The sequence below is a fragment of the Tardiphaga sp. P4_G1 genome, assembly GCF_056401215.1.
This window is the reverse complement of record NZ_JBFUJU010000014.1, coordinates 1-55,523: the sequence shown is the minus strand read 5'-3', so window position 1 is coordinate 55,523 and position 55,523 is coordinate 1. Positions and strand designations below refer to the sequence as shown.

The following is a 55,523-nucleotide window of genomic DNA, read 5'->3' as shown; positions in this document are numbered from 1 at the left end:
CGCGACGGGTGAGGGGGAGCCAGCGAGTGAAACACTGGCTCCCCCTCACCCGGATCACTCGCTGCCGCTCGTGCTCCGACCTCTCCCCGCAAGCGGGGCGAGGTTAAGAAAAGCGACTAACTGCTCCAGCCTGCGCTGTAGCCACCATCCACCGTGTAGATCACGCCGGTCGTATAGCCCGCGCGATCTGACGCCAGAAACGTCATCATGTCGGCGATCTCGCGCGGTTTCGCAGCGCGGCCGAGTGGCAAGCCCTGCTGCAATTCCCGGAAGCGGTTCTCGTCCCCGAATTGCGCCTTGGTGCGGGTCTTCATCAGCGTGATGTGGCGCTCGGTCTCCACCGGGCCCGGGTTGATGCCGACGACGCGGATATTGTCCTTCAGGCTCTTGCCGCCCAGCGCCCGCGTAAACGCCATCAGCGCGGCATTGCCGGCGCTGCCACAGATGTAATTGGCGTCGAACTTCTCGCCGGCAGCGCCGATGTCGTTGACGATCACGCCATGGCCGCGTGCCTTCATCTGCGCATAGACGAGGCGCGTCAGATTGATGAAGCCAAACACTTTGAGGTCCCAGGCATGGCGCCAGGTCGGTTCGTCGATCTTGTCGAGCGAGCCGCCGGGAATATCGCCGGCATTGTTGACGAGAATGTCGATATCGCCCGCAGCAGCCGCCAGCGCGGCCAGATCGTCCGGCTTGCGCAGATCGACGCCATGCACCGCGACATCGATCTGGTGGCTGGATCGCAGCCGGTCTGCCAAGGCCTGCATCTGCTCCACATTGCGGGCCGCGAGGCGGAGATCGCAGCCTTCTTCGGCAAACGCTTCCGCGGCCGCCGCGCCGATACCCTTGGATGCGCCCGTGATCAGGACGCGCTTGCCGCGCAAATGAAGATCCATGGAATGCCTCTGATTGCAGAAGGGAGTGTCTGCGGCAGAGTTAGGCCCCTGCGGCAAAACCGGTCAACATTGCAGTGCAGCGTTGATCGCAGGCCGGCTTTGGTCCACATCTGCAGGCAGAATTACTGGCGAAGGAAACCCCACGTGAGCGCACAAAAAGAATATCGGATCGCAGTCATTCCCGGTGACGGCATCGGCAAGGAAGTCATGCCGGAAGGCCTGCGTGTCCTTGAAGCGGCAGCGAAAAAGCATCGCGTGAAGGTGCATTTCGATCATTACGACTTCTCGTCCTATGACTATTACGAGAAGCACGGCCAGATGATGCCGGACGACTGGAAGGCGCAGATAGGCAAGCACGATGCGATCTATTTCGGCGCCGTCGGCCTGCCGGCAAAGATTCCGGATCACATTTCGTTGTGGGGCTCGCTGATCAAGTTCCGTCGCGAATTCGACCAATACGTCAATCTGCGTCCGGTGCGCCTGATGCCCGGCGTGCCCTGTCCGCTGGTCGGCCGCAAGCCCGGTGACATCGACTTCTGGGTGGTGCGCGAGAATACCGAGGGTGAATACTCATCCGTCGGCGGTCGCATGTTCCCGGACACCGATCGTGAATTCGTTACCCAGCAGACGGTGATGACCCGCACCGGTGTCGACCGCATCCTGAAGTTCGCGTTCGACCTCGCGCAGTCGCGGCCGAAGAAGCACCTGACCTCGGCGACCAAGTCCAACGGCATCGCGATTACGATGCCCTATTGGGACGAACGCGTGAAGGCGATGGGCGCGAACTATCCCGATGTGAAGTGGGACCAGTATCACATCGACATCCTCACCGCGAATTTTGTGATGCATCCGGACTGGTTCGACGTCGTGGTTGCGTCCAACCTGTTCGGCGACATCTTGTCCGATCTCGGCCCGGCCTGCACCGGTACCATCGGCATCGCGCCGTCCGGCAATATCAACCCGACCGGCGATTTCCCGTCGGTGTTCGAGCCGGTGCATGGCTCGGCGCCGGACATTGCCGGGCAGGGCATTGCGAATCCGATCGGCATGATCTGGTCCGGCGCGATGATGCTGGAACATCTCGGCGAGAAGGCTGCTGCGGATTCGATCGTCAAGGCGATTGAACGGACGCTCGGTGAACGCACGCTACGGACGCGCGATCTCGGCGGTCAGGCAGATACAGGCGCTTGCGGCAAGGCCGTGGCGGAGATGGTGGAGTAATTCTGCTTCTTGCGCATCTACAAAAATGCCCGGCTTGAGCCGGGCATTTTCATTTTGGGAGTTTGCAGCGCTTAAGCTGCAATCCGCCGGCAATGCTTCCAGGCCGCGGCGATCAGGTTCACGCTCGCCTCCGGCGTCCGGAAGGCAGAATGCGCCGATAGCGTCACGTTCGGGATCGTTGTCAGTACATGGCCGGCCGGCAGTGGCTCGATGTCGAAAACGTCGAGACCAGCATGGCGCAGATGGCCGGAGCGCAGTGCATCGATCATCGCCGCTTCATCGACCACCGCGCCGCGCGCGGTGTTGACGAGGATCGCACCCTTCTTCATCTGGCCGATGCGCTCGCGGGTGATCATGCCGCGGGTGTCGTCATTTAGCAGCAGATGGATCGAAACGACGTCGCTGGTCGAGAGCACCGTATCGAGATCGGTGAAGGTCACGCCGGGATATGTCTTCGGCGACCGATTCCAGGCAATCACCTTCATGCCCGAGCCGAGCGCAATACGCGCGGCTTCCGCAGCGATGCCGCCGAAGCCGACCAGACCAACCGTTTTGCCAGTCAGCTCCATGCCTTCATCGCGCAGCCAGTTGCCGGCCCGCATTTCACGGTCTTGCTGGGCAAGGCCGCGCGCAGCAGCCCACATATGCGCGATGGCGCATTCGGCAACGGCCGTATCGCCATAGCCGCGGATCAGGTGGACTTCGATCCCCAGCGCAGCAAGCTCCTCGATATGCATATAGCTGCGTGCACCGGTGCCGAGAAACACCACATGCTTGAGGCCCGTGCACTGCTTCGCAACGTCTGTCGGCAGATAAGTGTGATCGACGATCGCGATCTCTGCGCCGTCCAGCACCTCAGGCAGATCGGCCGACTTGATGTCCTCATCCCGATTGATCTTGATTGCGATGTCGCCCGGCTGCGTCAGCCGTTCCAGAATCTTCGCCAGCTCTTCGCTGGCATCGACGAATACACCCCGCATCACTATCCCCTGTCTGTCTTCGTTACTTCGATGCGACGCCGGCAAGCGCCAGCACCGTATGCATCAATACATTGGCGCCGGCGGCGCAATCTTCCTGCGTCGAGCTTTCGAGCTCGTTGTGGCTGATACCATCCTTGCTCGGAATGAACACCATCGCTGTCGGCATGATATTGTTGAGGTTGCAGGCGTCGTGGCCGGCGCCTGAGGTGATACGGCGATGCGAGTAGCCGAGCGACGTCGCGGCCGTCTCAACCGCATTGACGAAGTCCTTGTTGAAGTGCGTCGGCGGCTTGTGCCAGACCTTGTCGAAGGCGACGTCAACCTTGCGATGCGCGGCGATCTCCTTGATGGCATCGCGCACGCCTTTCTCGATGGCGTCCAGCTTGCCGGCGTCGGCGCTGCGCAGATCCATGGTGAAGGCGATCTCGCCGGGGATCACGTTGCGCGACGGATTTGCGATCACGGCTTCGCCGATGGTGCCGAGCGCGCCGATATTGCTGACCACACGCTCGGTGGCGAGCACGATCTCCGACAATGTCGCCAGCGCATCCTTGCGCAGCGGCATCGGGGTCGAGCCGGCATGGCTCTCGAAGCCGGTGATCTTGCCGTCGAACCACAGCACACCCTGGCCGGAATCGACTACGCCGATGGTCTTGCTTTCGGCCTCCAGGATCGGGCCCTGCTCGATATGCAGTTCGACGAAGCCCGAGAATTTCTGCGTGCCGACCGCAACGTCGCCGCGATAACCAATCTCGTCGAGCGCTTCGCCAACGGTGACACCTGCAATGTCCTTGCGCGACAGAATGTCGTCGGTGGTGAAGTCGCCGACATAGGCGGCGGAGGCCATCATCGCCGGCGCAAAGCGTGAGCCTTCTTCATTGGTCCAGTTGGCGATGCAGATCGGCATCTCGGTTTCGATGCCGGCATCATTCAGCGTGCGGACGACTTCGAGCGCGCCGAGTACGCCGAGAATGCCGTCGAACTTGCCTCCAGTCGGCTGGGTGTCGAGATGCGAGCCGATGCCGATCGGCGCCTTAGACATGTCGCGGCCCTTGCGCAGCGCGAACATCGAACCGAGGGCATCGACATGCACCTCCAGGCCAGCGTCTTCGCAGGCCTTGCGAAACCAGTTGCGGACCAGTTTGTCTTCAGGCCCGAGCGTCAAACGCCGCACACCGCCTTTTGGCGTGCCGCCGAATTTTGCGGTCTCGTTGATGGTGTCCCAGAGCCGCGCGGAATCGATTTTGAGGTTGTCGCCAAGCTTGGTCATGCGGTCTGTCCCGAGAAAGTTTGTGTTGAAGAGCCTGCTTTTCAATGACCCGGCGATGCCGGCTCGTCAACCAATGGGCTGTTCTGCGCCAGTTGCGCAGCAATGCCTGCGACGAGTTCGATCGCGGCCGTGTCGGGTGACGCGAGCCAGCTTGCCGAAAATGTCAGCGGCTGGAGTTGCAGGTTGGTATTGAGCAATTGCAGCCGTCCGTCCGCGAGTTCGTTCTCGATGATGGCTGTCGGGATCAGTGCGATGCCTAAGCCTTCGATGGCCATGTGCATCACGGTAGACAGCGACGCGCTGGCGTGCAGCCGGATCGGTGGCAGGTCGGGCCGGTTGAACAGCGAGCGCGCGATCTCGTAGGGCCGGGTCTTGCGCGAGAAGGTGATGATGGGAAATTTCGCGAGGTCATGGATCGAGAGCAGATCATTGCCGAGCCCGAGTGAGGGGCTGGCGAGAAAGCCGACGGGATAGTCGCACAGCACACGGTTGCGAATGTTGGATGTCGAAAGCGGCCCGAGCACGAAAGCGAGATCGATCTCCTGTGCCTGCAACCGCGCGTTCAGGTTCGGCGTGATATCAACCTCGATTTCGAGCGACAGGTTCGGATACGAGATATTGACGTGCTTGATCAGCCGCGTCAGCAAAGTGTGGACGATGGTCTCGGCGACGCCGAGTCGCAGCACGCCGCGCATTGCCGAGCGATCGCCAACCGCCGCCATCATCTCTGAGCGCAGGCCGATCAGCTTTTCGGCGTAGACCAGCATCTGCCGCCCGGCCGGCGTCGGCGAGGCGATACGGCGGTCACGCTGCAGAAGCCGCACGCCCATCTCATGTTCCAGTTGCGCGATACGCTGGGAAATTGCCGGCTGGGTCGTGTTGAGCTTCTGGGCCGCGCCGCGGAAGCTGCCGAGATTGACCACCCAGAGAAAAGTCTCCAGCGCCTTGAAGTCCGCCATGGATGCGATCCGGCTATAGATAAGTAGGATTTATGGATATCGATTAAAAACAACGATTAGACATTATACTAGCCCTGAGTTTCAGTGCGTGTCGAGGCAGAATTAGGCAGGGCACTAAGATGGCTATTTCTTCGGCAGCGCAGCAAAGCGACGATCAATCCTCGGATTTGCCCAGCGCGGTTGCTCGCCGCGAATATCGCGCGGGCAAATATGGCAGCACCGCCGGAGTGGCCCCGGGTTATGTCCAGGGCAATCTCGTTATTCTGCCGGAAGCCCAGGCCGCGGCTTTCCATCGCTTCTGCCAGCTCAATCCGAAGCCGTGCCCGATCATCGGCATGTCGGATGTCGGCAATCCAAGCATTCCCGCCCTCGGTCTTGATCTCGATATCCGGACTGACATTCCGCAATATGTCGTCTGGAAGGATGGTGAGGCGATTGATCGCCCTTACGAGGTGACGAAGTACTGGCGCGACGATCTCGTGTCTTTCGTCATCGGATGTTCGTATTCGTTCGAAGAAGCCATGATGGCCGATGACCTGCCGATCCGTCACATCGAACAGGATGTGCTGGTGCCGATGTATCGCACAAGCATCGCCTGCAAATCCGCTGGCCCGTTCGCCGGGCCGATGGTGGTGTCGATGCGCCCGCTGAAGCCGGCTGATGCGATCCGTGCCGTCCAGATCACCTCGCGGTTTCCCGCAGTGCATGGTGCGCCGGTACATCTGGGTCTGCCGCAGTCGATCGGCATCAAGGATATCAACAAGCCTGATTACGGCGATGCGGTGCACATCAACGACGATGAAATCCCGGTGTTCTGGGCCTGTGGTGTCACGCCGCAAGCGGTCATTGCTGCAGCGCGCGTGCCGTTCGCGATTACGCATGCGCCGGGTGTCATGCTCGTCACGGACCTGAAGAATAAGCATTTGGCTGTTTTATAAGAAGCAGCTTGCCGATCTTTCGGGCTTTACCGTAACCTTGATTAGTTTCATCGATAGCCGCCGGTCACAAAGGACAAAGACATGACGATTTCTCGCCGAAACGTATTGCTTGGAGGCGCCGCTTCCGCCGCGCTGCTGCCTCTCGCCAAGCCTGCGCGCGCGCAGGTCAAGGAAGTCGTGATCGGCGTGATCTATCCGCTGTCTGGCGCCAGCGCGCAGATCGGCGTCGACGCGCAGAAGGCTTTCGAAACTGCTGCCGATATCATCAACAAGGATTACGATTTCGCATTGCCGATGGCGAAGGGCGAAGGCTTCACCGGTCTCGGCGGCGCCAAGGTGCGTCTCGTATTTGCCGACCACCAGGCCGATCCGCAGAAGGGCCGCGCTGAAGCCGAGCGCCTCATCACCCAGGAGAAGGTCTCGGCCATTGTCGGCACCTATCAGAGCGCCGTCGCCGTCACCGTCAGCCAGATTTGCGAGCGCTACCAGATCCCGTTCCTGTCGGCCGACAACTCATCGCCAAGCCTGCATCGCCGTGGCTTGAAATATTACTTCCGCGCCGCCCCGCATGACGAAATGTTCTCGACGGCGATGTTCGATTTCTTCGATGCGCTGAAGAAAAAAGGCCAGAAGATCGAGACGCTGGCGCTGTTCCATGAAGACACCATCTTCGGTACGGACTCGGCGAATGCGCAGCTCAAGCTCGCTGCCGACCGCGGTTACAAGATCGTCGCCGACATCAAGTATCGCGCCAATTCGCCGTCACTCACTGCCGAAGTGCAGCAGCTCAAGGCTGCCAATGCCGACGTGCTGATGCCGTCGAGCTACACCACCGATGGCATCCTGCTCATCAAGACCATGGGCGAACTCGGCTACAAGGCCAAGAACATCGTCGCACAGGACGCCGGCTTCTCCGAGAAGGCGCTGTATGATGCGGTCGGCGACAAGATTCCGGGCGTGATCTCGCGCGGTTCTTTCTCGCTCGATCTCGCCGCCAAGCGTCCGATGGTCGGCAAGATCAACGACATGTTCAAGGAGAAGTCCGGTAAGGACTTCAACGACTACTCCTCGCGCCAGTTCATGGGCCTGATCGTGATGGCCGACGCCATCAATCGCGCCAAGTCGACCGATGGTGAGAAGATCCGCGAAGCGCTGGTCGCCACCGACATGCCTGGCGAAAGCACGATCATGCCGTGGGCGAAGGTCAAGTTCGACGAGTTGGGCCAGAACAACAACGCCGACCCGGTGCTGCTGCAGTATAACGGTGGCAAGTTCGTCACCATCTTCCCGCCGCAGGCCGCCGTGGCGGATGCGATCTGGCCGATGCCGTAAGGCGCGTTCTCTAAATGCATGCGGTGGCGTCGTCGGACTCGACGATGCCATCACATACTCCGGTGTCATCCCCGCCTAGCACGCCGAAGGCGTGCGGGGGGCGGGGATCCATATCCTCCGAAGGATTGGTTTGCACCTGGTCTGACCGGCATCGCCCAGTTGTGATGTCGGTGGTTATGGGTCCCCGCTTTCGCGGGGACGACAGACAGAGAGGATTACTTCGTGACCGCCGCGACCATCATCCAGAGCCTTGCCAGCGGATTGCTGATGGGGCTGCTCTACGGCCTGCTCGCGGTCGGCCTCGCGCTGATCTTCGGGTTGATGGACGTCACCAACTTCGCCCATGGCGAATTCCTGATGTTGGCGATGTACCTCACCTTCTTCCTGTTCATGTTCTGGGCGGTCGACCCACTGCTGTCGATCCCGCTGGTGGCCGCCGGCATGTTCGTGTTCGGCGCGGTGATCTATCTCGTGATCATACGCTTCGCGATGCGAGCCAAGGCCAATATCGGCATGGTGCAGATCTTCGCAACCTTCGGCCTCGCCATCCTGATGCGCGGCCTCGCGCAGTTCTTCTTCACCCCGGATTATCGCAGCATCCCGGCCTCGATGCTCGGCGGCAAGACCATCTCGATCTTCGGGGTGTTCCTGCCGGTGCCGCAGCTGGTCGGCGCGCTGATCTCCATCGCTGCCTTCGGCGCGCTCTACTTCTTCATGAAGAAGACCGATTTCGGTCGCGCGCTTGAAGCGACCCGTGAGGATGCCGGCGCCGTGGCGCTGGTCGGCATCGACAAGAACAAGGTATTCGCCCTCGGCTGGGGCCTCGGCTCGGCGCTGATCGGTCTCGCCGGCGGCGTGATGGCGATCTTCTTCTACATTTATCCCGACGTGGGCGCGTCCTTTGCGCTGATCGCCTACGTCACTGTGGCGCTCGGCGGCTTTGGCAGCGTGTTCGGCGCTTTTGCTGGCGGCATCATCGTCGGCCTGGTCGAGGCGACCACCGCGATGATCCTGCCGCCGTCGCTCAAATCGGTCGGCATCTATGCCGTCTATCTCCTCGTTGTCTTTGTCCGGCCGCGCGGCCTGTTCGGATCGATCTGATGGACAGCTTCACCCAACGTCGCCGCCGCGACCTCATCCTCGCCGCCGCGCTTGCGGCCATCGCCGCCTGCGTGCCGTTCTTCGTCAAGGACGTCTATGTCCAGAACATCATGGTGCTGACCCTGATGTATGCAGCGCTGTCGCAGGCCTGGAATATCCTTGGCGGCTATTGCGGCCAGATCTCGCTAGGCCACGCGCTCTATTTCGGCCTCGGCGCCTATACGACGGCGCTGCTGTTCACCAAATTCGGCGTGCTGCCGTGGTTTGGCATGCTCGGCGGTGGCATCATCTCCGCGCTGATCGCGCTCGCATTGGGTTATCCGACCTTCCGCCTGCGCGGCCATTACTTCGTCATCGCCACTATCGTCATCGCCGAAATTGGCTTCCTGCTGTTCCACAATTGGGACTATGCCGGTGCGGCGCTCGGCATCGACATCCCGGTGCGCGGCGATAGCTGGGCCAAGTTCCAGTTCACGCGCAGCAAGCTGCCGTTCTATTACTTCGCGCTCGTGTTCTGCTGCGTCGCCTGGTTCATCACCTGGTGGCTGGAAGACTCCAAATGGGGCTTCTGGTGGCGCGCGGTGAAGGATAATCCCGATGCGGCCGAAAGCCTCGGCGTCGTGGTGTTCAATTCCAAGATGGGCGCAGCGGCCGTCTCGGCCTTCCTCACCGCGATCGGCGGTGCGTTTTACGCGCAGTTCGTCTCCTATATCGATCCTGAAAGCGTCATGACCTTCCAGTTCTCGCTGCTGATGGCACTGCCGGCGGTGCTGGGCGGTATCGGTACGCTATGGGGACCCGTGCTCGGCGCGGTCATCCTGATCCCGATGACCGAACTGACGCGCTCCTTCATCGGCGGCTCCGGCCGCGGCGTCGATCTCATCCTCTATGGCGCAGTGATCGTCGTGATCTCGCTGGCGCGGCCCGATGGTTTGATCGGCCTATTCTCGCGACGTCCGGCTTCGAAAGGAGTGCCGCAATGACGACACCTCTTCTCGAAACCCGTGGCGTCTGGCAGCGCTTCGGCGGCCTGATCGCCAATAGCGACGTCTCGATCTCCGTCGGCGCTGGCGAAATCGTCGGCCTGATCGGGCCGAACGGCGCCGGCAAGTCGACGCTGTTCAACCTGATCGCCGGCGTGCTGCCGCCGACGCAGGGCACGATCTGGTTCAACGGCGAGAACGTCACGCAGATGCCGGCGGCGGAACGCTGCCAGCGCGGTATCGCGCGCACCTTCCAGGTGGTGAAGAGCTTCGAGACCATGACCGTGATCGACAACGTCATCGTCGGCGCGCTGATCCGCAACGAAAAGATGCGCGATGCGCGGCGCAAGGCACATGAGGTGCTTGAGTTCTGCGGTCTTGCCCCGCGCGCCGACAAGCTTGCTAGGGATCTCATTCCGTCGGAGAAGCGCCGCCTCGAAGTGGCGCGTGCGCTGGCCACCGAACCGAAGCTCCTGATGCTCGACGAATGTCTCACCGGCCTGACGCCGCTCGAGGCGCAGTCGGGCGTGGCCCTGGTCCGCAAGGTCCGCGAGACTGGCGTCACCGTGCTGATGGTTGAACACGTCATGGAAATCGTCATGCCGCTGGTCGACCGCGCCATCGTGCTCAATCTCGGCAAGAAGCTTGTCGAGGGCAAACCCGCGGATGTCGTGCGGCATCCTGAAGTCATCAGTGCATATCTCGGGGATCGCCATGCTGTCGGTGCGTGAGGCCACCACCGCCTATCAGGGGCTGGTCGCCATTTCGGACGTCACCATCGACGTCGCCAAGGGCGAGATCGTCGCCGTCTGCGGCTCCAATGGTGCCGGCAAGTCGACGCTGATCAAGACCATCGCCGGCGCCGAGCGTCCGCGTTCGGGCACCGTCACCTTCGATGGCGAGCAGATCAACGGCGTGCCGCAGCATCTCATCACCGCGCGCGGCATCGCCTATGTGCCGGAAAACCGCAGGCTGTTTCCGCGGTTGTCGGTGGAAGACAACCTCCGCCTCGGCAGCTACATGTATCGCGGCAAGCTCGATCGCGACGAGCCGTTGAAGCTGGTGTTCGACCTGTTCCCGCGCCTTTCCGAACGTCTCGAGCAGCGCGCCGAAACCCTGTCCGGCGGTGAGCAGCAGATGCTGGCCATAAGCCGCGCACTGATGACCCGTCCGCGCTTGTTGATGCTCGACGAGCCGTCGCAGGGCATCATGCCGAAGCTGGTGGACGAGATCTTTCAGGCGGTCATCAAAATCCGCGACGCGGGCATGACCGTGCTGATCGTCGAGCAGCGCATGGCCGAAGTGCTGGAGATCGCCGACCGCGCCTACATCCTGCAGACCGGCCGCGTCCAGATGCAGGGCAAGGCCTCGGAGATTGCGACCAATCCGGACGTGCGCAAGGCGTATCTGGGGCTGTAGCGCTCGGTCGCATCGGCTGTCATTGCGAGCAGCGCAGCCACGAAGCAATCCAGTTCCATCTGCGCTTGCCGCTTCTGGATTGCTTCGCTGCGCTCGCAATGACGAGGATGGGCCGGGGCTATTCGAAGAGACTGCCGTAAAGGTCTTTCCAGTTCGGATTGACTGCTTCGATCAGCGCCAATTTCTTGGTTCGGCTGCCGGCTTTAAGCTGCTTTTCGCGAGCAATTGCCGATTCCATTGTCTCATGGACCTCGAACCAGACGAGCAGCTTGCATCCGTAGGACTTGGAAAAGCCGGACACCAGGCCTTCGCGATGCTCGTAGATGCGCTTGGCAGATTGCTGGTGACCCCCGTATAGAGCGTCCCGTTTCGACGACTGGCCATGATGTAGACGCAAGGTTCTTTCACAGCTCCCTCCGCATCGATGGTTCACCGTCCTCTCCCCGTCATTGCGAGGAGCGAAGCGACGCGGCGATCCAGAAGCAACAAGCGAAGACTGGATTGCCTCGTCGCAAGGGCTCCTCGCAATGATGGGGCAGGGGCAATGCCGTCAATTTCGGTCAGTGCCCATGCGCGTCATGATCGGGCAGAACCAGCCCGAACGTCGCCACCAGGTCCTTCACTTGTGCCGGCGTCAGGTGCCGCGGGTTGAGCCCGCGCAGCAGCAGATAGAGTTTCGCGGTTTCTTCGAGTTCCTCGATGGCATAGACCGCTGCTTCCAGCGTGTCGCCGGACACCACCGGGCCGTGATTGGCCAGCAGCACGGATGAATATTTACCGGCGAGGCCCTTGATAGCATCGGCGACCGCCGGATCGCCCGGCCGATAATACGGCACCAGGGCCGTCGCGCCGCATTTCATCAGGTAATAGGGCGTCATCGGCGGCAGCGCGGCGCGCGGATCGATTTCCGGCAGCATCGACACCGCCACCGAATGGGTCGAATGCAGATGCACCACGGCGCGGGCGGCGCTGCGTGTCTCATACAGTGCCGTATGCAGCGGAACCTCTTTGGTTGGCGCGTCGCCAGATATGAGGCGGCCTTTGCTGTCGAGGCGCGACAGCCGGGCCGGATCGAGTGAGCCCAGTGACGCATTGGTCGGGCTCACGAGCCAGCCGCCATCATCGCAGCGCACACTGATATTGCCGGATGAGCCCGGCGTCAGCCCGCGGTCGAACAGCGAGCGGCCGAGCCGGCAGATCTCTTCACGCAGCTTTGTGTCAGTCACCGGATGTCCTCGGTCTTTTCTTGGCATTTCCTCGTGATGCTTTTTCCCACGCTTTGGCATGATGGCCAAGCCGTGTTACCGAGAGGCAAGGCCGCCTCAAGCTGGCCATCGAGGACCCCTAGGGAATTGCTGCATGTCACCTGCATCTGAAAAACCAAGTTCTGAGAGACCACGCGTCGCCGTTATTGGTCTGGGGTCGATGGGCTATGGTATGGCCCTGTCGCTCAAGAAGGCCGGCTTCACGGTGACTGGCTGCGACGTGTCGGCGGATGCGGTGAAGCGCTTCGTGGCGGACGGAGGGCAGGGCGCGGATACCCCGGCCGGCGCTGCGCAGGGCGCGGATATCGTCATCAGCGTCGTCGTCAATGCCGCGCAGACGGAGACCATCCTGTTCGGGACGGATGGCGTTGCCGAAACGCTGCCGAAAGGTGCGGTATTCGTATCGTCCGCGACGATGGATCCCGATGTCGCCCGCCGCCTCGCCGGGGATCTCGAAGCCACCGGCCGACATTACCTCGATGCCCCGATCTCCGGCGGTGCACAGCGTGCGGCGCAGGGCGAACTCACCATTCTAGCATCCGGCAGCGAGGCTGCCTTTGCCAAGGCGCGGCCGGCGCTCGATGCGATGGCCGCCAAGCTCTACGAACTCGGCGATGCCGCCGGGCAGGGCGCCGCTTTCAAGATGATCAACCAGCTCCTCGCAGGCGTACATATCGCCGCCGCCTCGGAAGCCATCGCGTTTGCCGCCAAGCAGGGTCTCGATATCCGCAAGGTCTACGAGGTGATCACCGCCTCCGCCGGCAACTCCTGGATGTTCGAGAACCGCATGCCGCATGTGCTCGATGGCGATTACACGCCGCGCAGCGCGGTAGATATCTTCGTCAAGGATCTTGGCATCATCCAGGACATGGCGCGTACAGCGAAATTCCCGGTGCCGGTCTCCGCTGCGGCTTTGCAGATGTTCCTGATGACATCGGCCTCCGGCATGGGCCGGGACGACGATGCGTCGGTGGCGCGAATGTATGCCAAGGTCACCGGTACCAAGCTGCCGGGCGAGCCGAATTAAGAACACGAGGACGATCGATGCCCCGCTTCGCCGCCAATCTCAGCATGATGTTTAACGAACACGCATTCCTCGATCGCTTCGATGCCGCGGCCAAGGCAGGCTTTACTGCGGTGGAATTCCTGTTTCCCTATGAGCATCCGCCGGAAGCGATTGCCGAACGACTGGAACGCAACGGGCTCAAGCAGGTGCTGTTCAATCTGCCGCCGGGCGACTGGAATGCCGGCGAAAAGGGTTTTGCCGCTCGTCCCGACAAGTTCGATGAGCTCAGGCAGAGCATTCACACGGCACTGCCCTATGCCCTGGCCACCAATGTCCGCCGCCTGCACATGATGGCGGGTCTCGCCGATCGCCGCGATCCGAAGGCCGTGGCGGCCTTCCGCAAATCCATCGAATGGGCCGCCAACTTTCTTGGCGAGCATGGCGTCGACGTGGTGATTGAGCCGATCAACCCGCGCGACGTGCCCGGCTATTTTCTCAACGACTTCATGTTCGCGCGCGACATCATCGCTGACATGAAGATTCCGAATCTCGGGCTGCAGTTCGATATCTACCACTGCCAGATCATGCACGGTGACGTCACGATGCGGCTGCGCGAGATGCTGCCGTGGATCGGGCATATCCAGATCGCCAGCGTGCCGTCGCGCAACGAACCGTCCGGTGAGGAACTGAACTATCCGTTCCTGTTCGATGAACTCGACCGGATCGGCTACGACAATTATGTCGGCTGCGAATATCGCCCGGCCGGCGATACGGTCGCAGGACTTGGCTGGTTCAAGCCCTATGCCGGAGTGAAAGCATGACGCTGGCGCTGGGCTGCATCGCTGACGACTACACTGGCGCGTCCGACCTGGCCAACACGCTGACCCGCTGCGGTCTGCGCACGGTGCAGACCATCGGCATTCCTGCTGATGATCTGCAGCTGCCGGACGTCGATGCCGTTGTAGTATCGCTGAAGAGTCGCTCGATCGCGGCCAGCAAGGCGGTCGAGAAATCGCGCGCCGCCGAAAAATGGATGCGCAGCCGCGGCGCGGATCATGTGCTGTTCAAGATCTGTTCGACATTCGATTCCACCGACGCCGGCAATATCGGCCCGGTGATGGACGCGTTGCGGCTCGATTCCGGTGACAATATCGTGCTGGTGACACCGGCATTCCCCGAGACCGGCCGCACGGTCTATCAGGGCAATCTGTTCGTTGGCTCCGTGCCGCTGAACGAGAGCCCGCTGAAGGATCACCCGCTCAATCCGATGCACGACTCCAATCTCGTCCGTGTGCTGGCGCGGCAGAGCGCGACAAATATCGGGCTGGTCGATCTCGGAGTTGTCGCCTGCGGTGCCGACGTGGTGCGGACGCATCTCGATGGACTGTCGGAGAATGGCTTTGGCGCGGCGATCATCGACGCCGTATTTGCCAGCGATCTGGAAACCATCGGTGCGGTCGCCCTGGGTCATCGCGTCTCTGTCGGTGCATCCGGCATGGGGCTTGGTCTCGCGCGTGCACTGGTCGCGTCCGGCCGCGTCAAGGCGAATGCGGCGACCTCGATCAAGGATACGCCTGTGGGTGGCGCTGCAGCCTGTCTGGCTGGGAGTTGTTCGCAGGCGACGCTGCAGCAGATCGCGCGTGCCGAACAGGTGATGCCAGTGCTGCATCTCGATCCCGAACAGGTGATTGCCGGCGGCGCGGAAGTCCAGCGCGCGCTCGGCTGGGCGAAGGAGCGGTTGGGCAAGGGCCCGGTCTTGATCGCCAGCAGTTCGACGCCGGATCAGGTGACAGCCCTGCAAAAGCGCCATGGCCGCGATGCCGCCGGGCATGCCATCGAGCAGGCGATGGCCGATCTCGCTGAAGGTCTCGTCCGCGCCGGCGTACAACGGCTCGTCGTGGCTGGCGGCGAAACATCCGGTGCTGTCGTCGATCGGCTGGGCATTCCGGGTTTTCTGGTTGGTGCGGAAATCGCTCCCGGTGTGCCGGTATTGCGCGCGGTCGGTACGGCGGAGCGCGAGATGTTGCTGGCGCTCAAGTCCGGCAATTTCGGCGGACCGGCTTTTTTTGAAGATGCGCTTGGCCTGATGACCTGATGGATGTCGCCCAATCCCGGGGCGACAGGCTGCCCGAATAGGCAGGGCGCTGCTTGCGCCGCGCGCATTACAGATAGTTCATCTTGACCGGCCCATGACACCTTGGGTGTCGCGAGCCGCAGCCGCGTCTATTTAAGCCTAAAACTGTTGTGCGGACGCCACGGCGGCCCGGAAACAATTAACAATACCGCTGAAGTGAATTGCCGTGAGGCTTCGCGCGTTAGCTATTTTGTCGCAGGTCGGGTAAATCTGCTGGCGTGGACAGGCCGGGAAACCGCTCGTTCGCAGCCCTTCATGCAAAGAGGATTGCCCGTTCATTCATGAACCGAGCCGATAGGCTTATGCCGGCCCGGCTCACTAATCGGATGCGGACGATCTCTCTAAACAGGTGAATTCGATCGTGGGCAGGCGGGTTTCCGCAGTGCCCCTCTCGTCAATGTATCGAGGACTACCCGTTCATGATTTCGTTGGTGCGCATTGCTCTGACCCGGCCTTACACCTTTGTGGTGCTGGCCCTGCTGCTGCTGATTGTCGGGCCGCTGGCCGCGCTTCGCACACCTACCGATATTTTCCCTGACATCCGCATCCCGGTCATCGGCGTGGTCTGGCAATATACCGGCCTCCCGCCGGACCAGATGTCCGGCCGTATCACCACGCCGTTCCAGCGCGCACTGACCACCACGGTCAATGACATCGAGCACATCACCGCGAATTCCTATGCCGGCTTCGGCATCATCAAGATCTTCTTCCAGCCCAATGTCGACATCCGCACCGCCAATGCGCAGGTCACCGCGATCTCGCAGACGCTGATCAAGCAGTTGCCACCCGGCGCTACGCCTCCGCTGATCCTGAACTATTCGGCCTCGACGGTGCCGATCATCAACGTCGCACTGTCGGGTGACGGTCTTACCGAACAGAACCTCGCCGATATCGGCATCAACCAGCTCCGCACGCCGTTGGTCACCGTGCCCGGTGCCGCGATTCCGTATCCGTTCGGCGGCAAGCAGCGCCAGATCCAGATCGACCTCAATCCCGGCGCGCTACAGGCGCGCGGTCTCTCCGGCCAGGACGTCGCCAATGCATTGGCGGCGCAGAACCTGATCACGCCAGTCGGCACGCAGAAGATCGGCGAGTTCGAATACACGATCAACCTCAACAACTCGCCGCTGAAGATCGAAGAACTCGGCCGGCTGCCAATCAAGAGCGTCAACGGCGCCATGGTCTATGTGGATGACGTCGCCACCGTGCGCGACGGCAATCCGCCGCAGACCAATATCGTGCATGTGGATGGCAATCGCTCGGTGCTGATGCAGGTGCTGAAGGCCGGTTCGGTTTCGACGCTCGATATCATATCCGGCATCAAGCAGAAGGTGATCGATTATCGCGCCGCGTTGCCGGACGCATTGAAGATCAGCTATATCGGCGACCAATCCGGCTTCGTGCGCGGCGCCATCGAGGGCGTGGCCGTGGAAGGCGTCATCGCGGCCTTGCTGACGTCGGTGATGATCCTGCTGTTCCTTGGCAGCTGGCGTTCCACCGTTATCATCGCGGTGTCGATCCCGCTGGCGGTGCTCGGTGCCATCATCATGCTGTCGATGATCGGCGAAACGCTGAACATCATGACGCTGGGCGGTCTGGCGCTCGCAGTCGGCATTCTCGTCGACGATGCCACGGTGACCATCGAGAACATCAATTACCATCTAGAGCAGGGCAAGGACGTCGAGACCTCGATCATGGATGGTGCGGCGCAGATCGTGACGCCGGCTTTCGTGTCACTGCTGTGTATCTGTATCGTCTTCGTGCCGATGTTCTTCCTCAACGGCATTGCGCGCTTCCTGTTCGTACCGATGGCCGAAGCGGTGATGTTCGCGATGGTCTGGTCGTTCCTGCTGTCGCGCACGCTGGTGCCGACCATGGCCAAGTATCTGCTGCAGCCGCATGTCCATCATGACGGCGAGAAACCGCCGACCCGCAATCCGCTGGTGCGTTTCCAGCGTGGCTTCGAGGCCGGCTTCGAGCGTATCCGTGGCGGTTATCACGGCCTGCTGGATATGGCGCTGGCGCGGCGCCCCGTTTTTGTGATCGGCTTCCTCGGCGTCGTCGGCGTGTCGTTTCTGCTGGTGCCGTTCCTTGGCCGCAACTTCTTCCCGTCGGTCGACGGCGGCGCCATCCTGATGCATGTTCGCGCGCAGGTCGGCACCCGCATCGAGGAAACCGCGAACCAGTTCGCTGATATCACCAAGGCGGTGCGCAAGATCATCCCGCCGGATCAGATCGAGACCATGACCGACAATATCGGCATGCCCGTCTCCGGTATCAATCTCACCTATAACAACACCGGCGTGATCGGCCCGCAGGATGGTGACTTCCAGATCAAGCTGAAGGAAGGCCACAGGCCGACCGACGAATATGTGCGGCAATTGCGCGAGCAACTGCCGCGGCAGTTCCCGGGTGTCAGCTTCGCCTTCCTGCCTGCCGACATCGTCAGCCAGATCCTGAACTTCGGCGCCCCGGCCCCGATCGACCTGCAGATCCGCGGTGCGAATCTCGCGGCGAACTTTGAATATGCCAACAAGCTGCTCGGCAAGATCCGTCGCATTCCCGGCATTGCCGATGCACGGCTTCAGCAGTCGCCGAACAATCCCGGCTTCAACATCGATGTCGACCGCACCCGTGCGCAATATGTCGGCCTAACCGAGCGCGATGTCACCAACAGCCTCGTGGTCAACCTCGCTGGTTCGTCGCAAGTCGCGCCGACCTATTATCTCAGTCCTGATAACGGCGTGTCCTATTCCATCGTGATGCAGACGCCGCAATACAAACTGGATTCGCTGGGTGCGCTGGAGACGCTGCCGATCACGGCCGTGAATGCCAGCAACAACTCCCCGATGCTCGGCGGCATTGCCAGCATCAATCGCTCGACCTCGAATGCCGTGGTGTCGCAATATGACATCCAGTCGATGGTGCAGATCTATGCCACCACGCAGGGGCGCGATCTCGGTTCCGTGTCCAACGACATCTACAAGGTGCTGGAAGAAACCAAGGCGGATGTGCCGAAGGGCAGCAATGTGGCGCTGCTCGGTCAGGTGCAGACCATGAACAGCGCCTTTGCCGGCCTGTTGTTCGGTCTGCTCGGCGCCATCGTTTTGATCTATCTCTTGATCGTCGTGAACTTCCAGTCCTGGTCCGATCCGTTCGTGATCATCACCGCGCTGCCGGCGGCACTGGCCGGTATTGTCTGGATGCTGTTCACGACGCAGACCACGCTGTCGGTTCCGGCACTAACCGGCGCCATCATGTGTATGGGTGTCGCGACGGCCAACTCGGTGCTGGTGATTTCCTTTGCCCGCGAACGCTACGCGATCCTCGGTGACCCCATCAAGGCTGCGTCCGAAGCCGGTTTCGTCCGCTTCCGCCCGGTGTTGATGACGGCCCTGGCCATGATCATCGGCATGGCGCCGATGGCGCTCGGGCTGGGCGAAGGCGGCGAGCAGAATGCGCCACTTGGCCGCGCTGTCATCGGCGGCCTGATTTTTGCTACCATTGCCACGTTGATGTTCGTGCCGGTGGTGTTCAGCATGGTTCACAAGAAACAGCAGCCCGAAAATCAGCCTGCGGCTGACGTGGCTACCTCGGAGACTTTGCATGCCCACTGAGCAGACCCCCCCGGTGTCACGCCGCAAGCTCGGCCTGGTCGGAGTGATTGGCCTGTGCGCCGCCGGTGCCATCGTCGTGACCGGTATCATGGCCCGCGCCAAGACCGAGACCGACCTGAAGGCCTGGACCGACGATCAGGCGATCCCGACGGTCGCTGTGGCTCCGCCGGATGCCCGCGTCCTCAACGCGTCGCTCGATCTGCCCGGCCGGCTCGAAGCCTATTACCGCGCGCCGATTTTTGCCCGCGTCTCGGGCTATCTGAAGAGCTGGAGCGCCGATATCGGTGCACAGGTCAAATCCGGCCAGGTGATCGCCGAGATCGAAGCCCCGGACCTCGATCAGCAGTTGCTGCAGGCCCGTGCTGACCTTGTCAGCCAGCAGTCCAGCGCCAAACTGTCGGAAGCGACGCTGAACCGCCGCAAGACGCTGGTGGCGTCGAATTTCGTTTCGGCGCAGGAAATCGACGAACGCACCGCCGACCTCAACAACAAACGCGCCGCCGTGAATTCCGGCCAAGCTAATGTCGAACGGCTGGAAGCTCTGGCCGGCTACAAGAAGATCACTGCGCCGTTCGATGGCGTCGTCACCCAGCGCAACACCGACGTCGGCGCGCTGATCTCGGGCGGCACCGGCACCGGCGCCGCAATGTTCGTGGTATCTGATATCAAGAAGCTGCGCGTTTATGTCGACGTGCCGCAGAGCTATGTGCCGGCGATCAGGTTAGGTGCCAAGGCGATCATTAGCGTGCCAGATCATCCGAACAAGACATTCCCGGCCACGGTGGAAGCTTCGTCGCAATCGGTCGATGTAGCTTCGGGCACCACGCGAATGCAGCTTGTGCTCGACAACCCCAATGGCGAATTGCTGCCGGGTGGCTATGCCAATGTGAAGATGAGCCTCGCGCGCGATTCCGCGCCGCTGCATGTGCCGGCTTCGGCGCTGATCTTCAACAAGAGCGGCCTGCGCGTCGCGACCGTTGGAGCGGACGACAAGATCCTGTTCAAGACCGTGACCATCGCTAGGGATCTCGGCCGCGACATTGAACTCGCGTCCGGCATCACCGCCGATGACCGTATCGTCATTGCCCCGCCGGATGGCCTCAACGACGGCGACAAGGTCCGTATCACTGGCGGCAGCGGTGCTCCGAAAAGTGGCAAGCCGACGGCGGAGACGGACAAGAAGGAAGTGAAGGGGTAGGGCGTTGACGCCGCGCTATGCCGGGCTCGTATGCCCGGCATAGCGACCCCTCCGTTTACGATTATCTAGTGCGTGATGCCTTCGCGATCGAACAGCGCCATCAGGGTGCAGCTCATTGTTGCGATCAGTTTCTCCTCGCCTCGCTCCACCGCAAAGGCCTGGCCCTCGCAAACCGTTATGGTTCTGCCGGGCTTGAGAACGTGGGCCCGAAACAGGAAATGCTCGCCGCGGGCCGGGGCCAGAAAATTGGTCTTGAATTCGACGGTAAGTACTGCGGCATTGTCGGGCATCAGCGAGAAGGCGGCATACCCGCAGGCTGTATCCAGCGCTGTTGTGATGATGCCGGCATGAATGAACCCGTGCTGCTGCGTAAAGGCGGTGTTGTACGGCATTTTGAGTTCGACTTCGCCGGCTGCCTGGCGAGCAACTTCGATGCCCAGTGTCGCCATCGCCGTTTGGCGGGCGAAGCTCGCCTGGACGCGGGCCTCGAAGTTTGCATCCTTTGGAATGAATCTGGTCATTTCGCTTTATCGCGCCTTTCGCCACTCCAGCACGCCATCATCCGCCGTGCTGATCGGCCCCGACGCTCCCACCGGCGTCTTGTCCTGATCCATCAGAAACGCCAGCGTCGCCTGGTCCTGCACCGGCACACGCGCCAGCGCGCGTTCATTGGCAGCAGTGCGCAGGATCACCACGCCGTGTTCGATCTCGCCACCGCGGCCGTAGATCACCGTGAAGCTCTCGACAGTGCCGTTGCCCGAGGCCTCGGTGACATATGTCGGAACGGGCTTGCGGTTGCGATCGGCGTCAGCCTGCACATTGGTGTCCTGCGCGATCGCTTCCTTCGGCATATCCTTCGACACCACCAATGCGTGGTGCTTGGTGACGAAGCCGCCCTGCGCGTAGAGCAGGCCCGTCTTGGTCCCCGCGCGGATTTTGCGGACCATCGCGCAGGCGGCATGCGCCATGTAGTCGTTCAGCGGCGCGCCAAAGAAGGTGAGACCGCCGGTCACGGTTGGTTGCACGTCGCTGCCAAGGCCGAGGGTGCGGCGGGCCATCTTGGGCACGCAGGGGAAACAGCTATAGAGCTCGATGGCGCCGAAATTCTTGCCGGAGCCGCCGACCAGATCCATGGCCACCTTCAGCACCGCATTCTGCGCGTGGCTCTCCACATACTGGTCGCGGTCGAGATAGTCGCGCGGCTCCTCGGCCGAAGCGCCGCCCCAGATATGCACGATGCGATCCTCGGGTACGCCGGCAGCGCGCGCCTTGGCAAGGCTGGTGACGAGGATGGCGGCCGACTGGTTCACCATCGGATTGGCGACCATCAGCTTGGTATAGGGCCAGGCGATCAGCCGATTGTCAGGCGTCGGCGTTGTGATCTCGTCGGGCGTGAAGGCCTTCTTGTTCCACGCTTCCGGATTGGTCGCCGCGACGCCTGCATAGCGCGACCACAATTCTCCAGACTCTCGATGGGCCTCGCGCGGCGTCTGGCCCCAATGCGCGGCGGAGGCGGCTTCGTAGAATGGGTAGACCGTGACCGGTTTGGCCACGCCGAGCTTGGTCGCCATCGGCTTCTGATAGTTGGCACCGCGCAGCGGCTCCGGCGCATCCTTGGCGAATGGCGTCCAGGGCAGATCCACCTTGGCGCGTTCAGCCTTGGTCGCGGTGCCCTGCGATTCCGCGCCCGTGATCGCCGCGACCTGCGATTCGCCGCGCGTGATACGCTTGGCTGCTTCATGAATGTAGCGGATCGGGCTCTCGCCGCCGACCGGGCCGTAATAGGCGTGCTTCGGCGCGATGCCGAGCTTCTCGCTGAGCTGCTTCTCCGGAGCCGTGTAGCGCCAGCTCAGGAAGTTCACGATGTCCAGCGAGTCGATATCCCCAAGCAGCTTGCCGCCAGAGTCCTGCTCCGCGCGCTTCAGCGCCTCGATCATCAGCGCGAGCGGCTCGAGGCCTTCCGTGAGCTCCTTCGGATGATCAGAGAATTCGCCGACGCCGACGATGACGGGGATGCGATCTTCAGCTTGGTTCGACACTGCCATTGTTCTTGCTCTTGCCTCTATTCGGAAACCAGCATGGTGAGGTGCTCCGCCGCTTCGGCAAAGTCCTCCTTGAATTCCTGCACAACTGCGCCTGCCGACTTGACGCTGTCAATCAGGCCGACGCCCTGGCCCACGAAATAGCTGACCAGATCCCGTGCCTGCGCATTGCCCGCGGCTGCGGAACGATCAATCGAGGCGAAGGCGTCGCGGCTGATCAGGCTCTGCAGTGGCATCGGCAGCGCGCCGGGGCTGTCTTCGCTGCGATCCCAGGCATCGGTCCAGACCGAGCGCAATTGCCGTGCGGGCTTGCCGGTACGGCCCCTGGAGCGGATCGCATCCCGCGACGAGGCGGCAATCATCTTCTCGCGAAAGATTTCGGAGGTTTCAGATTCCGTGGTCGCGAGCCACACCGAACCGGTCCAGACGCCTGCCGCGCCCATCGCCATACAGCCGGCCATCTGTCGCCCGGTCATGATGCCGCCGGCGGCCAGCACCGGGACCTCGCGCATCGGCTTGATGGCCTTGATCACCTCCGGTACCAGCACCATGGTCGAGACCTCGCCGCAATGGCCGCCGGCCTCGGTGCCCTGCGCCACGAGAATATCGACGCCGGCCGCAACCTGCCGGATCGCATGTTCCTTGGCACCGACGAGCGCCGCCACCGGCACGCCATGCGCCTTGCCCATCTCGATCATCGCCTTTGGCGGCACGCCGAGTGCATTGGCGATCAGCCGGATCGGATGGTTGAAGGAGACGTCGAGTAGCCGCAGCGCAGTCTCGCCGTCGAATGGCTGCGGCTGATCGGAGGAGACTTCGGTGACCTTGAGATCGACGCCGTATTTCTTCAGCAGGCTCCTGGTGAAAGCGCGATGTTCCGGCGTGATGCGGCGCTCCAGCGACTTCCAGGTGACATCCTTCTCGCCTGCGGTGGAGATGTTCTCCGGGATCAGCACGTCGATGCCGTAGGGCTTGCCATCGACATGATCGTCGATCCACCTCAGTTCCTGCTCCAGCGTTTCCGGCGAATGCGCGGTGGCGCCGAGCACACCGAAGCCGCCGGCGCGGCTGACGGCGGCAACCACGTCGCGGCAATGGCTGAAAGCGAGTAGCGGAAACGCGATGCCCAGCATCTCGCAGATCGGCGACTTCATCGGCGTGTCTCCCTGAATCTGTTGTGACCCGCTTCATGTGGCGAGTTCGTGATGAACGCTAGCGTATGGGGAAGGGCGATGCCAAGCGGACGAGCGGCATTCCGCCTGGCAAAATACCGCGGCAACGCTGCCCGATTTCCTGCTTGCGCTTTCGCGTTATGCGGGAAATGCTGCCTGTAACAAGCGAAGCAAAAAGTACGGGAGTGAACGCATGGCCGCTGCACAGCCGCAATCTGTCTCACATCAAAACGCGCGTATCGATGTCGTGGTCGTCGGCGCCGGGTTCGCGGGGCTTTATCTGCTGCATAAGCTGCGTGGCCTCGGTCTCCATGTGAAAGTTTTCGAACAGGGCGGCGATGTCGGCGGGACCTGGTACTGGAACCGCTACCCCGGCGCGCGCTGCGACGTCGAGAGCATGCAGTATTCGTTCTCGTTCGATAACAAGTTGCAGCAGGAATGGGACTGGAGCGAGCGCTATGCGCCGCAACCGGAAATCCTGCGCTATGCCGGCCATGTCGCCGATCGCTACGATCTGCGCAGGGACATCCAGTTCAACACGACCGTCAAATCCGCGGTATTCGATGAGCGTGCCAATCGATGGACGGTGACGACTTCCGATGGCCAGACCTCCACCGCGCAGCATGTCGTGCTCGCGACGGGTTGTCTGTCGAATGCGCGTACGCCCGAATTCAGGGGCATGAAGGATTTCAAGGGCAAGGTCTATCACACCGGCAACTGGCCGCATGAGACAGTCGATTTCACCGGTCTGCGCGTCGGCGTCATCGGCACCGGATCGTCAGCAATCCAGTCGATCCCGCTAATCGCCGAGCAGGCGAGCCAGCTCACTGTGTTCCAGCGCACAGCAAATTTCAGCGTGCCGGCGCGCAATGCGCCGCTCACCGATGATGAGCGCAAATCGTTTCGCGACAACTATCCGGAGATTCGCCGGCAGGCGCGTGAGGATTTCAAGAACGGCATCGTGCAGCCGATTCCGGATCGCGGCGCGCTCGATGATCCGGAACATGAAAGGCGTGAGAAGTATCATGCGCGATGGACATCGGGCGGACTTACCTTCATGGGCGTCTACAATAACCTGGTCCTGGATCAGCGCGCCAACGATACCGCCGCCGATTTTATCCGCGAGAGAATTTCGGAGATCGTCAGCGATCCCGAAACGGCAAGGCTGCTGCAGCCGACCGATCATCCGGTTGGTTCAAAGCGTATCTGCGTCGACACAGATTACTATGCGACCTTCAATCGCCCGCATGTGACGCTGGTCGATATCAAGGCTCATCCGATCGAGCAGATTCTGCCGCACGCCGTGCGCACCGGCGGCAAGGATTACGAGGTCGACGCACTGGTGCTCGCCACCGGCTTCGACGCGATGACCGGCTCGGTCGCCAAGATCGACATTCGCGGCCGCGGCGGCCAGACGCTGAATGACAAATGGGCGGAAGGCCCGCGAACCTATCTCGGCCTGATGAGCGCCGGATTCCCGAACCTCTTTATCGTCACCGGCCCCGGCTCGCCGTCTGTGCTGTCAAATATGATCGTGTCCATTGAGCAGCATGTCGACTGGATCACCGACTGCCTTAGCTACATGCGTAACCGTGGCGCAGAGGTGATCGAGGCAACGCGTTCCGCGGAGGACAAATGGGTCGCTCATGTCAACGAGGTGGCGGCCGGCACGCTCTATCCACAGGCCAATTCCTGGTATATGGGCGCGAATATTCCCGGCAAGCCGCAGATATTCATGCCCTATATCGGCGGCGTCGGTGTCTACCGGCAGATCTGCAATGATGTCGCAGCGAAGGACTATGAGGGATTTGCGATGACGGTGGGCGCGCGGCCAAAGGAGGCGGTGGCGTCGTAGAGGGGGCGAGAGACTGCGCTCTCCCGGTTGTCATGGCCGGGCTTGACCCGGCCATCCATCTTCATTGGCTGCAGGGGCAAAGATGGATGCCCGGATCAAGTCCGGGCATGACAGCGTTTGTGGCTAAAACGCCGTATACCCGCCATCGATCACGAACGTATCCGCCGTGTGATACGATGACGCCTTGCTCATCAGATAGACCGCGATGCCGCCGAAATCCGATGGTTCGCCGAAACGGCGCACCGGAATGCGCGGCATGACATTGGCGACGAATTTCTCGTTACCCATGATCCCGGCAGTCATGTCGCTCTTGATCCAGCCGGGCAGGATCGCATTGGCTGTCACGCCCTGACGGGCCAATTCGACGGCCAGCGCGCGCACCAGTGCATTGATCGCGGCCTTGGTCGCCGCATAGTGTTCGTTACGGGCAGTGCCGAAGATCGAGGCGAGGCTCGATGTTGCGACCAGCCGGCCGAACTTGTCACCGCCTTCGGCCCGTTCGGTCATGTGGCGCGCGGCCACCTGGAAGGCATGGAAGACACCGTCGAGATTGGTGGCGAACATGGTGCGCCACTGCTCTTCGGTGCGGTCGATGAAATTATGCCGTCCGCCGCCGCCGATGCCGGCATTGGCGAAGCAGCCATCGACGCGTCCGAATTTCTTGAGCGTGGCATCCATCGCCGCCTTCACCGAGGCGGTGTCGGTCACGTCGCAGATGAGCGTATCGACCTTGCCGGTGCAGTCCGCCATGGTGGCAGCCGCGGCCTTGTTCTTCTCGGCGTTGCGGCCCCAGATCGAGACGTTGCAACCGGCGGTGGCCAGTGCCTGTGCGATGCCGAGGCCGATACCGCCATTGCCGCCGGTGATGACGGCCACGCGGCCGCTGAGGTCGAATATCTGTGTAGACGTTGCCATGTCAGCGTTTCCATGTTTGGCGCGCGTTATGCCGTGCGTCCGTTGGTGGGCTGGTGTTCCCCAGGAAGCATGGACAAGCGCGTCCGAAAAATCAAATATGCCGCCTGACATACAATCGCATGATCCCGAAAAGTGGATGCCGGTTTTCGGATCAGATCATGCCCAGACAGAGCTTCCACACCGCGGAATAAACACGCGGATCATCCCGTGAGGAAACCATGCAGTTCAAACACGTCACGCTCGATTTCGACGGCAATGTCGCCATCCTGAAGCTCGATCATCAGGAGGTCATGAACGCGGTCTCGGTCGACATGCTTGGCGGTCTCGGCGAGGCGCTGGACGAGATCGATGATCGCAAGGCCGACGTGCGCTGCGTGGTCCTCACCGGTGCCGGCCGTGCCTTCTGCACGGGCGCCAATCTTCAGGGGCGCAACAATCAGCTCACGAAGGCGCGCAGCAACGCCGGCGCGACGCTGGAGACCGCTTTCCATCCGTTCCTGCGCCGGCTGCAGAACCTGCATTGCCCGATCGTCACCGCGGTAAATGGCCCCGCCGCCGGCGCCGGCATGAGCTTCGCGCTGATGGGCGATCTCATTTTGTGCGCGCGCTCGTCCTATTTCCTGCAGGCGTTCCGTCGTATCGGGCTGGTGCCGGATTGTGGCTCGACCTGGATACTGCCGCGCTTGATCGGCAAGGCGCGTTCGGTCGAACTGTCCTTGCTTGGTGAAAAGCTGCCGGCCGAGAAGGCGCTGGAATGGGGCCTCGTCAATCGCGTCTATGACGATGCGGCGCTGATGGATGAAGCCATGAAGCTCGCCCATGAACTCGCCAACGGCCCGACCATCGCACTGTCGCTGATCCGCAAGCTCTACTGGGAAAGCCCGGAGAATTCCTTCGAGGACCAGATCAATCTCGAAGTCAAATCGCAGCGCGCCGCCGGTGCTTCGCCGGACTTCAAGGAAGGCGTCGCCGCATTCCTCGAGAAGCGCCCGGCCAAGTTCACGGGCAAATAGACCTTGAGCTCAGCTTCCGTCGCGGAGCTTTTGGCGCGCAGTGCGGCGGCGTGGTGTCCCGGCGCGGCAGGCGTGACATCCGCAGCGCGGCTGTCCGGCGGCGCCAGTCAGGAGACGTGGTCGTTCGATATCACGCATCCCGATGGTGCCATCGGCGCCATCCTGCGTCGCGCGCCGTCGGGCTATGGTGCTGCGCCCGGCCGTGCCGCGGGCCTCGATGCGGAAGCGGTACTCATGCAACTCGCGCATGATGCTGGCGTACCGTCGCCGAAGTTGCTGCACGTTCTCAGACCGGATGACGATCTGGGAACGGGCTTCATCATGCAGCGAGTCGCTGGCGAAACCATCCCGCGCAAGATTTTGCGCGACGAAGAATTCGCCGACGCACGGCCCAAACTCGCCCGGCAATGCGGCGAGATCCTCGCCGGGATCCACGGGCTGTCCGCTGCAAGCCTGCCGCAACTGCGCCGCATGACTGCCGCAGCAGAAATCGCCGAATTGCAGCGGGAGATCGACGGTTTTGGCTGGCCGCGCCCGGTGTTCCAGCTGGCTTTGCGCTGGCTCCGCGACAACGATCCCGGCCCGTCGGAGCGCGTCACTTTGGTGCATGGCGATTTCCGGCATGGCAATCTGATGATCGGTCCTGACGGCATCCGCGCCGTGCTGGACTGGGAGCTGGCGCATCTCGGCGATCCCATGGAGGATCTCGGCTGGATCTGCGTCAATTCCTGGCGCTTCGGTGTCATCGACAAACCGGTCGGCGGTTTTGGCGCCTATGAGGAGTTGTTCTCGGGTTACGAGGCGGCCAGCGACTTCAAGGTCGATGTGGCACGCGTGAAATTCTGGGAAGTGATGGGCACGCTGCGCTGGGGCGTGATGTGTGTCGGGATGATGCAGCGGTTTCGTCTCGGCCCGGATCATTCGATGGAGCGCGCGATGATCGGACGGCGCTCGTCGGAGACGGAGATTGATCTGTTACGGCTATTGGCGCCGCGCGCATGATCCCGAAAAGTGGCGACCGGTTTTCGGATCAGATCATGCGCAAAAACAAGGTGATGACATGCAGGACGAGCCGAGGCCGGACGAACTGGTAAAGGCCGTTGCCGATTTCCTTCGCAACGACATTGCACCTCAAATCTCGGGCCATGCCGCGTTCAAGCTGCGTGTCGCGATCAACGCGCTCGATCTGGTGACCCGGCAGCTCACGCTTGCCGGCGACAGCGATGCCGCCGAGCTGCATGGATTGACGATGCTGCTCGGCGTGCATGGCACGCTCGACGGGTTGAACCAGGATCTTGCCGACCGCATCGCGCAAGGCGACATCGATCTCACGACGCCCGGTGTGAAAGAGCATCTGTGGCAGACGACACTGGCGAAGCTCGCCGTCGATCAGCCGAATTACGCGGCGTACAAACGCGAGCTGGAACCGAAGTAAGCGCCGCGGCGCTACTTCCCCTTCCAGTTCGGCTTGCGCTTCTCCGAAAACGCCTTCGGCCCTTCCACATAATCCTCCGACGCTGCCATGGCCTTCACCGCGGGATATTCGCGCTGCTCGGTGATGGCCTGTTCCAGCGACACCGCCATGCCCTTCTGGATCGCTTGCTTGGAGGCGCGGATCGACATCGGTGAATTCTGGCAGATGGTCTCGGCCCAGCGCAGCGCGGCGTTCAGGGCTTCGCCCTGCGGCACCACTTCGTTGACGAAGCCGAGCTCATAGCCTTCCTGCGGCTTCACATGGCGTGCGGTGAGGATCATGCCCATGGCGCGCTTCATGCCGATCTGGCGCGGCAGGCGCTGCAGGCCGCCGGCGAGTGCGGCAAGGCCGACGCGAGGCTCGGGCAGGGCAAAGGTCGCATTTTCCGCAGCGATGATGAGGTCGCAGGCCAGCGCAATCTCGAAGCCGCCGCCCATGGCGACGCCGTTCACCGCAGCGATGATCGGCTTGTCACAATCGAAGCGCGCGGTGAGGCCGGCGAAGCCCGACGTGTTCCAGCCGCGCTTGCCGCCGGCGGCCTGCCATTTGAGGTCATTACCAGCGCAGAACGCTTTGTCGCCGGCGCCGGTGACGATCGCCACCCACTGTTCGGGATCGCTAGCGAAGTCGTTGAACACCTCGTGCAACTCGTTATGCGCATCGGTGTGCAGTGCGTTGTAAACTTCCGGACGCGACAGCGTCACGATGGTGATCGGTCCCTTGCGGGTCACGGTTGAGAATTGCAGAGCCATCGCGGCCTCCCTTTTGTTTTTCGTTAGGCAGAATTTACGCCGCGCGGGCGCGCTTGACTTGATCGGACGATGCCATCTTAATCGCTCGATTAACAAGAGCAACAAAGCTCGGAAAACAATCGGGAGAGCGCCTTGGATTTTTCCCTGCCGGCCGATCTGGTCGCCTATCTCGCTGAACTCGATTCATTCATCCTGCGCGAGATCAAGCCGCTCGAAGAGCGGGATGACAATATCCGCTTCTTCGATCATCGCCGCGAATGGGCGCGCACCGATTTCGATAATGGCGGTCTCCCGCGCCACGAATGGGAAGCGCTGCTGCGCCAGGCGAAGAACCTAGCCGACGGCGCCGGCCATCTGCGCTTCGCAATCCCGAAGCGCTATGGCGGCAAAGACGGCAGCAATCTCTGGATGGCTGTGATCCGCGAACATTTCGCAGCCAAAGGGCTCGGCCTGCACAACGATCTGCAGAATGAGCATTCCATCGTCGGCAATCTGCCGCTGGTGACGATGCTCGATCGTTACGGCCGCGACGACCAGAAGGAGATGATCGAGGGCTCCATCACCGGCAAATATCGCATCACCTTCGGTTTGACCGAGCCAGAACACGGTTCCGACGCCACGCATATGGAGACGACGGCCGTCGAGGCGACGCACGACGGCGTCAAGGGCTGGGTCATCAATGGCGAGAAGATGTGGACCACGGGCATGCACGTGGCCACCCATTGCGCGCTATTCGCGCGCACGTCGGGCAATGACGGCGATGCGCGCGGCATCACCTGTTTCCTGGTGCCGGCCAAGGCCGCAGGCGTAAAGATCGAAGAGTATATGTGGACCTTCAACATGCCCACGGACCATCCGCGCGTGTCGTTCACCGATGTGTTCGTGCCGGATGATGCGCTGTTCGGCGAGATCGGCCGTGGTCTGTCGCTGGCGCAGTGCTTCGTGCATGAGAACCGCATCCGTCAGGCGGCGAGTTCGCTCGGCGCCGCGGTCTATTGCATCAATGAGAGTGTGAAATATGCGCGCGAGCGCAAGCCGTTCGGCGAGGAACTGGCGCGCAACCAGGGAATTCAGTTTCCGCTGGTCGAGCTGGCGACACAGGCGGAGATGCTGCGGCTCCTGATCCGCAAGACCGCGTGGGAGATGGACCAGCTTACCCAGGCCCAGGTCGAACACACGCTGTCCGACAAGGTGTCGATGTGTAACTACTGGGCCAATCGTCTGTGCTGCGAGTCCGCCGACCGCGCGATGCAGGTGCATGGTGGCATGGGCTATTCACGCCACAAGCCGTTCGAGCACATCTATCGCCATCACCGCCGCTACCGCATCACGGAAGGCAGCGAAGAAATTCAGAAACGCAAGGTCGCGGGATTCCTGTTTGGCTATATGGGCGCGGGTAAGCACTGAACTAGTTTCGACACGCCGCCCTTTCCGCCGTCATTGCGAGGAGCAAAGCGACGCGGCAATCCAGAGGTCACAAGCGAAGACTGGATTGCTTCGCTTCGCTCGCAATGACGTTGAAGCTCAGTCGATAAACCCCGGAATCTCCGCAGGCGAAGCCACCAGATGCTTCGCCCCGGCGCTCGTCAGTTCCTCGCGGCCGCCATAGCCATAGAGTACGCCGATCGCCGGAATGCCGTTATTCGCTGCGCCGATGATGTCGTGCTTGCGATCGCCGATCATGATCGCTCGCGCGGGATCGGCGGAGGTTTCGTCGAGCGCATAACGCAGCAGGTCGCTCTTGTCGACGCGAGTGCCATCGAGCTCTGAGCCAAATACGCGCGTGAAGTATTGGCGCAGGCCGAAGTGATCGACGATGCGATCGGCAAATACATGCGGCTTGCTGGTGGCGACAAACAGCCGGCGGCCTGTTGCGTGCAACGTATCGAGCGTCGCGATGACGCCATCATAAAGCGTGTTCTCGAACAGGCCGATAGTGCCGAAGCGTTCGCGATAGAGCTCAACGCCGCGATCGGCATCTTTCTCGCCGCCAAGCAGTGCCACGAAGCTGGCACGCAGCGGCGGGCCGATGCACCAGGTCAGTTCGTCCTGTGTCGGGACGGGAAGCCCGAGCTTGCCGAGCGCATATTGGATCGAGCCCGTGATGCCGATCTTGGGATCGGTCAGCGTCCCGTCGAGGTCGAAGAAGACCGTGTCGATCGCAGGTGATTTCATCTAGTTCGCATACCTTGCGGTGAGGTCGCGCGAGATCCGCGAGCCTTCGTCGATATAGCGGCGGATCGCGATACTGGCAGCAGGCGTACAGGTCCGGTAGGTCTGCTGGAAGCCGTTATAGCCACGGTTGAAGCCGGCGATCATGCGGGCGCGGCGCTCGCCGGACGGCGTTTCGGCATCGACCAGCGCCTGCATCTCGTTGCGCCACTTGTTGCCTTCGTTATTGCCGCAGATGCCGCGCAGGTAATGCAGCGCGCCGAGAATTTCTGACATCCGCTGCAGGTCATTGTCGAACGGCGCGGCCGCGTCCTGCGCCCGTGCAGGGCCTGCGCAAAACGTCACGACCGTCAGAATAATGAGCAGATGCTTCAACATGAATGGTCCCGGAACCCGGCTGATATGCCTTTTCAAGGCGCCTGAAGCAAGGCAACGCTTCTGGTGCGGCAAGGAGCTATCTATGGTCCGACCAGATCTTCCGCCATGGCGAGGATCGGGCCGAGGCCATCGGTGGTCTTGAAGGCGCCGAGATCGTCCGGCGCGACCCACTGGAAATCGTCAAGTTCGTCATTCAGCTCGGGCTCGCCAGCCACCCAGCGAGCGGCAAAGGCCATGATCAGGTAGTGGCCGGCCACCTTGTCGTTCGGCAGCACTTCGCGAAAGCCGGACAGGCCGACAATGTCTATGGTCAGTCCGGTTTCCTCCATCACCTCGCGCGCGAGAGCGACGGCGAGGGATTCGCCGAATTCCACGCGTCCGCCGGGGAGTGAATAGAAGCCCTTTCCCGGCGAACGGGCGCGGCGGACCAGCAGCACCTTGCCATCCCGGAAGATGGCGGCGCTGGTGGCGAGCTGCGGATGGGTAGGAGGTGCGTCAGTCACGAGGTCATTGCGCCATGATGCTGTCGACGTCGGATTCCTGATCGCGGCCATTGATGATGCCGCCGGCGGTCCCGACCATCGGTTTGACCCAGCCGGCGGCCTGTTCGGCCAGCATGGCACGGGTCCGGTCCTGCTGCACGGTGCGCATGGCTTCGCCGACAGTCGTCAGGATTTGCGTCATGTTCGCGACCAGCGCATCGAATTCTGCACGGATGGCCGGGCGTGCAGCCTCATAGGATGCGATGGCGAGATCGCGTGCCTTGAAGTTGGATTTGATGAAGTGCTCGGCATAGCTGAGCGGCTGCCATTCCAGGAACAGCTCATAGCAGTCCGGCATGTCCGGGATCAGCTCGAGCAACATGATGGCTTCATTGAAGTGATTGAGATAGTCGGTCGCCAGACCCGTGCGTGGATTGATATTGGCGGCCATCAACTCGGCAGCAGACGCGACGGGGCCGGCACCGGCACTGGCCAGATCGTGATGGTCATGCTGCGCCGGTTGTATGGCCGTCAGGGTCATATGTCGCACTGTTGGTGTTTTGGGTTAAAACCGCCTGAAGAGGCAGGATTGCGGATCGAGAATGTGCGGGCGGTTTGTCATTACATCAGCGCCGGAAGCGTTACGGCAGGTATTCAGTTATATCGAGCAACCGAATTTTCCTGCGAGGTACAATATTGCGCCGACGCAGCCGGTCCCTGTTGTCATCGTTGAAAACGGATCCCGGCATTTCCGTCTGATGCGATGGGGCCTTTTGCCCTCCTGGGTCAAGGACCCGCGGAAGTTTACGCTTCTGATTAATGCACGCGCCGAGACGGTGCAAGAAAAGCCGGCCTTCAAAAACGCGATTCGTCGCCGCCGCTGTCTGATTCCGGCCGATGGCTATTACGAATGGCAAAATCGCGGTGAACGCAAACAGCCGTATTTTATCCACCCAAGCGCAGGCGGGCCGATGGGCTTTGCGGGCCTAGCCGAGACCTGGATGGGACCGAACGGCGAAGAAGTCGACACGGTTGCGATCATCACCGCGGAAGCCAGCACGGGCATGTCGGTACTGCACCATCGCGTGCCGGTGACGATCGCACCCGATCATTTCGGCCAGTGGCTCGATTGCAGTTCGGATAGCGCGTCCGACGTGATGACGATGCTCGCTGCGCCCGCAGACGGCACCTTCGCCTGGCATCCGGTGGCGATGGCCGTCAACAAGGTGGCCAATGACGATGCGCAACTGATCCTGCCGATCTCGGCGGAAGAAGCTGCCGTGGAGCAGGTGAAGCCGACGAGGGCGCCGCGCAAGGTTGTGGTGAGCGAGGACGACGGCCAGGGATCATTGTTCTAGTTCACGGCGTCAGCGGCCGTCCGTCGAGCCACTTGGCATAGATCACGCGCTTCTGTTCGCCATAGCCGAGCGACTCGTAGAATGCCTGCACCTTGGTGTTATCCGAGCGCACCATGAGCTGCATCTTCTCGATGCCGCGCTCGCGCAGCCAGTCTTCGGCTGCACTCATGATGCCACGGCCGAAATCCTGGCGCTGGTGGTCGGGATCGACCGAGACGTAATAGACCCAGCCGCGATGGCCATCATGGCCAACCAGCACCGAGGCGACGATGGTTCTTCCCTTGCGGCCGACCAGCACATCGGCATTGGTGCCTGCGCGCGCCAGCCTGATATCGGCCTCCGGATCGTTCCAGGGCCGCACCAGTCCGCAGCGCAGCCAGAGCTGAACGACCGCTTGAATGTCGGTGTCGACGAGCCGGGCAACTTTCAATGTTGCACCGGCAGCAGCACCTTGCCGGGATTGAGGATGTTCAGCGGATCCAGCATCGCCTTCAGGCTGCGCATCAGCTCGATGGCGACGGGGTCCTTCACCGAGGGCAGCTCGGCCGCCTTCATCTGGCCGATGCCGTGTTCGGCGGAGATCGAACCGCCCATGCGCAACACGACGTCGAAGACGACTTCGTTGACGTCGTGCCAGCGCGCCAGGAATTTCTCGCGGCCGTCGCTGTCGCCGAGCGTGTCCTTGGGCTGCGTGACATTGTAGTGGATGTTGCCGTCGCCGAGATGGCCGAATGGCACCGGACGTGCGCCGGGCATCAGCTTCACGACGGCCGCATTGGCTTCCGCGATGAAGGCGGGCACGGAAGCGACCGGCACCGAGATATCGTGCTTGATCGATCCGCCTTCCGGCTTCTGCGCCGGCGAGATTTCCTCACGCAGTTTCCAGAACGCCTGACGGTGGGCGATATTCTCGGCGATCACGGCGTCATCCACGATGCCGTCTTCAAAGCCGCGTTCGAGGATCGCTTCCAGTGTCGCGCGGGCATCGTCGCGTCCCGACGACAATTCCATCAAGACATACCAGGCGTGTTTGCTGGAGAGCGGATCGCGAATGCCGATGCCGTGGCGGACGCTAAAATCCACGGCGATATCGGCGATCAGTTCGAAACTGGTGAGGTTACCGCCGGCCTCGGAGCGGGAGATGCTGAGCAGCTTCAGTGCATCGTCCGGCGACTTCAGGCCGACAAAGGCGGTCTCGACCGCGCGTGGCTTCGGAAACAGCTTCAGCGTTGCCGCAGTAATGATGCCCAGCGAACCTTCGGCGCCGATGAAGATGTTGCGCAGGTCGTAACCGGTATTGTCCTTCTTCAGCTTGGACAGGCCATTGAGAATGCGGCCATCGGCCAGCACCACTTCGAGGCCCAGCGCCATTTCGCGCGCGACGCCATAGGCGAGGGCGGTCGTACCGCCGGCATTGCTGGAGAGATTGCCGCCGATGGTGCAGCTGCCTTCGGAGCCCAGCGACAGCGGAAACAGCCGGTCGGCTTCGGCGGCGCGCTGCTGCGCGATCTGCAGCACGAGGCCGGCTTCCACCGTCATGGTGTTGGATGAGGTGTCCAGATCGCGCACTTTGTCCATCCGGCGCATCGACAGCACGACCTCGCCGCCATAAGGCGTCTGGCCGCCGACGAGCCCGGTATTGCCGCCTTGCGGCACCAGTGCGGTGCGGGTCTCGGTGGCGAGCTTGCAGATCGCGGCGACTTCGGCGGTCGAGCCCGGGCGCAGCACCAGCGGCGAGGTGCCGAAAAACAGGTTGCGATCCTCGGTGACGTATTGGTGCACGTCGGCCTGATCGGTGATGGCGTATTTGTCGCCAACGATGGCCCGGAAGCGCGCGATGGTTTCGGGGGAGAGCGTGGGCGGCTTCGGCTGGACGATATTCATAACTATTCCCTAAAGCGCGTTTCTTGGTCTTGCGTTCGAGTTACACGGCGGCGCGGCGCAGCCGGTCATTGATGGCTTCGCCGAGCCCGTGGTTCGGCACCGGCATCACCGCGATGCCGCTCGCGCCCGAAGCTATAGCAGCGGCGTCGAGCGCGCGAAGATAGCCGAAAAGATTGGTGGCGGCTTCCCCGAGATCGCCCTGTTCGGACAAATTCAGGACAGCGGCGGCGGCCTCGATGCCCGGCAGCGGGGCCGATCCGAAAGCCAGTAGCGCCTCGCCGGGATTCACGGCCTTGGCCAGCAGCCGCACCCGTGTCCGCGGCGCATAATGCGAGGCCAGCATACCCGGCGCCAGCGGCTGGTTTGTATCGCTTGCGGGTTCGTCCCGCGGGCTCGCCAGCGGTTGGCCCAGGACCCGTTCGATCGCCTCGCGCGGCAGGCCACCGGGGCGGAGCAGCATCGGTGTATCGAAACAACCGACGATGGTGGATTCAACGCCTACTTCAACCGGTCCGCCATCGAGAATCATGTCGATCCGGCCATCGAGATCGCTCAGCACATGGGCTGCGGTGGTCGGCGAGACATGCCCGGAGATATTGGCTGACGGCGCCACCACGGCACCGCCAAAGGCCTGCAGGAGCGCGTGGGCCACGGGATGGGCCGGCACACGAATGGCAATGGTGTCGAGGCCGGCGGTGGCCAGATCGGCCACCGGGCAGTCCGCCGCTTTGGGCAGCACCAGCGTCAGCGGCCCCGGCCAGAACGCCTCGGCAAGCGCCAGCGCGCGCGCATCGAATCGGGCAATGCGCCGGGCAGCGGCGAGATCGGCCACATGGGCGATCAGCGGATTGAACGACGGCCGGCCTTTGGCTTCATAGATCCCCGCCACGGCCCGCGGATTGGCCGCATCGGCGCCGAGCCCATAGACCGTCTCGGTCGGGAACGCCAGCAGCCCGCCCGCGCGCAGGCAGTGCGCCGCCTCCGCGATATGGGCGGCGTCGGCAGGGCTCATCCGGGTCGTCAGGCCTACGGCCATACGGGGCAGATCCTTGTCTTCAAAATTGGTCAGGCTTCTTTACCGGGGTTCTTGCAGGATGCGAAACCCAAGGCTATAAGCCGCGCTCTTAGTCGGAGTGTGGCTCAGCCCGGTAGAGCACTGCGTTCGGGACGCAGGGGTCGCAGGTTCGAATCCTGCCACTCCGACCATGATTTCAATGACTTAGTCATTTCGTTCGACGACCGGGCAACGAAATGGGCAACGAAATTACCCTTTTACACAGCTGCTCGAGCATCGGCTTGGCCGGCGTGGTTTTTTCGATGGCCGTAGCAATTGGGGTTATGTCGGCACATGCCGAACAAGTTCAGCCGATCGAAATCAGTCGGGGCACCTTGGTTGCTGTGGTGCCTTACAGCACAGGTGCAATGGTCGCGGCGGATAGCCGGGAAACGATTTCTGGGCTGTACTGCGACCAGCGGCTGAAAATTCGCACGCCTGACGGCATCGAAAACCTCGTCGTTGCTGTGACGGGCAGTTCGCGGTTTTATGACCTGAGCGCTTTGGTCGGAAAAGGTCGCGTGATCGCGCAGCCTGATCTATGCAGCTTCGTCACTTCTGCTCCTCATCTTTTCGACATGGAAAGCATAGTCCTCGACTGGCTTCGTGCGGAAGGAGCAAAGTCAGCAAAAGATGTATCAATTGATCGTCTTGCTGCTCACTGCGTCGAGCGCTTCGCAAGCTTTATGGCGGTGTACCCGCAGCTAGCGCCGCCACCGGCCCCAAACGGACTAATGAACGTCATCCTTGTTTCATACGATCCGAAATCTCGGGAGACGCTCGTCAGAGATTTTAGAATCAACCAGTCAGCCGCGGGCGCCGTGTTTTTCAGCGACACCGCTGTTTATCAATATGGCCCGTCAACGCCGAGCGCTTTCAGACTATTCGGTGAGGCCGACAAGTTTGCTCAATTCGTTTGGCCGACATTCCGTAGTAGTCAAAGGCTCCGAGCCGACACGCGCAGCCTGCTGTCTAAGCAGGTCCTCACTTTGGATGTGAGTTCGCTCCAGGCGGAGGCTTTCGCCGTGGATTTGATCGATCACGGCGCGGATAATCCAAATCTCAACACGTCCGAAGAAGGTGTTGGTCGCCCAGTCAGGTTAATGCGAATAGACGCTACTGGCCGGCCCGAAATGCTACGATGATCGTCGAGCGCTAAACGCCTCAGCCGCTTCCTCTTGGAAGTCGGGATGGTGGTGGCCGTAATTTTCCTGCAACTGCTCCAGCGTCATTCCTAGCCAGCCAGCGGCCTGCCAAGGATCCGTGCCCTTCTGCATGACCCACGTCGCCGCCGTGTGCCTCAGGATATGGCGGACGACATCGGCGCCGAGGCCGGCGTCCTCGACGATGCTGTCCCAAGCTGACTTGATCTTCTCCGCATACTGCTCTCCGTCGGCGCGGTGAATGACGAAAAGAACAGGCTTGCCAAGTTCGTTCGCGAGAGCGGTGTCGAGTCTGTGCCAGCGTGCAAGGTGCGGGCGTAAACGGGTCGCGACTTTTGCCGGTGGCCGTCGCTTCTTCGTCTGAAGCTCGTCGGGACCGCGACCGTGATAGACCCATCGATCGCAGTCCATCCATGGATGCGTTGTCGTGGCCATCCATTGCGTGCGTCGAATCGTTTCTTCGCGGCGTGCGCTATAAACGCCCATGAGGAAGAAGCGAGCGGTGGGCCGGCGGCGGGTGATGACCCAACTGGGGCGGCGATCGAGCCCGCCATTTTCTTTGCGCTTCCAGGTGTCCCGTTGGCGATCCCAAATAAATCCCAGCGCGGCGCCTAACAGTCGAGCAGCTTCGGAACGAAGCAGCCAACGCTCGCGACCTTTCCGCTTTTCGGGAAGCGTGATCTTGGGCACGGCATCGAGTGTGTACTCGGCATGATATACGTTGATCGCTGAGCGCAGATCCTCAAGATGACGGCGTGCCGTTTGGTCGGAGATGACACGGCGCTTCTCGAGATCGCGCTTCTTGTTGCGCTCATTCTCTTCGCCGGCGCACCAATCGACATAGTCACGGCACTACTCGCCCTTGATCTCCCCGACCTTGTAGCGACCAAAAAACGTATTGATGCTCGACAGGCGGATGACGAGTTCGTCGTGCCGGCGGACTATCTTGCGATCGTCGTTCGAAATGGGCTGGCCGGCCTCAATGCGACCCTTTAGTTCATCGAACCGCTTCGGCAGTTTCGCTTCTTCGTAATAGCCGACAACGTCGGCGATCAGGAGTGCAGTGGGATTACGAGTACCGACTGTAGAGGTGTGCTTTTTTGCGAGGTAGGCTTCGAGCGCGCGCGCCGCTCCTTCAGTTTCGTCGCGAGCGCAGCCTGTGCCGCTTTGCCGTCCACGATCGAGGATGTACCAATAGCCTTTGTCGGCTCGGTAGAAGAGCCGTGGAGGGCTCGCTTTTCGGCCAGGCATGGTCTCACCAGGGCTTTCACGGCACGAGGGGTCGTCAAATCTTTCCCTGCGACCTTGGCTACGGCCAGCTTGCCGGTCCGGATCGCGGTACGCAGGGAAGAGAGGGTCAACGGCCCCTCAGGAAAGAACAGCTGGATCGCCTCCGCAAGGGTCATGGCCTCATCGTCCGCCCAATCGGACAGATTTGGGCGGCTTTTGACCCGAGAAAGGCGATCCCTGGCCCTTCGCATTACGCGGTCGCGCGCCGACTGGGCGAGATAGCCGTAAGCCCATCTACTTCAATAGCGTCCGCACAGTGCTCCTCGGGCTCAGGGAACGTGTGATCTCCGGCAGACGCCGCCGCCTCCCATTCGTCGCGAAGCGCCAGCGCCTTTTGCTCGACCTCGTAGACCATGAACATCAGCTGATCGCCGGTCTTCTTCAATTCCTGCAAGGCCTGCTTTGCAGTCCATGGCGTATTCTCGACGTCGATGGCCTGGTTGCCGTAACTCTCAACCAGAGTGGCGGCGATCGACGTCATCTGCACCATGTCGGCAAGGCCGTATTCCAGCTGCTTCATCGCGGCCAGCACTGCCATGTCACCGGCCAGTATCTGAGCTGCGCTCCTGGTTACCTGCCGGGGACGAGCGATCGACGAGTCCGTTTCGGGTAATTGCAGCATCAACGTGACCCTCCACAACCCGCGCGGAGTGCCTTGGCGCCTTTGGTGGGAACGCGATCGCGCGGCGCGCTCGATGCATCGATGCCGAGCTTCTTGAACACAGCGCGGGCCCGATCCGTCAGCTTGCTCTGATCGTGGAAGGGATACGATTTTCCGCGTCCGGTGCGCTTGGCACAGACGTCCTGAACGGGATCCTCGAACGGGATGCTCGTCAGCGGGTATTCGTGATTGCCGTAGAGCTCAAGGCCAACGGACAGCAGCTCGTTGACCAGGAACGCTTGATAGCGATGAAGCAGGCCGCTGCGGGTGAGCCGCGTACCGCGCTGAAGCGCTCCGACTACCTTTGTCGGGCGGGGAGGCTCAGCCAGCAATCTGGCTTTGTCCGCGATGCCTGCCAGTTCTTTGACGCTGAGCACTTCGCAGTCGTCGCCGGTGTGGGTGTCGATGTGCCTTGCGACCAGAGCAAGTAGAATCGACACCTCTCGCGAGTTGTACAACTTCGCCTTAAGAGCAGATCTGAAGATATCCCAGGCAACGATCATGGCCATCTCAAAAAGTGCCTCGTCTTCTTCCGATTTATCGCCCGGCTCATTGAACCTCTGGCAGATTTCATCAGCCTTCTTGTGCCAGTGGTCGAGCATGTGCACCGGTTGGCATTCAAGAGCGAAGCCGTCTCGGCCCATCGGTGTGCTGCCATAGATTGGGTGGAGATCGGGCTTCGCCAACGGTGTAAGCACCGGTGGATTAGTGTCAGCTTCGCTGCGTTTTCCTGATCGGACCGAACGTGGCGGCGCCATCGATTTTTTGGCTGTCGTGGTGGTGTCGAGCATATTTGAACACTCCGCTGTCTGAGTGGCGTTCACGCTGTAATCCCCCTGTGCTGGATGGAGGCACCCAGCCGAGACGGCTGGGTGCCATGATGTTGAGAACGAGCTAGTCGAGGGTCATCCCCAGAGACCTTCCGAAACCGTGTCGCCGCGCGTCGTCGTGCCGTCCTCGTAGAGCGTCGCATCGAGAGAGACCAACGGCGCGTTGCCGAACTTCGCGTATTTCGTCGGGAACATTTTATTGTAGCTGGCTGTGAAGTGGCTCACGCAAGCCGCCAGCCCATCTGCTGTGATCTTCCCGTCTTTTGCCGCTACCCAAATGTCGTTGATGACGTCGCTACGCATGTCAGGCGGCAGATTGGTCGGCACCACCGCGTCGATTGCTTCAAACGTAAGCTCTACGGATGAAGTGGGTGCCTTTGACTTGCGCGGCTTCATGGCCGGTGTACGAGTGACTTCGCTTTCATCGATCTGGTAACGTGCCTTCTGAGCGCGACTATTGGCCCCCAGGATGTTTTCTCTTGCCAGCCGGTCAATCTCGGGGAAGCCTCTGCGTAGCGCTTTGAAATTCCGATGCGCCAGAATAAATCCAGGTTCGCCGCCCGAAGTAAAAGACTTGATCGGCCGCTTCAGCAGTAGCTGCACCAGCACCTTGCCCATAACTTCCTCGCCGGGCACACGCCCGCGCTTTTGCGCGGCGGCGGAGCATTCGACACAGCGGGTATAGCGCCGACCATTTGCCTTTTCGGCGTTAGGCTCAGTCGGCAACAGATGCCCGCGCCGACATTTGCCATCGGTGTTCTTATGCGGGATGCCCTTCAGAGCGTCGGCGGCCTTGGCATTCTTCGCCAGCAGATCGACCATCTCAGTGCCCCATATAGGATAATCGTGCGCGTGGGCGTCGAACTTCTGAGGGGTGCAAACATAGGTCGCGCCAAACCGCGTAGTCCCGTTGGTGAGACGACGCCGAGTCACGCCCGCGCGAACGCGTTCAGCGAACAGCTGTGCCTGCTGAGGTAGCATCAACCGCGAGTGCTGGTTGTTCTCCAGCATCGGCCTGGCAAGATCATTCAAGCAAGGTTTACCGCGACACTCTGCGGGATGTGGGCACGCCTTGCAGATGGCCTTGATGTGCAAAGGCGGGGGCAGAGCGTCGAGTGTTGCCTTAATAGCAGATCGGTGATCGTCGGCTGAGTACGTCATTGCTTACTCTCCTGCCGCGGCGAGGATGATAGCTGCATGACTCTGGCGGGCGGCTGACGCCAGCTGCACCCGCTCGCCATACTCCAACGAGTGATTCGCGTCGTTGCCGTTGCTGTGTTCCGCGCAAACCTGCCAGCGCGAACCGCACCCGCGATATGTCTGGTCGGTGGTCGAAATGCGCAGCCGGCGAAGCTGCAGGTCGTGACCCTTACTGCTTCCTCGTCCGCTCCATGCTGCCTTCGCGCCAGTCTGCGCGTCGGTCGCGGCCGGAACGGCTAGAGCGGAGGTGGTGCTGGCGGGCAGGGACAAGGCGGCGGCTCCCGAGTGAACGAGAGTAGGAAAGCATAGCTTGCCACGCTTGGCAAGTAATACTTGCCAATTAGCCGATGATTATTTCATTCCAGGGGTAGATCCGATCAATTGCCTCAACCTTTGAAATCTCCAGCTTTGCCGTTTTGTCGGGACAAAGCTGCCGCACGGTGATGTTCTTGTCGTCACGACCGATAAGTTGACGAAGGTAGCAGTCTGACCATCCGTCTTCTTCGTTGCCGACCATTCGAATAAGAACGTAGTCGTTAAGCGACGGAGTTCGTCCTGCGTCGGAAAAAATCAAATCGCCCTCATTGTATCTCGGCGCCATGGTTCCCCCCACCACCCAAGTAGCGACACCGCCACGAGTTTTGACCAAGCCCGGCGGACGCGACAGGGAGCCAATTATCTCGTTATAAACCCGGAATCCCGTGCCGCCCTCTGCTGACGATCGGAAGATATGGACATCTCCCGTCCCCATTTTCTCTAGAATCGCCTCAAAATCGGCCCTTGGTATCGGATTGTCTGATTTTCGCGGTGGCCAGTGAGCATTCGGATCTAATTGTACGAGTCCATCCAGCGCGGCGCTCACCTCAATGCCCAAGTGAGCGCTTAGTTTAAGCAGGTTTAGGGTGGAGGGCGCGGTGTCCCCACTTTCCCACTGACCGACAGCAGATCGCGTGACGCTCATGTGCTTTGCCACGTCGTCTTGTGTCAGCTTTTTCGCCTGCCGCGCTTGACGGAGGGCGGCCCCCAATAATTTGCTCATGCTGTCACTTTCGCAAGGGTGCCTTGCCAAGACTAGGCAAGAATAACTTGCCTTTTAAGCAAGCGCCGCTTATATTCACCAAATGCCGTTCAATTTCCGAAACGCTTTGAAGAACCACGGCGGCGTCAATGCGCTGGCCGAGGCAATCGGGGTGTCGCATCAAGCCATCAGTCAGTGGCGCGAAGTGCCCCCGAAAAGGGTACTTGCGGTTGAGGCTGCATGGGGCGTCTCTCGCCATGTCATCCGGCCCGACGTCTACGGGCCGGAACTCAGTGCAACGTCCAGCCCATCTGCTTCCGATAGTCCCAGCCATACTGGTCGACCATCGCCTTGTCCCAACTCTGAAACCTCCGAATCGCCTCAGCCCGTTCATGGGCTCGTCGATCATGTCGTGACACCGTCGCCGGTCGGCGGCTGACGTTCTCTGCTGTCCGGCGTCCGTGCTGGCCCTGTTCTGTAGTTCGCATTTGAATTGCCCCGTGGTGGTGAAGGTCGATGACGCAAGCATTCGCAGCAACTGGCCGAAACGCCAAAAACGGGGTGAGAGAAAACTGCAGCGAAATATCAAATTTTGCTACGTTTTCGACCATTCACGAAAGCCTCACTGGATTCTTCGAACGCCTTAAGCCCAAGAAAACTTGGGCCTTAATTGCGGATACGCTTCGTCTCGGCGAGCACACCGCGAAGCACCGCGCGGCCAACCACACCAGCTATTCAATCGAAGAGTTGCAGATCCTTCTGCACAGCGATAACGGCCGCGAGATACTCGATCTGTTGATGGCGTCGGCGTCGCCAGTCCCAACGTGGTGGACCGAGTGGTGCAAGACTTGGGAGCTAACGGCGATCCGCCGAGAGCAGGCCCTGCTGCAGCAGCGTGCTCTCGCGCTGGACAACACCCCGATGGACCGTCCCGCCCGCCGCAAACTGAAAGCGTTCGCCGATGCCGACCGAAATATCAGCGCCATCCGCGCCGAACAAGAAACTGCCCAGGGCCTTCGCCATCAGGACCTTGATCGCGCTGTGGATCGCAGCGTGGTTGCGGCCGCCGCCAAAACAAAAATCCCCGCCGCTGGAATGCGGGCGGGAGGGCGGGGACGATGACCGTGGCGACACCGACCTTTAGCGTGAAGAACTTCGAACGGTTCCAGCATTACAAGGACCGATCGCCGCCGTGGATCAAGCTCTACAACGAGCTGCTCGACGACTATGAATTCGGACGTCTACCAGATGCTAGCAAGTTTCATCTCGTTGCTATCTGGCTGCTAGCAAGTCGCTCCGAGAACAAAATTCCATACGATCCAGCTTGGGTCGCGAAGCGTATCGACGCTAACCAGCCGGTCGATTTGATGCTGTTGGCCGCGCGTGGATTTATCGTTGTAGATCAGGAGCTACAGAATGCGGGGCATTCTGCTAGCACGCCGCAAGCAGAATGCTTGTCCAGAGAAGAGGGACAAGTACAGGATATAGTAGAGGATATAGAACAGAAAAATCTCTCTGATCGAAATCCAAATCCGATTATCCCGTTTCCGAAGAGGGCGACGCCGAGTCTCGATGGCTTCGACGAGTTCTGGTCCATCTGCCCTCTGAAAAAATCTAAGGCCGCTGCGCTGAAGGCGTGGCCCAAGGCGATCGCCACCGGTGCATCGCCGACGGAAATCACCGCGGCGATGCGCCGATACGCCATCGAACGGGCAGGGCAGGACCCTCGCTACACCAAACACCCATCGACGTGGCTGAACGGCGGATGCTGGGCCGACGAGCCCGCTAGCCCGCTCGGTCACGCGTCCCCCGCCGGCATGAGCGGTTATGCGCAGATCTTGTTCAACAGACACATGGAGCGAAGCAGTGAGCCGAATGCCGACGCCTAAAACCACCAGGACTAGCCAGGGCTCGCCTGGGACCGACTTGCCGTTGGCGAGCGAACTCGCGGCGATCCGTCTCGGATGGGAGGACGGCCGCCTTTCGGCGCCCTTGCCCGAGCCGGTGCGCGAGCGCCTGACCAAGCGACTGGACCTGCTTCGATCATGCTCCAGGCCTGCTGCGGTCGAGGCGATCGAGGAGGAGATTGCAAAGCTGATGCTGGGCTTCCCGTCGACCCGCAGTGTGCCCGTGATCGAGGTGCAACTGCAGGTGCGCAAGTATGCCGAGGATCTGCTCGGTGTACCCCTCTGGGCTGTGAAGGATGCATGCAGGGATATCTCGCGGGGATCGGTGGCGGCCCTCAACCCCGACTTCCCGCCAACGTCGCCGCGCCTGAGGCTGGTCGTGAACAGCTACGTCTCCAGGGTGCACCTCGAGGCGCATGAGATCAAGCAAGTGCTGCACGCGGCCGTGCTGTTGCCATCCAATCCTGAGGTGCGGCAATCGATCCGCGATGGATTGTTGGCTCGCTCGCGAGAACTCGCCCGTGTGCATGACACTCCGCCGAAGCCGGCGCCGACGCCCGAACAACTCAAAGCTCACTACGACAATCACGGGCTCCAGTTTCGGGCAAAGCCCGTGCCTGACACCGGGTCGACATCGCAGGGTGACATATGAGCAGGAGCGTAAGCACCCCGGGGGGGCGTCTAAATGTCTGGAAGCGCTCACCCGCAGACCGGCGCTATCCCTTCACACGCACCGAAACCACTTTTCCTTTGAAAAATTCTGGTGGCCTCAGTGAGTAGGACGACCGGCGGTTTGCCCCCGAAGCCAGGCGCAAAGGCGCCGAGCACGCCAAAGCATCTCGAAACGCCGGAGCGTCGAATGTGGCGAGACTGGACTGCGGCGCATCGGTTCGAAGATGAGGCGTCGTTGGCTCTGCTTCGCACGACGCTTGAAGCGCATCAGCGTGGAAGGCACTGCCGTGAGGCCATCGATAAGGATGGGGAGGCAGTGACGGATCGTTTCGGGCAGTTGAAACCACATCCGTTGCTTGCTGCGGAGCGAGATGCCCGATCGGCGTTCTTCGCCGGCATGAAGTCATTAAACTTGGATCTGGAATAATGAATAGCCCCCCGAGAAAACGGCCACGAGCCGGCGCAGGTACCGTATCAGAAGCCGCGTGGGCTTTCCTGAATGATGCTCTCACAGACGACATCGGTACGAGCTGGGAGCGGTGGGGATTGGAGGCGAACCAGCCTTTGTTTCTGAAGGGACCGCCGCCGGCCGAACTCTGGGCCCAATTCCGAGACGTCGTGTTGAAGCGTTGGATACTTGACCGGCCAGGTTCGCGTCCGTCGCTATGGTGGCGGTATGACGCACCGCGACTTCCGCAGGGCACATACGAGAATTGCTTTTGGGATGGGATGCTGCCAGAGCCGCGGCTGCGCATCGGAGGTGTCGGAACAGCGCTTCACGATATCCTGGCATACGTGCCTGTCACTTATCTGGGCGTTCCAAAACACTGGCAGGCCCACGAAGAGGCATCGATAACCCCCGAAATTGAACCAATTAATCCAGAGAATCCCCCAACATTTGAGTCGCAGGCGTCCTACTTGGATCGGTTCAGTCTGATGACCGCCTCAGAGAGACGCCGTGTCCATAGCGCGCATTTCAGTCCCGAGTCTGTGATCGACAGCCTCGCAAGCGCCCGGTCCCTCTCCAGTGACAGTCAAGCCATTGGCTAGGTCAGCCGCGGAAAGGCAGCGCAACCGGCGGGCCAGGAAGGCGCTGGGAAAGTGCGTCCTCCCTCTGACAATCAATCTGGGCGACATCGCTGACAAACTAGTGGATGCAGGGTTCCTCCCGGAATGGTCTGCAGAAGATGCGGAGGCGATAGCCAATGCGCTCGCTCGAGCGCTGGAGCGGTCTGACCTGTTGCGCGTCACGCGTGACGTTCATCGCCAAGGCATCCTGCTATCGGAGGATGATTAGCCGCTGAGACAGGAGCAGCCAATGGTTGAAAATCGAACGGTCGGGTCTCCCAGCGACGATGAACGCTTAGTTGGCAAGTCGAGAAGAGCTGACGTTCCGCACTCAGTTGCTAGCCTTTGTCGGGCGCTTGCACCCGTTATCAACGAGTTCGTGGAGCGTTCTGTGCAGGAGTCGCTTTGCGGATTGAGCGAACGCGTCAGAGCGCTGGAAACCCGACTGTAGTTGGCAGACGATGTTGTTTCCGCGAGCAAAGTTTCAAGAGGCCGAGGCGGTCAGGACTCCGGAGGTCCTCGCGAAGCGGCAGCCAGAGCCTGCGACGAAACTGCGATGCCATACCGGATCGCGCAGCCGCAACACTAATCTTGCGTGACCACGGTGTACTGGCGCGGATCAAGGAGAAAGCCATGGCCGATACAGCAGCGATAATTGACCTCCATCAGGCGCGGATTGCTCGCGACATCGGCTCCGATGAGAGGGAGTTTTCAACCGTGACCGACCTCCTGAGCTATCTCGTTTCGATTGGTGTTTATCGGCTCGATGAACATGGAAACTACAAATTGATCCAAGGAGATCAGCATAATGACTGAAGGCGTCCGCACGCCAAACGTTCCCCTTGGCACGCAGCTCAGCGAATTTCTCGGGCACGAAATAGTAGGCGGCCAACGGTCGATCAAGCGATTCCCGAGGAGCGCCGTCCTCGGCGTTTACGATGCCCTCGCTGGTGGTGCAGGTGGCGGCGTCGTCTTCACGACAAAATCCCAGGCAGACTCTCATCTGGCTTACGCTGCAAACATCATGGCCTGGGTCGTCACAGACCCTAATCCAGCGCTGAATGGCAGCTATCAAAAGCAAGGGGTCTCGGGCGCAGGCTCATGGTTGCGTGTCGCCGATCTGCCGAATGAGTTGATCACGCTCTCGGTCACCGGAGGGACGGCTGACGCCATCGTCGCGATCGCGAGCCCTCAAGTGCCCTCACAGCCGATATCAAAATTGTTTTTGCTCACTCCCGAGTTTGACAACACGGGGCCAGCCGCAGTTACCATTACTGGGATGAACGGTGGTGCGCCAATATCGATCACTAACGTTCTAGGGTCGTCTCTCGCGGCTCATTCCTTAGTCGCCGGATCACCGGTGTTGATGATGTGGCAAAGCGGCCACCTGCAATTGCTCGTGTCTCTGCCTGTGGATGCAAGCGGCGTTCTATATGATGTGCTGGCCGCTCGTGATGATGCTAGCGGATACGCCAGTGCAGCCAGCGATTTTGCGGATTCAGCCCAAGCGTCTGCGTCGGCACTCGGCAACCAGGTGCATCAGTACGACACTCGCGCGATGGCGATTGCCGCAACAATCCCAGCGGTATTGAATTTCGTTCGGACGCTCGGGTATGCGTCTGCGGGAATTGGCGGCGCTCTTTATGTCCGTGGCGCGACTTCTCCAGGATCTTTTACAAGCAACGGCGGTGCGGTTACGTGGGTTCTTGCGTCGCAGCAGTTGGACATCTGCATGTTTGGCGCCGATCCGACCGCGTCTGCCGATAGCGCGTCCGCGATTAACTTGGCGTGCTCAACAGGGAAGCCTCTTTACATTCCGGACGGGACCTACTTGATTGGCTCTGTTGTTAATCTTGGAAGCACGGTCGGTGTCTCGGCGTCACTATATGGACGTGGTCAATACGCTGCCGTTTTCCAAAGAGCGCCAACGTACACGTCGGGCCATATCTTAAACATAGATAATCCGAGTGGTCCTTGCAGCATCACCGGCCTGCGCATCAATAATGCCAGCGGTATCATAAATACAACAAATGGCGCCGGTATCCATCTTGGCCTCGCGACTGACATTACGATCCGCAATGTAGATATATGGAACGGCGCTACCGGCCTATATGTGGACGGCGATACGTCGGCCCGCGTAGTAGTCGATAACTTCCGTTATATTCAAGACAGTGTCTATGGAGTCGTTAACGATAGCTTCTACGGAATCGCCATTGTCGGGCAGCACCACTTCGACCTTTACTTCACCAATTGTGTCATTATCTCCACTGCGGGCGCTGCGCATACGCTCCAAACTGGCATATATATAGATTGCGCCGATGGTCTTCAGTTCGCAAATGTCAGCATCGGCGGCCCGAATGTAGGTATCCACGTTGCAGGAACGGGCTCTAAGAACGTCGACGACATCTACTTTGTTAATTGTCTTGTCGATAACGTTAAGCAACCGGTCATTGTGAATGGATTCAACGCTCCTCACGCCTACATGAACATCCGTTTCTCGGCATGTCATTTCAATGGGCAGAACTCCGCTGGCTCAGCTGATGGTGTGACCATTGCAGGTGATGCTGATGGCGTTCAGTTGATCGGCTGTAATATCAACCTCGCTTATGGCAATGGCATCGTTATCGGTGCTGGGAATGCCTACGATGGCGCTCCGAAGCGCCAGATCATCGTTAGTGACAACATCATTTCCGACAATAATCTCAGTAATAGCGGAGGTTTTGCAGGTATCAGCGTCGCTGATGGCGCAACTGGTTTCACGATCACTGGCAATTCAATCGGGAACCGTGCGGCTGGCCATCAGTACTATGGGGTTCGTGTTGGTAACTCATGTGGCAACTTCATCCTTGCGGCCAACAACTGCGTTGGCAATGTGACTGCCGGGATTCTCGTAGGTTCGAGCGCTTTCAACTACGCGAATGCCAACAACATCGGTTGATGGCGTTCAGATGAGCGCGAGGGAATCGATATGTGAGAAGGCACAGGCCGTGAAGCGAGCGATTATATCGCAGCCTTCTATCGGCCGCGAGCGCGCTGAAGCGTGAGGTGTACCGGATTTGGCTCGTGGTGGTAGCCGGCAAGGTTATAGGTGTCGACGCCGATGCCCACGATCCCGCCGGCGATCACGTTGCCACCAACAGAGGCGGCGCCTGCGACGGACGAGGCGAAGCTCAATCGCTTCGCCTCGGTTTCATAGCCGTCCTTCGATACAATGATGGTGACATCGTCGTTGCGCCGGACTGAGAGGGCGCATGGCGTTATGCAGGTCGCCAGAGAGCCCGTTCCGCCAGCGCGGGCAGTTGCACCAGGTGGGTCTGTGATCACGTTGATCGTCTCTGATGTATCGCGCACGACCGTCGCGCAGCCGACGACAAGAGGCGCCAACATTGCGGCGATGACCATTCGGTACATGTGATTTCCCCCTCAGCCATCCAAGCGCAACGACTGCGCGAGAGCAACCCGACCTTTGTCTTGAGGGGCGATCACCGGACGAGAGTGATCGCCAGGACCGGCTCTCACCTCAGGCGGAGATTTTTTCCAGTCTGGAGAAAATGCGTACTGCGTACTGGGACGCGTTCTCAAAAAACTTCATGAAATCAGAGCAATCGTGCCCAGCGAGCCAGCGTGGTACGCGGTGTCTGGTACGCATTTGCGTACCGTGCCTATGGCTTCGACCAGTTGAGGTACAGGCTGATCAGCGAGATGGCGGCGGACCCTAGCGATATCAGCCAGGCATTCCGCTGGCACAGCGCCACAAAGCCGCGGCTGCCAGGTGCATAGCCGACTACGTTGAGGCGGGTGTCGGTCACAACAGCGTTGAGCTTTGCGCGTAGGGATAAGTCAAACTTCTCGGCTATCGGCCGGATCTGCGCTTCATTCCAGAGGCTGAGATCGGTCAGTTTCTTCGCGTACCGTTCTGACAGGGCCGTCTCCAACTTGCGGCCGGCGCGATCGACCGCGTTGGATGCGTCTCGCGGCGAGTGGGTCCGCAGCGCGAAGTCAGCCATCTTCGCGAGGGTCGTGTCAAAGATCGTTTCGAACTGGTGCTGCAGCGCGTGAATATGATTGCCGCTTTTGTACATGCTCTTGCCGGCGTGCTCCCTGCCGACCGCTTGTATCGTTGAATCCGCCTGGGCGGCTGCGTCTGTCGCCATCTGCGACAGCCTCTCGGCGATGTCGATCCTGTTCATTCTTGTCCCCCGTGGCACCTTACGCCAGCCGACCGGACGCGCGAAAGCGCCCCGAGAGGGAATAGACTTTTACTTTTTGGATTTTCGGTCGACGCGGACGTCGCGGAATTCCTCGGAACCCTTGAGAAGACGCCGCTTCCGGCTAGCCTGGTCGTCTACTGTCGCGCCCTTGTCGGTCATCTTATCGATTGCGCCGCCGGCCATTTCGCTGGCGCGGGTGCGCTGGGTGGCGCTCTTCTGCCGCTTTGACCGTCAGACCCAGCTCAACAAGCAGGCGGATGGCTTCAGAGCGAGATTCCGCCGCCTGCTTTTCGGCCCAAATCGCTTCGCCCGTGTTGATATCCAGCCAGATCGCGGATGGCGGCGAGGGCTTCCGTTCAGCTTCGGCCATCAAGGCAGAAGTGTTCGCGGTGACCTGCTCGGTGGCCAAACCGTCAAGCAGAATGCGGGCTTCCAGATCGGTGCTGATCGCGGCGACTTCAAGATCGATCGGCAGTAGCGGGCTTTAACGAGGCTCCGTTCGTCGCCCGTTTGGGCGCTCTGTCGGTCAAACTCGATCGTACTGGTCAAAATGCCGCCTTGGTCGGTAAGACCATAGAACATGCAGTTGCTAACTTAGTTCCGAGGAAGAAGCTCACTCAGCGTCGATACCAAATGTCAGTCTTCGAACAGCTCGTACTTCTGCCGAAGCTCAAGGGTGAGGGCTCCAACGAAACGAGCGCATGTAAAGTGGGCGAGGCTATCAGCTTGACTCGTCACCGCGCTCCAGCCCGGACCTTCGGAGGTCCTTACCTTTCGAATCTCGACGGATACTGCCGGCGGACATTCCGGGTGCTGGTTCATGCGCTCGCGAAAAAGCTGCGCCAGGTCGGCTTTGGAAATTGGCTTCTTTGCCATCGGTCCCTGCCTTCTGGCAGTAACCCTAGCAGCAAACGACCGCAGCCGGCGGTATTAGCGTCGCCCGACGTGAAGTCAGTCGTGTTTCAAGCTGTAGTAATCCCGTAGCTGCGCTTCTATGCGCGTTACCGCACTCGTAAGCTTCGGAAATTGCCGGCACTCCCTGGCATTCGTCAGTGCGCTCCAGTCCCCACGACCTCCTCTGGGGACGATTGCTATCCGGGCATAGCTCATATTGGTTCCAACGAGCTTCTCGTGGAAGTGCCAGATCAGATCGTCAGCGGTCGCAATCTTCTTGGGCATGAACGTCCGAGGGTTTCTGGGGTGAATTTGGCCGAGGCGATCCAGCCGCCCCCTATTTCGTACAGACGAGCCTCGTGGTCATTCTAGGACAGCTGATAACGATCGCGCCGCTTCCTGTCGCCGGAGGCTGAAAAGTAGGGACAGTGGATGGCCCTTTGCTCCCGATCGGAATGCAAAGCGCGCTTGCCACAGTTTCATCTGCTTCGCAGTTGGCGGATCCAGTTTTCTCAACAACCCTGAAGACCGTCCCGTCTCTGCCCGGCGCCCCGTCTTTGCCGTCTTTACCGGCAGCACCGTCCCGACCGTCCTTGCCATCTTTCGGCAGCTCCCTGCCACAACCGGTAAGAGGGACGCTAAGCAGCGCGATGCAGGCGAGGGCGAGTATTGATTTCATATAGTGCTCCGGTCTTCGACTCGATCCTGCCAGCGAAGATGACAGCTAATGGCCGACTCGCGGAGGTATCATGACTGAAGAGGTTCGGCGTCCGAGAGTTCCCACGGCGTCCAAATCTCACGCAGCCCTGAAAGCTGTGATCAAGTGACGCACTTGGGGATTCCGAGATGCGATTTCAGAACGAGGGAAAGGTCTGGAACCGTGCGATCAACGACGCAGCGCTGGCCTATGGCTACACGGAAGCAACCGTCCGATTCATCTTGACGGCGCGAGAGATCGCTCAGGCCGAGATCGTCGCTGACTGGCTGCTCTGGCTTGGAAACAGTGACGGGGGCGTGCGCCGGCTCGTCTCAAGAAGGCGGGGTTTGCATGCGTCGATGTGGCGTCGGCGGGCAAGGCGTGCCGAGTTGGCTATGCCCTGGACTTGCCGGCAGCGATCCAGCGCTTCAAGCGGACGTCACCAGTGCCGATGGAGGTGGAGGACGTCATGTGGGTCCCGAGCACGTCAAGATTTACAGAGAGTACTCTCCAACAAGGTGGCCTTGGCTGATGTGATCACATCTGGATGGCACCAGAAGATCACCGCGGCCGCGAATGCGAAAAATGAAAGTGGTTCAAGGTATCGACGCCACGTCGCGAAGCACGACAGAATTAAGGAAGCAAAAGCGATCGTGCTTGCTCGAAGAAGCGAGCCGCTAAAGATCAGGACGGCGAAAAAGATAAGGGCCCCGATGATTAAGGTCTTCAACACGGGCCTGATGTAGTTGGCTACCTCCAGTACATCGCGCTCGATACCGACTGGTTGAATCTGCGACACTGTTTAGTCTCCCGATGGGCCATCCCACTCGACTATCCAATCGGACTGCAGCGTATTTGTCCACAACACCTCGGGTTCCACTGGCCTACTCAAACAGTACATAATTACCGGGAAGTAGCCGAGGGGGGCCGACGGCGACGGACCAGTAAGCAGGATCAGAGCATGCTTGATCTGCTGACCTTTGCCGCCCGCAAGTAGCAACCGATCACCCGGTCGAGTGACCAAATGGACGAACTGCGCTGAACTGCTGACTGCTGCAGGCAAGGCGCCTTTCCTCGCAAGCGCCGTGCCGCGGAAGACGAAATGCGGAAACGCCAGCACGCGTGGCGCATTCGTGGCCGAGAATATCGTTAGCGGGGATTTCTCCGATGAGATGAAAAAAGGATCTGGGCATGGCCGGTCAATAGATAAAAGGCGCGCTTGTTCCTGACCAGAGGGGACTTCGTTAAAGGACGCATTTAGGGCTGGAGCGGCTTCTTCACTCGTTCAAAGACCTTCTCAACTGGGTAGTCGAGAAACTGGCAGATCGCAAAGAGTGTGCTGGCGCTGATGCGGTTCGCGGCGCGCTCGTATTTCTGGACCCGCTGGAAGGAACGCCAACGGCTTCGCTCAGTCCCTTAGCGACGCGGATCTTGGGATATTCTCGGCCGATAACACCCTTCAACTGATCATCATCGTCGACGAGTGCACCGAGCCGGATGACTGCGAGTATGCAAGGCTAAGCTTGCAGTCAGAGGCATGGGCCCGGCGATTGCGCCGAGCCCCAGTTGTCTAGCAGAGTACATCCGTCCAACTAGACAGTTAGTTTCCACCGCTCGCGCCGCCACCCCGCTAATTCATTGTAAGAATGCGAGCATTGAGTGCTGCCGCAAAGAGTATCCAGGCGAGATAGGGCAAAAGCAGTAAGGCGGCGGTGCTGTCGACGCCCAACCCTATGATGATGGTCACTCCTATTGCCGCGAACAACAGCGAAATAACAATCATGCCAGACCGCAGATCGTGGCGACCGAAGAAGATCGGCGACCATATCGCGTTCAGGCCGAGCTGGATGCCGAATGCGCCAAGAGCTGCGGTTCGAGCGGGCGAAGGAGGTGCCTCCCAGAACATCCACACGGACAGCGCCATGAGGAAATACAGAATGGGCCAGACGATGGGAAACGCGATGCGCGGTGGTGTCCACGATGGTTTCGCCAAACTCGCGTACCAAGTCGGAATCTCAGGCGTCGTAACCCGAGCGCCGATAAACGCGACGCTATAACAAATCGCAAGTGAGCAGAGTAAGGACGCGACCGAACTGTTAGTCATGCACCGTTAAGTCCTTGCGTTCCCACCAGTTCCCCGGCCTCAGACGACTTCCACATGAACGTGGCGCCGCGCTCGTACATTTCGATATGCCGTCGGAGACGCCTTGTCGCGGCCGGCCGTGTACTCTCCGACACTCCCGCCCTTCAGGAATGTGCCGTCCACTCACCAACGGGGATGCGGCCAGCCATCGCGTCCAGTGCTTGCTTTCAGGTCGCAGAATGTTGGTAGTGCATTGTCCGGCTTTTTCCGGAGTTATTCCCCGGTGGCGTACTGCTTGCCCTAGGCGTCCGGCTTGTCGGTGCGCTCCTTTGCCTTCTTGGAGAAGGCATCGCTCGACGACGGCATCCCCCAGCGTAGCATGGCCAACTCACGCCATCTTCCTTTCGGCGGAGGAGGTGACGCTCTTCCAGATTTGGCTATCGGAGGACATTTGTCGTGTCCTTCGTCAAATGGGGGGCGGCTTCGAGATCGCGGCCGAGTGTTATCGGTTGATCGGGTGGAGAAGGGCGGTGATGCCGGCGAATGCCCTTGAGCCAGATCAGCAGTGCTTCCCAGTGGATGCCTGCGATCACTTTCAAGGTCAGCAGGGGGTAAACGCAGAAGGCGTGCGCTAGAGCTGCGTCGGTCAGATTCTGGCGGGTTGCAGCGAGCTTGGCGATGAGCAGCGGCCCTTGTGCATCGTGACCGATGACCGAAACCGTCAAATCCTTTCCCGGAGGGATGACAGAAAACGAATAGACCATGTCGGTGCTCATGAAGGGGGAAACGTAGAAGGACTTCTGGCTTTTCTGGCGGATTGGCACTTTCGTGTCGCGGGCAACGGGAATGAGATAATTGTGACGCTCACCGAACGTATTGCTGACCTCGTATAAGATCGCCGAAATCGAGTTGTCTCGCCTGTAGCAGAAATAGATGCTCAGCGGATTGAAGGCGTATCC

General features: G+C 60.7%; 57 protein-coding genes, 1 tRNA gene and 1 pseudogene. 28 read left to right on the top strand and 31 right to left on the bottom strand.

Features of this window, described 5'->3' with window-relative positions:
* Positions 1-116: 116 nt before the first annotated feature.
* Positions 117-896, bottom strand: coding sequence for an SDR family oxidoreductase (locus AC1DUY_RS27830; RefSeq protein ID WP_478118533.1), 780 nt, complete (start codon positions 894-896; stop codon positions 117-119).
* A 144-nt stretch (positions 897-1,040) separates the two neighbouring features.
* Between AC1DUY_RS27830 and AC1DUY_RS27825 the strand changes: the two genes are divergently transcribed.
* Positions 1,041-2,117, top strand: a complete 1,077-nt coding sequence (locus AC1DUY_RS27825; protein ID WP_093759542.1) for a tartrate dehydrogenase — start codon at positions 1,041-1,043, stop codon at positions 2,115-2,117.
* Between the two features lie 71 nt (positions 2,118-2,188).
* Here the strand turns inward: AC1DUY_RS27825 and AC1DUY_RS27820 are convergent, their stop codons facing one another.
* The 3 genes from AC1DUY_RS27820 to AC1DUY_RS27810 are packed head-to-tail and all read right to left on the bottom strand — an operon-like array spanning position 2,189 to position 5,326.
* Entirely contained in the window at positions 2,189-3,097 is a 909-nt protein-coding gene (locus AC1DUY_RS27820; RefSeq protein WP_478118531.1) for an NAD(P)-dependent oxidoreductase, read from the bottom strand.
* A gap of 22 nt (positions 3,098-3,119) precedes the next feature.
* Positions 3,120-4,367 carry a Zn-dependent hydrolase gene (locus AC1DUY_RS27815; RefSeq protein WP_089262379.1) on the bottom strand — a complete coding sequence of 416 codons (1,248 nt, stop codon included), beginning with the start codon at positions 4,365-4,367 and terminating at the stop codon, positions 3,120-3,122.
* A 41-nt stretch (positions 4,368-4,408) separates the two neighbouring features.
* Positions 4,409-5,326 (bottom strand): LysR family transcriptional regulator, encoded by a 918-nt coding sequence (locus AC1DUY_RS27810; RefSeq protein WP_093759539.1) that lies wholly within the window; start codon positions 5,324-5,326, stop codon positions 4,409-4,411.
* 119 nt (positions 5,327-5,445) lie between these two features.
* On the opposite strand from AC1DUY_RS27810, the gene AC1DUY_RS27805 reads away from it, so the two are divergent.
* From AC1DUY_RS27805 to AC1DUY_RS27780, 6 genes are all read left to right on the top strand, one after another.
* On the top strand, positions 5,446-6,264 hold the full coding sequence (locus AC1DUY_RS27805) for a putative hydro-lyase (RefSeq protein WP_478118524.1): 819 nt from the start codon (positions 5,446-5,448) through the stop codon (positions 6,262-6,264).
* Positions 6,265-6,345: 81 nt separating this feature from the next.
* Positions 6,346-7,596, top strand: coding sequence for an ABC transporter substrate-binding protein (locus AC1DUY_RS27800; RefSeq protein WP_068733256.1), 1,251 nt, complete (start codon positions 6,346-6,348; stop codon positions 7,594-7,596).
* 267 nt (positions 7,597-7,863) lie between these two features.
* Entirely contained in the window at positions 7,864-8,697 is an 834-nt protein-coding gene (locus AC1DUY_RS27795) for a branched-chain amino acid ABC transporter permease (RefSeq protein ID WP_210269314.1), read from the top strand.
* The gene (locus tag AC1DUY_RS27790) at positions 8,697-9,680 is read left to right on the top strand and encodes a branched-chain amino acid ABC transporter permease (RefSeq protein WP_170849756.1); all 984 of its coding nucleotides are present in this window, start codon (positions 8,697-8,699) and stop codon (positions 9,678-9,680) included. The genes AC1DUY_RS27795 and AC1DUY_RS27790 overlap by 1 nt, the downstream gene beginning before the upstream one ends.
* Positions 9,677-10,411: an ABC transporter ATP-binding protein gene (locus tag AC1DUY_RS27785; RefSeq protein ID WP_068733262.1), complete on the top strand. Its 735-nt coding sequence runs from the start codon at positions 9,677-9,679 to the stop codon at positions 10,409-10,411. Before AC1DUY_RS27790 ends, AC1DUY_RS27785 begins: the two co-directional genes overlap by 4 nt.
* Complete coding sequence (locus tag AC1DUY_RS27780; protein WP_309947609.1) at positions 10,395-11,099, top strand: ABC transporter ATP-binding protein; 705 nt, start codon at positions 10,395-10,397, stop codon at positions 11,097-11,099. Before AC1DUY_RS27785 ends, AC1DUY_RS27780 begins: the two co-directional genes overlap by 17 nt.
* A 118-nt stretch (positions 11,100-11,217) precedes the next feature.
* Here the strand turns inward: AC1DUY_RS27780 and AC1DUY_RS27775 are convergent.
* Positions 11,218-11,507 (bottom strand): annotated as a pseudogene (locus AC1DUY_RS27775) (GIY-YIG nuclease family protein).
* Positions 11,508-11,659: 152 nt separating this feature from the next.
* Positions 11,660-12,325: a 3-oxo-tetronate 4-phosphate decarboxylase gene (gene otnC / locus AC1DUY_RS27770; protein WP_478118520.1), complete on the bottom strand. Its 666-nt coding sequence runs from the start codon at positions 12,323-12,325 to the stop codon at positions 11,660-11,662.
* Positions 12,326-12,458: 133 nt separating this feature from the next.
* Here otnC and ltnD point away from each other — a divergent pair, with 133 nt between their 5' ends.
* From ltnD to AC1DUY_RS27745, 5 genes are all read left to right on the top strand, one after another.
* Positions 12,459-13,391 carry an L-threonate dehydrogenase gene (gene ltnD / locus AC1DUY_RS27765; protein WP_478118518.1) on the top strand — a complete coding sequence of 311 codons (933 nt, stop codon included), beginning with the start codon at positions 12,459-12,461 and terminating at the stop codon, positions 13,389-13,391.
* A 17-nt stretch (positions 13,392-13,408) separates the two neighbouring features.
* The gene (gene otnI, locus AC1DUY_RS27760) at positions 13,409-14,191 is read left to right on the top strand and encodes a 2-oxo-tetronate isomerase (protein WP_439079392.1); all 783 of its coding nucleotides are present in this window, start codon (positions 13,409-13,411) and stop codon (positions 14,189-14,191) included.
* A complete protein-coding gene (gene otnK / locus AC1DUY_RS27755; protein WP_478118516.1) occupies positions 14,188-15,465 on the top strand; it encodes a 3-oxo-tetronate kinase in 1,278 nt (425 codons plus the stop codon). The genes otnI and otnK overlap by 4 nt, the downstream gene beginning before the upstream one ends.
* A gap of 458 nt (positions 15,466-15,923) precedes the next feature.
* The gene (locus tag AC1DUY_RS27750) at positions 15,924-19,121 is read left to right on the top strand and encodes an efflux RND transporter permease subunit (RefSeq protein WP_478118514.1); all 3,198 of its coding nucleotides are present in this window, start codon (positions 15,924-15,926) and stop codon (positions 19,119-19,121) included.
* Entirely contained in the window at positions 19,111-20,319 is a 1,209-nt protein-coding gene (locus tag AC1DUY_RS27745; RefSeq protein WP_478118512.1) for an efflux RND transporter periplasmic adaptor subunit, read from the top strand. Before AC1DUY_RS27750 ends, AC1DUY_RS27745 begins: the two co-directional genes overlap by 11 nt.
* Before the next feature lie 65 nt (positions 20,320-20,384).
* Here AC1DUY_RS27745 and AC1DUY_RS27740 read toward each other — a convergent pair whose 3' ends face one another.
* Genes AC1DUY_RS27740 through AC1DUY_RS27730 form a run of 3 tightly spaced genes read right to left on the bottom strand, consistent with a single transcriptional unit; the run spans position 20,385 to position 23,515 of the window.
* Positions 20,385-20,840 carry a PaaI family thioesterase gene (locus AC1DUY_RS27740; RefSeq protein WP_439073193.1) on the bottom strand — a complete coding sequence of 152 codons (456 nt, stop codon included), beginning with the start codon at positions 20,838-20,840 and terminating at the stop codon, positions 20,385-20,387.
* 6 nt (positions 20,841-20,846) lie between these two features.
* A complete protein-coding gene (locus tag AC1DUY_RS27735) occupies positions 20,847-22,364 on the bottom strand; it encodes an acetyl-CoA acetyltransferase (RefSeq protein ID WP_478118510.1) in 1,518 nt (505 codons plus the stop codon).
* Positions 22,365-22,381: 17 nt separating this feature from the next.
* Positions 22,382-23,515: a nitronate monooxygenase gene (locus AC1DUY_RS27730; protein ID WP_478118508.1), complete on the bottom strand. Its 1,134-nt coding sequence runs from the start codon at positions 23,513-23,515 to the stop codon at positions 22,382-22,384.
* 211 nt (positions 23,516-23,726) lie between these two features.
* Here AC1DUY_RS27730 and AC1DUY_RS27725 point away from each other — a divergent pair, with 211 nt between their 5' ends.
* Positions 23,727-25,388 carry a flavin-containing monooxygenase gene (locus tag AC1DUY_RS27725; protein WP_478118506.1) on the top strand — a complete coding sequence of 554 codons (1,662 nt, stop codon included), beginning with the start codon at positions 23,727-23,729 and terminating at the stop codon, positions 25,386-25,388.
* 123 nt (positions 25,389-25,511) lie between these two features.
* On the opposite strand, the gene AC1DUY_RS27720 is transcribed toward AC1DUY_RS27725, so the two are convergent.
* The gene (locus tag AC1DUY_RS27720; RefSeq protein WP_478118504.1) at positions 25,512-26,303 is read right to left on the bottom strand and encodes an SDR family NAD(P)-dependent oxidoreductase; all 792 of its coding nucleotides are present in this window, start codon (positions 26,301-26,303) and stop codon (positions 25,512-25,514) included.
* Positions 26,304-26,521: 218 nt separating this feature from the next.
* On the opposite strand from AC1DUY_RS27720, the gene AC1DUY_RS27715 reads away from it, so the two are divergent.
* The 3 genes from AC1DUY_RS27715 to AC1DUY_RS27705 are packed head-to-tail and all read left to right on the top strand — an operon-like array spanning position 26,522 to position 28,751.
* Positions 26,522-27,316: an enoyl-CoA hydratase/isomerase gene (locus AC1DUY_RS27715; RefSeq protein WP_231078070.1), complete on the top strand. Its 795-nt coding sequence runs from the start codon at positions 26,522-26,524 to the stop codon at positions 27,314-27,316.
* A gap of 3 nt (positions 27,317-27,319) precedes the next feature.
* A complete protein-coding gene (locus tag AC1DUY_RS27710) occupies positions 27,320-28,318 on the top strand; it encodes a phosphotransferase family protein (protein ID WP_478118502.1) in 999 nt (332 codons plus the stop codon).
* 58 nt (positions 28,319-28,376) lie between these two features.
* The gene (locus tag AC1DUY_RS27705; RefSeq protein ID WP_093759524.1) at positions 28,377-28,751 is read left to right on the top strand and encodes a DUF6285 domain-containing protein; all 375 of its coding nucleotides are present in this window, start codon (positions 28,377-28,379) and stop codon (positions 28,749-28,751) included.
* An 11-nt stretch (positions 28,752-28,762) separates the two neighbouring features.
* On the opposite strand, the gene AC1DUY_RS27700 is transcribed toward AC1DUY_RS27705, so the two are convergent.
* The gene (locus AC1DUY_RS27700; RefSeq protein ID WP_175368777.1) at positions 28,763-29,542 is read right to left on the bottom strand and encodes an enoyl-CoA hydratase-related protein; all 780 of its coding nucleotides are present in this window, start codon (positions 29,540-29,542) and stop codon (positions 28,763-28,765) included.
* Positions 29,543-29,674: 132 nt separating this feature from the next.
* Between AC1DUY_RS27700 and AC1DUY_RS27695 the strand changes: the two genes are divergently transcribed.
* The gene (locus AC1DUY_RS27695; protein WP_478118500.1) at positions 29,675-30,949 is read left to right on the top strand and encodes an acyl-CoA dehydrogenase family protein; all 1,275 of its coding nucleotides are present in this window, start codon (positions 29,675-29,677) and stop codon (positions 30,947-30,949) included.
* 117 nt (positions 30,950-31,066) lie between these two features.
* On the opposite strand, the gene AC1DUY_RS27690 is transcribed toward AC1DUY_RS27695, so the two are convergent.
* From AC1DUY_RS27690 to AC1DUY_RS27675, 4 genes are all read right to left on the bottom strand, one after another.
* Positions 31,067-31,702, bottom strand: coding sequence for an HAD family hydrolase (locus tag AC1DUY_RS27690; RefSeq protein WP_478118621.1), 636 nt, complete (start codon positions 31,700-31,702; stop codon positions 31,067-31,069).
* Between the two features lie 15 nt (positions 31,703-31,717).
* Positions 31,718-32,092, bottom strand: coding sequence for a TIGR02301 family protein (locus AC1DUY_RS27685; RefSeq protein ID WP_441279448.1), 375 nt, complete (start codon positions 32,090-32,092; stop codon positions 31,718-31,720).
* 80 nt (positions 32,093-32,172) lie between these two features.
* Complete coding sequence (locus AC1DUY_RS27680) at positions 32,173-32,595, bottom strand: NUDIX hydrolase (protein WP_441228632.1); 423 nt, start codon at positions 32,593-32,595, stop codon at positions 32,173-32,175.
* A 4-nt stretch (positions 32,596-32,599) separates the two neighbouring features.
* A complete protein-coding gene (locus tag AC1DUY_RS27675) occupies positions 32,600-33,115 on the bottom strand; it encodes a hypothetical protein (protein WP_068733299.1) in 516 nt (171 codons plus the stop codon).
* Between the two features lie 61 nt (positions 33,116-33,176).
* Between AC1DUY_RS27675 and AC1DUY_RS27670 the strand changes: the two genes are divergently transcribed.
* On the top strand, positions 33,177-33,932 hold the full coding sequence (locus AC1DUY_RS27670; protein WP_441231561.1) for an SOS response-associated peptidase: 756 nt from the start codon (positions 33,177-33,179) through the stop codon (positions 33,930-33,932).
* Between the two features lies 1 nt (position 33,933).
* Here the strand turns inward: AC1DUY_RS27670 and AC1DUY_RS27665 are convergent, their stop codons facing one another.
* The 3 genes from AC1DUY_RS27665 to AC1DUY_RS27655 are packed head-to-tail and all read right to left on the bottom strand — an operon-like array spanning position 33,934 to position 36,852.
* On the bottom strand, positions 33,934-34,362 hold the full coding sequence (locus AC1DUY_RS27665) for a GNAT family acetyltransferase (RefSeq protein WP_092139459.1): 429 nt from the start codon (positions 34,360-34,362) through the stop codon (positions 33,934-33,936).
* On the bottom strand, positions 34,359-35,816 hold the full coding sequence (locus AC1DUY_RS27660) for an FAD-binding oxidoreductase (RefSeq protein WP_478118496.1): 1,458 nt from the start codon (positions 35,814-35,816) through the stop codon (positions 34,359-34,361). The genes AC1DUY_RS27665 and AC1DUY_RS27660 overlap by 4 nt, the downstream gene beginning before the upstream one ends.
* Positions 35,817-35,856: 40 nt before the next feature.
* Positions 35,857-36,852, bottom strand: coding sequence for an L-threonylcarbamoyladenylate synthase (locus AC1DUY_RS27655; protein ID WP_478118494.1), 996 nt, complete (start codon positions 36,850-36,852; stop codon positions 35,857-35,859).
* A 93-nt stretch (positions 36,853-36,945) separates the two neighbouring features.
* Here AC1DUY_RS27655 and AC1DUY_RS27650 point away from each other — a divergent pair.
* Both AC1DUY_RS27650 and AC1DUY_RS27645 read left to right on the top strand, forming a co-directional pair.
* Positions 36,946-37,022, top strand: a tRNA-Pro gene (locus AC1DUY_RS27650).
* Positions 37,023-37,067: 45 nt separating this feature from the next.
* Positions 37,068-38,015, top strand: coding sequence for a hypothetical protein (locus tag AC1DUY_RS27645; RefSeq protein WP_478118492.1), 948 nt, complete (start codon positions 37,068-37,070; stop codon positions 38,013-38,015).
* Here AC1DUY_RS27645 and AC1DUY_RS27640 read toward each other — a convergent pair.
* The 7 genes from AC1DUY_RS27640 to AC1DUY_RS27610 all read right to left on the bottom strand — a co-directional run bounded on the left by AC1DUY_RS27640 (position 38,007) and on the right by AC1DUY_RS27610 (position 43,053).
* Positions 38,007-38,723 (bottom strand): site-specific integrase, encoded by a 717-nt coding sequence (locus AC1DUY_RS27640; RefSeq protein ID WP_478118490.1) that lies wholly within the window; start codon positions 38,721-38,723, stop codon positions 38,007-38,009. The genes AC1DUY_RS27645 and AC1DUY_RS27640 overlap by 9 nt on opposite strands.
* Before the next feature lie 162 nt (positions 38,724-38,885).
* The gene (locus AC1DUY_RS27635) at positions 38,886-39,284 is read right to left on the bottom strand and encodes a hypothetical protein (RefSeq protein WP_478118488.1); all 399 of its coding nucleotides are present in this window, start codon (positions 39,282-39,284) and stop codon (positions 38,886-38,888) included.
* 229 nt (positions 39,285-39,513) lie between these two features.
* Complete coding sequence (locus AC1DUY_RS27630; protein ID WP_478118486.1) at positions 39,514-39,945, bottom strand: hypothetical protein; 432 nt, start codon at positions 39,943-39,945, stop codon at positions 39,514-39,516.
* Positions 39,945-40,775, bottom strand: coding sequence for a hypothetical protein (locus AC1DUY_RS27625; RefSeq protein WP_478118484.1), 831 nt, complete (start codon positions 40,773-40,775; stop codon positions 39,945-39,947). Before AC1DUY_RS27625 ends, AC1DUY_RS27630 begins: the two co-directional genes overlap by 1 nt.
* 114 nt (positions 40,776-40,889) lie before the next feature.
* Entirely contained in the window at positions 40,890-41,636 is a 747-nt protein-coding gene (locus AC1DUY_RS27620; protein WP_478118482.1) for a hypothetical protein, read from the bottom strand.
* A gap of 342 nt (positions 41,637-41,978) precedes the next feature.
* Positions 41,979-42,284, bottom strand: coding sequence for a hypothetical protein (locus AC1DUY_RS27615; RefSeq protein ID WP_478118480.1), 306 nt, complete (start codon positions 42,282-42,284; stop codon positions 41,979-41,981).
* 70 nt (positions 42,285-42,354) lie between these two features.
* Positions 42,355-43,053 carry a helix-turn-helix domain-containing protein gene (locus AC1DUY_RS27610; RefSeq protein WP_478118478.1) on the bottom strand — a complete coding sequence of 233 codons (699 nt, stop codon included), beginning with the start codon at positions 43,051-43,053 and terminating at the stop codon, positions 42,355-42,357.
* A gap of 82 nt (positions 43,054-43,135) precedes the next feature.
* Between AC1DUY_RS27610 and AC1DUY_RS27605 the strand changes: the two genes are divergently transcribed.
* The 7 genes from AC1DUY_RS27605 to AC1DUY_RS27575 all read left to right on the top strand — a co-directional run bounded on the left by AC1DUY_RS27605 (position 43,136) and on the right by AC1DUY_RS27575 (position 49,617).
* Positions 43,136-43,471 carry a Cro/CI family transcriptional regulator gene (locus AC1DUY_RS27605; protein WP_478118476.1) on the top strand — a complete coding sequence of 112 codons (336 nt, stop codon included), beginning with the start codon at positions 43,136-43,138 and terminating at the stop codon, positions 43,469-43,471.
* 77 nt (positions 43,472-43,548) lie between these two features.
* On the top strand, positions 43,549-44,154 hold the full coding sequence (locus AC1DUY_RS27600; protein ID WP_478118474.1) for a hypothetical protein: 606 nt from the start codon (positions 43,549-43,551) through the stop codon (positions 44,152-44,154).
* Positions 44,151-44,921, top strand: coding sequence for a hypothetical protein (locus AC1DUY_RS27595; protein ID WP_478118472.1), 771 nt, complete (start codon positions 44,151-44,153; stop codon positions 44,919-44,921). The genes AC1DUY_RS27600 and AC1DUY_RS27595 overlap by 4 nt, the downstream gene beginning before the upstream one ends.
* 43 nt (positions 44,922-44,964) lie before the next feature.
* Positions 44,965-45,591 (top strand): hypothetical protein, encoded by a 627-nt coding sequence (locus AC1DUY_RS27590; RefSeq protein ID WP_478118470.1) that lies wholly within the window; start codon positions 44,965-44,967, stop codon positions 45,589-45,591.
* A gap of 207 nt (positions 45,592-45,798) precedes the next feature.
* The gene (locus AC1DUY_RS27585) at positions 45,799-46,038 is read left to right on the top strand and encodes a hypothetical protein (protein ID WP_441229380.1); all 240 of its coding nucleotides are present in this window, start codon (positions 45,799-45,801) and stop codon (positions 46,036-46,038) included.
* Between the two features lie 1,274 nt (positions 46,039-47,312).
* On the top strand, positions 47,313-47,495 hold the full coding sequence (locus tag AC1DUY_RS27580) for a hypothetical protein (RefSeq protein WP_478118468.1): 183 nt from the start codon (positions 47,313-47,315) through the stop codon (positions 47,493-47,495).
* Positions 47,488-49,617 (top strand): right-handed parallel beta-helix repeat-containing protein, encoded by a 2,130-nt coding sequence (locus AC1DUY_RS27575; RefSeq protein ID WP_478118466.1) that lies wholly within the window; start codon positions 47,488-47,490, stop codon positions 49,615-49,617. Before AC1DUY_RS27580 ends, AC1DUY_RS27575 begins: the two co-directional genes overlap by 8 nt.
* Positions 49,618-49,694: 77 nt before the next feature.
* Here AC1DUY_RS27575 and AC1DUY_RS27570 read toward each other — a convergent pair whose 3' ends face one another.
* Together AC1DUY_RS27570 and AC1DUY_RS27565 are read right to left on the bottom strand one after the other, a co-directional pair.
* Positions 49,695-50,090 carry a translation initiation factor 2 gene (locus AC1DUY_RS27570; RefSeq protein WP_441229383.1) on the bottom strand — a complete coding sequence of 132 codons (396 nt, stop codon included), beginning with the start codon at positions 50,088-50,090 and terminating at the stop codon, positions 49,695-49,697.
* A gap of 251 nt (positions 50,091-50,341) precedes the next feature.
* Positions 50,342-50,869, bottom strand: coding sequence for a hypothetical protein (locus tag AC1DUY_RS27565; protein ID WP_478118464.1), 528 nt, complete (start codon positions 50,867-50,869; stop codon positions 50,342-50,344).
* Here AC1DUY_RS27565 and AC1DUY_RS27560 point away from each other — a divergent pair.
* On the top strand, positions 50,853-51,368 hold the full coding sequence (locus AC1DUY_RS27560) for a hypothetical protein (protein WP_478118462.1): 516 nt from the start codon (positions 50,853-50,855) through the stop codon (positions 51,366-51,368). The genes AC1DUY_RS27565 and AC1DUY_RS27560 overlap by 17 nt on opposite strands.
* A 158-nt stretch (positions 51,369-51,526) precedes the next feature.
* Here AC1DUY_RS27560 and AC1DUY_RS27555 read toward each other — a convergent pair whose 3' ends face one another.
* From AC1DUY_RS27555 to AC1DUY_RS27540, 4 genes are all read right to left on the bottom strand, one after another.
* A complete protein-coding gene (locus AC1DUY_RS27555) occupies positions 51,527-51,766 on the bottom strand; it encodes a hypothetical protein (protein ID WP_478118460.1) in 240 nt (79 codons plus the stop codon).
* Positions 51,767-52,968: 1,202 nt separating this feature from the next.
* A complete protein-coding gene (locus AC1DUY_RS27550; protein WP_478118458.1) occupies positions 52,969-53,280 on the bottom strand; it encodes a hypothetical protein in 312 nt (103 codons plus the stop codon).
* Positions 53,281-54,111: 831 nt separating this feature from the next.
* Positions 54,112-54,585 (bottom strand): TspO/MBR family protein, encoded by a 474-nt coding sequence (locus tag AC1DUY_RS27545; protein WP_478118456.1) that lies wholly within the window; start codon positions 54,583-54,585, stop codon positions 54,112-54,114.
* A 416-nt stretch (positions 54,586-55,001) separates the two neighbouring features.
* Positions 55,002-55,523 (bottom strand): DUF1365 domain-containing protein (locus AC1DUY_RS27540; RefSeq protein WP_478118454.1); only part of this gene is annotated, 522 nt, incomplete at its 5' end.

Coding starts and splice junctions, on each gene's coding strand:
- AC1DUY_RS27830 (WP_478118533.1), bottom strand. CDS start 896: ATGGATCTTCATTTGCGCGGCAAGCGCGTCCTGATCACGGGCGCATCC.
- AC1DUY_RS27820 (WP_478118531.1), bottom strand. CDS start 3,097: ATGCGGGGTGTATTCGTCGATGCCAGCGAAGAGCTGGCGAAGATTCTG.
- AC1DUY_RS27815 (WP_089262379.1), bottom strand. CDS start 4,367: ATGACCAAGCTTGGCGACAACCTCAAAATCGATTCCGCGCGGCTCTGG.
- AC1DUY_RS27810 (WP_093759539.1), bottom strand. CDS start 5,326: ATGGCGGACTTCAAGGCGCTGGAGACTTTTCTCTGGGTGGTCAATCTC.
- AC1DUY_RS27805 (WP_478118524.1), top strand. CDS start 5,446: ATGGCTATTTCTTCGGCAGCGCAGCAAAGCGACGATCAATCCTCGGAT.
- AC1DUY_RS27800 (WP_068733256.1), top strand. CDS start 6,346: ATGACGATTTCTCGCCGAAACGTATTGCTTGGAGGCGCCGCTTCCGCC.
- AC1DUY_RS27795 (WP_210269314.1), top strand. CDS start 7,864: ATGGGGCTGCTCTACGGCCTGCTCGCGGTCGGCCTCGCGCTGATCTTC.
- AC1DUY_RS27790 (WP_170849756.1), top strand. CDS start 8,697: ATGGACAGCTTCACCCAACGTCGCCGCCGCGACCTCATCCTCGCCGCC.
- AC1DUY_RS27785 (WP_068733262.1), top strand. CDS start 9,677: ATGACGACACCTCTTCTCGAAACCCGTGGCGTCTGGCAGCGCTTCGGC.
- AC1DUY_RS27780 (WP_309947609.1), top strand. CDS start 10,395: ATGCTGTCGGTGCGTGAGGCCACCACCGCCTATCAGGGGCTGGTCGCC.
- ltnD (WP_478118518.1), top strand. CDS start 12,459: ATGTCACCTGCATCTGAAAAACCAAGTTCTGAGAGACCACGCGTCGCC.
- otnI (WP_439079392.1), top strand. CDS start 13,409: ATGCCCCGCTTCGCCGCCAATCTCAGCATGATGTTTAACGAACACGCA.
- otnK (WP_478118516.1), top strand. CDS start 14,188: ATGACGCTGGCGCTGGGCTGCATCGCTGACGACTACACTGGCGCGTCC.
- AC1DUY_RS27750 (WP_478118514.1), top strand. CDS start 15,924: ATGATTTCGTTGGTGCGCATTGCTCTGACCCGGCCTTACACCTTTGTG.
- AC1DUY_RS27745 (WP_478118512.1), top strand. CDS start 19,111: ATGCCCACTGAGCAGACCCCCCCGGTGTCACGCCGCAAGCTCGGCCTG.
- AC1DUY_RS27740 (WP_439073193.1), bottom strand. CDS start 20,840: ATGACCAGATTCATTCCAAAGGATGCAAACTTCGAGGCCCGCGTCCAG.
- AC1DUY_RS27735 (WP_478118510.1), bottom strand. CDS start 22,364: ATGGCAGTGTCGAACCAAGCTGAAGATCGCATCCCCGTCATCGTCGGC.
- AC1DUY_RS27730 (WP_478118508.1), bottom strand. CDS start 23,515: ATGAAGTCGCCGATCTGCGAGATGCTGGGCATCGCGTTTCCGCTACTC.
- AC1DUY_RS27725 (WP_478118506.1), top strand. CDS start 23,727: ATGGCCGCTGCACAGCCGCAATCTGTCTCACATCAAAACGCGCGTATC.
- AC1DUY_RS27720 (WP_478118504.1), bottom strand. CDS start 26,303: ATGGCAACGTCTACACAGATATTCGACCTCAGCGGCCGCGTGGCCGTC.
- AC1DUY_RS27715 (WP_231078070.1), top strand. CDS start 26,522: ATGCAGTTCAAACACGTCACGCTCGATTTCGACGGCAATGTCGCCATC.
- AC1DUY_RS27705 (WP_093759524.1), top strand. CDS start 28,377: ATGCAGGACGAGCCGAGGCCGGACGAACTGGTAAAGGCCGTTGCCGAT.
- AC1DUY_RS27700 (WP_175368777.1), bottom strand. CDS start 29,542: ATGGCTCTGCAATTCTCAACCGTGACCCGCAAGGGACCGATCACCATC.
- AC1DUY_RS27685 (WP_441279448.1), bottom strand. CDS start 32,092: ATGTTGAAGCATCTGCTCATTATTCTGACGGTCGTGACGTTTTGCGCA.
- AC1DUY_RS27675 (WP_068733299.1), bottom strand. CDS start 33,115: ATGACCCTGACGGCCATACAACCGGCGCAGCATGACCATCACGATCTG.
- AC1DUY_RS27670 (WP_441231561.1), top strand. CDS start 33,177: ATGTGCGGGCGGTTTGTCATTACATCAGCGCCGGAAGCGTTACGGCAG.
- AC1DUY_RS27660 (WP_478118496.1), bottom strand. CDS start 35,816: ATGAATATCGTCCAGCCGAAGCCGCCCACGCTCTCCCCCGAAACCATC.
- AC1DUY_RS27655 (WP_478118494.1), bottom strand. CDS start 36,852: ATGGCCGTAGGCCTGACGACCCGGATGAGCCCTGCCGACGCCGCCCAT.
- AC1DUY_RS27645 (WP_478118492.1), top strand. CDS start 37,068: ATGGGCAACGAAATTACCCTTTTACACAGCTGCTCGAGCATCGGCTTG.
- AC1DUY_RS27635 (WP_478118488.1), bottom strand. CDS start 39,284: ATGCCTGGCCGAAAAGCGAGCCCTCCACGGCTCTTCTACCGAGCCGAC.
- AC1DUY_RS27630 (WP_478118486.1), bottom strand. CDS start 39,945: ATGCTGCAATTACCCGAAACGGACTCGTCGATCGCTCGTCCCCGGCAG.
- AC1DUY_RS27625 (WP_478118484.1), bottom strand. CDS start 40,775: ATGCTCGACACCACCACGACAGCCAAAAAATCGATGGCGCCGCCACGT.
- AC1DUY_RS27620 (WP_478118482.1), bottom strand. CDS start 41,636: ATGGTCGATCTGCTGGCGAAGAATGCCAAGGCCGCCGACGCTCTGAAG.
- AC1DUY_RS27610 (WP_478118478.1), bottom strand. CDS start 43,053: ATGAGCAAATTATTGGGGGCCGCCCTCCGTCAAGCGCGGCAGGCGAAA.
- AC1DUY_RS27605 (WP_478118476.1), top strand. CDS start 43,136: ATGCCGTTCAATTTCCGAAACGCTTTGAAGAACCACGGCGGCGTCAAT.
- AC1DUY_RS27600 (WP_478118474.1), top strand. CDS start 43,549: ATGACGCAAGCATTCGCAGCAACTGGCCGAAACGCCAAAAACGGGGTG.
- AC1DUY_RS27595 (WP_478118472.1), top strand. CDS start 44,151: ATGACCGTGGCGACACCGACCTTTAGCGTGAAGAACTTCGAACGGTTC.
- AC1DUY_RS27585 (WP_441229380.1), top strand. CDS start 45,799: ATGTGGCGAGACTGGACTGCGGCGCATCGGTTCGAAGATGAGGCGTCG.
- AC1DUY_RS27580 (WP_478118468.1), top strand. CDS start 47,313: ATGGCCGATACAGCAGCGATAATTGACCTCCATCAGGCGCGGATTGCT.
- AC1DUY_RS27575 (WP_478118466.1), top strand. CDS start 47,488: ATGACTGAAGGCGTCCGCACGCCAAACGTTCCCCTTGGCACGCAGCTC.
- AC1DUY_RS27570 (WP_441229383.1), bottom strand. CDS start 50,090: ATGTACCGAATGGTCATCGCCGCAATGTTGGCGCCTCTTGTCGTCGGC.
- AC1DUY_RS27560 (WP_478118462.1), top strand. CDS start 50,853: ATGTCGATCCTGTTCATTCTTGTCCCCCGTGGCACCTTACGCCAGCCG.
- AC1DUY_RS27565 (WP_478118464.1), bottom strand. CDS start 50,869: ATGAACAGGATCGACATCGCCGAGAGGCTGTCGCAGATGGCGACAGAC.
- AC1DUY_RS27555 (WP_478118460.1), bottom strand. CDS start 51,766: ATGGCAAAGAAGCCAATTTCCAAAGCCGACCTGGCGCAGCTTTTTCGC.
- AC1DUY_RS27545 (WP_478118456.1), bottom strand. CDS start 54,585: ATGACTAACAGTTCGGTCGCGTCCTTACTCTGCTCACTTGCGATTTGT.